At 46.3% G+C, this 49836-nt stretch carries 44 protein-coding genes and 1 other RNA gene; 23 read left to right on the forward strand and 22 right to left on the reverse strand.

The window, feature by feature from the left end:
- Positions 1-267 precede the first annotated feature (267 nt).
- Both QUA57_RS15565 and QUA57_RS15570 read right to left on the reverse strand, forming a co-directional pair.
- A complete protein-coding gene (locus tag QUA57_RS15565) occupies positions 268-1920 on the reverse strand; it encodes an alpha-amylase family glycosyl hydrolase (RefSeq protein WP_333061859.1) in 1653 nt (550 codons plus the stop codon).
- Positions 1921-2359: 439 nt separating this feature from the next.
- Positions 2360-3079, reverse strand: coding sequence for a response regulator transcription factor (locus tag QUA57_RS15570; RefSeq protein WP_333057024.1), 720 nt, complete (start codon positions 3077-3079; stop codon positions 2360-2362).
- Between the two features lie 398 nt (positions 3080-3477).
- Between QUA57_RS15570 and QUA57_RS15575 the strand changes: the two genes are divergently transcribed.
- Positions 3478-5346: a PAS domain-containing sensor histidine kinase gene (locus tag QUA57_RS15575; RefSeq protein ID WP_333061861.1), complete on the forward strand. Its 1869-nt coding sequence runs from the start codon at positions 3478-3480 to the stop codon at positions 5344-5346.
- A gap of 249 nt (positions 5347-5595) precedes the next feature.
- On the opposite strand, the gene QUA57_RS15580 is transcribed toward QUA57_RS15575, so the two are convergent.
- Positions 5596-6123 (reverse strand): orange carotenoid protein N-terminal domain-containing protein, encoded by a 528-nt coding sequence (locus tag QUA57_RS15580; protein WP_333042028.1) that lies wholly within the window; start codon positions 6121-6123, stop codon positions 5596-5598.
- Positions 6124-6450: 327 nt separating this feature from the next.
- Between QUA57_RS15580 and QUA57_RS15585 the strand changes: the two genes are divergently transcribed.
- On the forward strand, positions 6451-6819 hold the full coding sequence (locus QUA57_RS15585; RefSeq protein ID WP_333061862.1) for a hypothetical protein: 369 nt from the start codon (positions 6451-6453) through the stop codon (positions 6817-6819).
- Between the two features lie 208 nt (positions 6820-7027).
- On the opposite strand, the gene QUA57_RS15590 is transcribed toward QUA57_RS15585, so the two are convergent.
- On the reverse strand, positions 7028-8188 hold the full coding sequence (locus QUA57_RS15590) for a glycerate kinase (RefSeq protein ID WP_333061863.1): 1161 nt from the start codon (positions 8186-8188) through the stop codon (positions 7028-7030).
- A gap of 311 nt (positions 8189-8499) precedes the next feature.
- Entirely contained in the window at positions 8500-8832 is a 333-nt protein-coding gene (locus tag QUA57_RS15595) for a DUF565 domain-containing protein (protein ID WP_333042031.1), read from the reverse strand.
- Between the two features lie 47 nt (positions 8833-8879).
- Here QUA57_RS15595 and QUA57_RS15600 point away from each other — a divergent pair, with 47 nt between their 5' ends.
- The 5 genes from QUA57_RS15600 to QUA57_RS15620 all read left to right on the forward strand — a co-directional run bounded on the left by QUA57_RS15600 (position 8880) and on the right by QUA57_RS15620 (position 12987).
- A complete protein-coding gene (locus tag QUA57_RS15600) occupies positions 8880-9182 on the forward strand; it encodes a hypothetical protein (RefSeq protein ID WP_333061864.1) in 303 nt (100 codons plus the stop codon).
- 11 nt (positions 9183-9193) lie between these two features.
- Entirely contained in the window at positions 9194-9772 is a 579-nt protein-coding gene (locus QUA57_RS15605; RefSeq protein ID WP_333061866.1) for a hypothetical protein, read from the forward strand.
- A 271-nt stretch (positions 9773-10043) separates the two neighbouring features.
- Positions 10044-12038 (forward strand): glycosyltransferase family 39 protein, encoded by a 1995-nt coding sequence (locus QUA57_RS15610; protein ID WP_333061928.1) that lies wholly within the window; start codon positions 10044-10046, stop codon positions 12036-12038.
- A gap of 41 nt (positions 12039-12079) precedes the next feature.
- Positions 12080-12607 (forward strand): GNAT family N-acetyltransferase, encoded by a 528-nt coding sequence (locus QUA57_RS15615; RefSeq protein WP_333061867.1) that lies wholly within the window; start codon positions 12080-12082, stop codon positions 12605-12607.
- A gap of 137 nt (positions 12608-12744) precedes the next feature.
- On the forward strand, positions 12745-12987 hold the full coding sequence (locus tag QUA57_RS15620) for a hypothetical protein (protein WP_333061868.1): 243 nt from the start codon (positions 12745-12747) through the stop codon (positions 12985-12987).
- Positions 12988-13063: 76 nt separating this feature from the next.
- Here QUA57_RS15620 and QUA57_RS15625 read toward each other — a convergent pair whose 3' ends face one another.
- Positions 13064-14212, reverse strand: a complete 1149-nt coding sequence (locus QUA57_RS15625; RefSeq protein WP_333061869.1) for a Fic family protein — start codon at positions 14210-14212, stop codon at positions 13064-13066.
- A gap of 258 nt (positions 14213-14470) precedes the next feature.
- On the opposite strand from QUA57_RS15625, the gene QUA57_RS15630 reads away from it, so the two are divergent.
- The 6 genes from QUA57_RS15630 (at position 14471) to nuoK (ending at position 20164) form a co-directional block, all read left to right on the forward strand.
- Complete coding sequence (locus tag QUA57_RS15630; RefSeq protein WP_333061872.1) at positions 14471-16249, forward strand: protein kinase domain-containing protein; 1779 nt, start codon at positions 14471-14473, stop codon at positions 16247-16249.
- A 231-nt stretch (positions 16250-16480) separates the two neighbouring features.
- Positions 16481-16871: a transfer-messenger RNA gene (gene ssrA, locus QUA57_RS15635) on the forward strand.
- A gap of 364 nt (positions 16872-17235) precedes the next feature.
- The gene (gene nuoH / locus QUA57_RS15640; protein WP_333061874.1) at positions 17236-18354 is read left to right on the forward strand and encodes an NADH-quinone oxidoreductase subunit NuoH; all 1119 of its coding nucleotides are present in this window, start codon (positions 17236-17238) and stop codon (positions 18352-18354) included.
- Positions 18355-18457: 103 nt separating this feature from the next.
- Positions 18458-19033 (forward strand): NAD(P)H-quinone oxidoreductase subunit I, encoded by a 576-nt coding sequence (gene ndhI / locus QUA57_RS15645; RefSeq protein ID WP_333042046.1) that lies wholly within the window; start codon positions 18458-18460, stop codon positions 19031-19033.
- Between the two features lie 116 nt (positions 19034-19149).
- Positions 19150-19776: an NADH-quinone oxidoreductase subunit J gene (locus tag QUA57_RS15650; RefSeq protein WP_333061875.1), complete on the forward strand. Its 627-nt coding sequence runs from the start codon at positions 19150-19152 to the stop codon at positions 19774-19776.
- Positions 19777-19858: 82 nt separating this feature from the next.
- On the forward strand, positions 19859-20164 hold the full coding sequence (nuoK, locus tag QUA57_RS15655) for an NADH-quinone oxidoreductase subunit NuoK (RefSeq protein WP_228042566.1): 306 nt from the start codon (positions 19859-19861) through the stop codon (positions 20162-20164).
- An 80-nt stretch (positions 20165-20244) separates the two neighbouring features.
- Here nuoK and folB read toward each other — a convergent pair whose 3' ends face one another.
- From folB to QUA57_RS15670, 3 genes are all read right to left on the reverse strand, one after another.
- Positions 20245-20610, reverse strand: a complete 366-nt coding sequence (gene folB / locus QUA57_RS15660; RefSeq protein WP_333061877.1) for a dihydroneopterin aldolase — start codon at positions 20608-20610, stop codon at positions 20245-20247.
- Positions 20611-20750: 140 nt separating this feature from the next.
- Complete coding sequence (locus QUA57_RS15665) at positions 20751-22121, reverse strand: serine/threonine-protein kinase (RefSeq protein ID WP_333061879.1); 1371 nt, start codon at positions 22119-22121, stop codon at positions 20751-20753.
- Positions 22122-22304: 183 nt separating this feature from the next.
- Positions 22305-23588 carry a glutamate-5-semialdehyde dehydrogenase gene (locus tag QUA57_RS15670; RefSeq protein ID WP_333061880.1) on the reverse strand — a complete coding sequence of 428 codons (1284 nt, stop codon included), beginning with the start codon at positions 23586-23588 and terminating at the stop codon, positions 22305-22307.
- A gap of 226 nt (positions 23589-23814) precedes the next feature.
- Between QUA57_RS15670 and QUA57_RS15675 the strand changes: the two genes are divergently transcribed.
- The gene (locus QUA57_RS15675) at positions 23815-25539 is read left to right on the forward strand and encodes a zinc metalloprotease HtpX (protein ID WP_333061882.1); all 1725 of its coding nucleotides are present in this window, start codon (positions 23815-23817) and stop codon (positions 25537-25539) included.
- Between the two features lie 327 nt (positions 25540-25866).
- Here the strand turns inward: QUA57_RS15675 and QUA57_RS15680 are convergent, their stop codons facing one another.
- The 7 genes from QUA57_RS15680 to QUA57_RS15710 all read right to left on the reverse strand — a co-directional run bounded on the left by QUA57_RS15680 (position 25867) and on the right by QUA57_RS15710 (position 33663).
- Complete coding sequence (locus QUA57_RS15680; protein ID WP_333061883.1) at positions 25867-26940, reverse strand: class I SAM-dependent methyltransferase; 1074 nt, start codon at positions 26938-26940, stop codon at positions 25867-25869.
- 81 nt (positions 26941-27021) lie between these two features.
- A complete protein-coding gene (locus tag QUA57_RS15685) occupies positions 27022-27741 on the reverse strand; it encodes a peptidylprolyl isomerase (RefSeq protein ID WP_333061884.1) in 720 nt (239 codons plus the stop codon).
- A gap of 234 nt (positions 27742-27975) precedes the next feature.
- Positions 27976-28704 carry a pre-peptidase C-terminal domain-containing protein gene (locus QUA57_RS15690; protein ID WP_333061885.1) on the reverse strand — a complete coding sequence of 243 codons (729 nt, stop codon included), beginning with the start codon at positions 28702-28704 and terminating at the stop codon, positions 27976-27978.
- A gap of 149 nt (positions 28705-28853) precedes the next feature.
- Positions 28854-29375, reverse strand: a complete 522-nt coding sequence (locus QUA57_RS15695) for a DUF4242 domain-containing protein (protein ID WP_333061887.1) — start codon at positions 29373-29375, stop codon at positions 28854-28856.
- A 228-nt stretch (positions 29376-29603) separates the two neighbouring features.
- The gene (locus QUA57_RS15700; RefSeq protein ID WP_333061888.1) at positions 29604-30812 is read right to left on the reverse strand and encodes a flavin monoamine oxidase family protein; all 1209 of its coding nucleotides are present in this window, start codon (positions 30810-30812) and stop codon (positions 29604-29606) included.
- Positions 30813-30999: 187 nt separating this feature from the next.
- Entirely contained in the window at positions 31000-31851 is an 852-nt protein-coding gene (locus QUA57_RS15705) for a hypothetical protein (protein ID WP_333061889.1), read from the reverse strand.
- A gap of 48 nt (positions 31852-31899) precedes the next feature.
- On the reverse strand, positions 31900-33663 hold the full coding sequence (locus QUA57_RS15710; RefSeq protein ID WP_333061890.1) for a BTAD domain-containing putative transcriptional regulator: 1764 nt from the start codon (positions 33661-33663) through the stop codon (positions 31900-31902).
- 401 nt (positions 33664-34064) lie between these two features.
- Between QUA57_RS15710 and QUA57_RS15715 the strand changes: the two genes are divergently transcribed.
- From QUA57_RS15715 to QUA57_RS15740, 6 genes are all read left to right on the forward strand, one after another.
- The gene (locus QUA57_RS15715) at positions 34065-34913 is read left to right on the forward strand and encodes an SMP-30/gluconolactonase/LRE family protein (RefSeq protein ID WP_333061891.1); all 849 of its coding nucleotides are present in this window, start codon (positions 34065-34067) and stop codon (positions 34911-34913) included.
- A gap of 124 nt (positions 34914-35037) precedes the next feature.
- Positions 35038-36765 carry a hypothetical protein gene (locus tag QUA57_RS15720; protein ID WP_333061893.1) on the forward strand — a complete coding sequence of 576 codons (1728 nt, stop codon included), beginning with the start codon at positions 35038-35040 and terminating at the stop codon, positions 36763-36765.
- 326 nt (positions 36766-37091) lie between these two features.
- Entirely contained in the window at positions 37092-38555 is a 1464-nt protein-coding gene (locus tag QUA57_RS15725) for a DUF1565 domain-containing protein (protein WP_333061894.1), read from the forward strand.
- 209 nt (positions 38556-38764) lie between these two features.
- Positions 38765-39100 carry a photosystem II reaction center protein Psb28 gene (gene psb28, locus QUA57_RS15730; RefSeq protein ID WP_333061896.1) on the forward strand — a complete coding sequence of 112 codons (336 nt, stop codon included), beginning with the start codon at positions 38765-38767 and terminating at the stop codon, positions 39098-39100.
- An 83-nt stretch (positions 39101-39183) separates the two neighbouring features.
- Positions 39184-39690, forward strand: a complete 507-nt coding sequence (locus tag QUA57_RS15735; protein WP_006632696.1) for a MogA/MoaB family molybdenum cofactor biosynthesis protein — start codon at positions 39184-39186, stop codon at positions 39688-39690.
- Between the two features lie 260 nt (positions 39691-39950).
- Positions 39951-40883, forward strand: coding sequence for a methylated-DNA--[protein]-cysteine S-methyltransferase (locus QUA57_RS15740; RefSeq protein WP_333061898.1), 933 nt, complete (start codon positions 39951-39953; stop codon positions 40881-40883).
- 54 nt (positions 40884-40937) lie between these two features.
- Here the strand turns inward: QUA57_RS15740 and QUA57_RS15745 are convergent, their stop codons facing one another.
- Together QUA57_RS15745 and QUA57_RS15750 are read right to left on the reverse strand one after the other, a co-directional pair.
- Positions 40938-41096 (reverse strand): hypothetical protein, encoded by a 159-nt coding sequence (locus QUA57_RS15745; protein ID WP_333061900.1) that lies wholly within the window; start codon positions 41094-41096, stop codon positions 40938-40940.
- Between the two features lie 151 nt (positions 41097-41247).
- Complete coding sequence (locus QUA57_RS15750) at positions 41248-41472, reverse strand: DUF433 domain-containing protein (protein ID WP_333061929.1); 225 nt, start codon at positions 41470-41472, stop codon at positions 41248-41250.
- A 280-nt stretch (positions 41473-41752) separates the two neighbouring features.
- Between QUA57_RS15750 and QUA57_RS15755 the strand changes: the two genes are divergently transcribed.
- A complete protein-coding gene (locus QUA57_RS15755; RefSeq protein WP_333061902.1) occupies positions 41753-43105 on the forward strand; it encodes a cytochrome P450 in 1353 nt (450 codons plus the stop codon).
- 33 nt (positions 43106-43138) lie between these two features.
- Here the strand turns inward: QUA57_RS15755 and QUA57_RS15760 are convergent, their stop codons facing one another.
- Together QUA57_RS15760 and QUA57_RS15765 are read right to left on the reverse strand one after the other, a co-directional pair.
- The gene (locus QUA57_RS15760) at positions 43139-43462 is read right to left on the reverse strand and encodes a hypothetical protein (RefSeq protein ID WP_333061903.1); all 324 of its coding nucleotides are present in this window, start codon (positions 43460-43462) and stop codon (positions 43139-43141) included.
- Positions 43463-43765: 303 nt separating this feature from the next.
- A complete protein-coding gene (locus QUA57_RS15765) occupies positions 43766-44701 on the reverse strand; it encodes a class I SAM-dependent methyltransferase (RefSeq protein ID WP_333061905.1) in 936 nt (311 codons plus the stop codon).
- A gap of 325 nt (positions 44702-45026) precedes the next feature.
- Here QUA57_RS15765 and QUA57_RS15770 point away from each other — a divergent pair, with 325 nt between their 5' ends.
- Both QUA57_RS15770 and QUA57_RS15775 read left to right on the forward strand, forming a co-directional pair.
- Complete coding sequence (locus tag QUA57_RS15770) at positions 45027-45929, forward strand: hypothetical protein (protein ID WP_333061906.1); 903 nt, start codon at positions 45027-45029, stop codon at positions 45927-45929.
- A gap of 207 nt (positions 45930-46136) precedes the next feature.
- On the forward strand, positions 46137-47081 hold the full coding sequence (locus tag QUA57_RS15775; RefSeq protein ID WP_333061930.1) for a glutathione S-transferase family protein: 945 nt from the start codon (positions 46137-46139) through the stop codon (positions 47079-47081).
- 538 nt (positions 47082-47619) lie between these two features.
- On the opposite strand, the gene QUA57_RS15780 is transcribed toward QUA57_RS15775, so the two are convergent.
- On the reverse strand, positions 47620-48471 hold the full coding sequence (locus QUA57_RS15780) for a hypothetical protein (protein ID WP_333251191.1): 852 nt from the start codon (positions 48469-48471) through the stop codon (positions 47620-47622).
- Between the two features lie 589 nt (positions 48472-49060).
- On the reverse strand, positions 49061-49627 hold the full coding sequence (locus QUA57_RS15785; protein WP_333061909.1) for a transposase: 567 nt from the start codon (positions 49625-49627) through the stop codon (positions 49061-49063).
- Positions 49628-49836 lie beyond the last annotated feature (209 nt).

Consider the following 49836-nt stretch of genomic DNA (forward strand, 5'->3'; position numbering starts at 1 on the left):
GTCAAGCGGGATCCGCTAGGGGACGATCGCCCCTTCCATTATATAATCATCCGATCACAATAAATCCACCCTGCCTAGCCCCCCGCCGGAGGGGGGGACAAGATTTCGCTCAAAGTGGGTCTTCTTAAGGGGGATTTAGGGGGATCGAGATATGTGCAAATTCACATTAAATTGGTATTACTACCAACATTTTTTTTCGGGTTGGTAGCAAGAACTTCAGTCCTCATATCTTTGAATGGGGAATGAGTGCTTTCAATGCCTAACAGCTTACTGCCAAACAAACACTTTCGCTTCGTATTCCGGCAAGTCAATCATAATATTATGATCGCCAGATTCAATATCATAATTCCCCGTCCATTCGTGCCAAGTTCCGTTGGCAGGGAAGTGGGGAACGCTGTAACCTGCCAGATAATTTTCCGACATATTCGCCACTACTACAACTCTCGAACCTTCATCGTTCCAGCGAGTGTAAGCAAAAACTTTCGAGTCGGGGTCTTCGTGGAAAAATTCAATGTTTTCTGTGTAAAGTGCTTGGTTATTTTTACGCAGGTGAATCAAGCCTTTATAGTATTCCCACAAACCTTTATTCAGGTCATTTCCTAGCAGCGTCCAGTCAATTTTAGATTGCTCAATTGTTTTGCCTTTGTATTCACCAAATTCTTCGCCCATCCAAATCAGCGGCACGCCAACTGCTGTCATTAACAGCACGGTTCCCAACTTCGCCCGCTTGAATGCTGCTTCATCCAAAATGCCGCGATCGCCCAATTCGGCAAAAACGCGATCGTGATCGTGATTACTCAAATAATTGACTACATTCGTAGCACCCAAGTAACCTTGCCGCTTGCAGTCGATTACCTCTTTGAGCCGTTCTAAATCAAAATTGTCCCCGCACAGTTGTGGAATTATGGAGTGATAGAAACTGTCGTGCCAGCAGCCGTCCATCGGCCCGTCTAGATTCGTGATGCTGGGCTCGTCGGGAATGTATTCGGCAACGGTATAAAACGGTTTGGGGCCGGCGGCATTTTTGGCTTCTTGAACTACCCAGTGCATAAAATCGTAGTTAGCAATTTGTCGAGCCGCGTCGAAACGAATGCCGTCGAGATGATATTCTTGAATCCAGAAGCGGACTGTATCGCCAGCAAATCTGCGCGCCGGGAAAGTGCCTAAATTTTCGTCGTAGAATTCGTAGTTAAATTCTGGGCCCCAATTGTTGTCGGGATCGCGGGGTTCGTGGTGGTACCAATAATCGTGATCGATTTGAGTGAGGGGGCTCGATGATTCCGAGTGGTTGTAAATCCCGTCCATGATGATGCGAATACCGCGCCCGTGACACTCGTCTATCAGGTTTTTGAGTTCTTCTGTGGTTCCGTAGCTGGACTCGGCAGCGAAGAAGTAGCGGGGGTTGTAGCCCCAACTGTAGTCGCCTGGGTATTCTTTGAGGGGCATGAGTTCGATCGCGTTGATGCCGAGTTCGACTAGGTAATCGAGTTTTTCGACGACGTGCTTGTACTTGCCGCGGGCGAGGGGATCGGCTTCGCCACCGGAAAAGTCAGCAACGTGCATTTCATAAATCACTAATTCCCGATCGGCGGGTAGCGGTTTGTCGTCGTGTTTCCAAACATAGGTATCGACAATGCGATCGCCATCTTTGATCCGAACAAGGCCGTTTTGAGTAGGATCGTCGATATCAGTCGCGTAGGGATCGACTATATCTACCCACTGATCCGCTTCCAGAAACCAGCTTTTCGACTGAACGCGAAATTTGTATTGATAAACGCCATCATCCAACTCAACTCGCGTGCGGAAATAACCCTCTTCGTCCTTTTCCATCGGAATCTCTTCCCAATTAGAAAAAGAGCCAATCAAGGCAGCTCCTTTGTTATAGGGAGCAAATAACTTGAATTCAATTGGGGCGGCCATAATACCTCTTTCTAAAATATTTCAGTAGCAGTTGATACTTTTAATTTCGCAACTTTAAGCGAACTCAGCATCGCTCTGCGGATATAATTTCTTTAAGGCTTAAGTATTCCTAAAAGTATGTTATTCTTCCCTCTGCCTGCGCCTTTTCTGAATTGATCTCGCGCAATATTGGCAGTGCGAGCGAAATTTATCTAACTGGGGATCGCTCAAAAATAAGTATTAGTAATATGATAGTTTTTTATCATCTATCTCAAGATAGATTTACTGATCAAAATATAAAATAAAATATCTGTACAGGGATAGATGCGGATTTAAAGTTTTGCTTTTTTTAATAATAAACAATTAGTCAGTCGGTGTGCAGTGCACACCCTAAATCAGTGGTCGTAAGGTGCGCCTAGCGCACCCTACTTTTAACTTGATTTTGCCTGATGATAAGGCTTCATCCAACCAAGCCAGAACGCAGGGCGAGAACGGCAGCCTGAGTGCGGTCATCAGCACACAACTTGTTCAAAATATTGCGGACGTGAGTCTTGACTGTACCGACAGTAATGTAGAGCTTTTCGGCGATTGCAGCATTGCTGTAACCCTGCACGATCAGTTCCAAAACCTCTAATTCCCGTTCCGTTAAAGGGTAAGTCTCAATGATGTGACTAAACTCAGGTTCAGCAGCCTTAATTGTGACTCTTTTGCCCTCAGCCTTCGGTTCTTCCGGTGCAGGTTCCTGAGTGCGAGCTTGTTTCAGGACGATACGGGCGATCGCCGGATCGATCCAAGAGTTACCTTCGTGAGTTACTTTTACTACATCTAATAACTGATCGAAGCTAATATCTTTCATGCAGTAAGAATCAGCTCCGGCGGCAAAAGCTGCCAGAACTTCTTCTTCATTGTCCTGAAAAGTCAGAATCAAAATTTTTGTATCGGGATCGGACTCCGCTACCGATTTTTTGAACTTTTGTGTAAGTTCAATGCCATCAAAATCCGGCAACCCAATATCTACAATTGCCACGTCAGGTTTTGAAGACTGAAGCAGTTTCAATCCCTCTGTAGCGTTAGCTGCATCGCCGACAACTTCTATAGTGTCACGCTGTTGTAAAGCTGTGCGAATGCCGACTCTTGTCAGGTCATGGTCTTCTACCAAAGCAACGCGAATTTTACTCATCTTTCTTCCAATAGCCCGCTAAACTTTTAAAATATCGTCAACTGACTCAGCTAAACTGAGTAAATTTGAGAATGTGTCCTGATTTATGGTTTTACAGGCTGCACATCATTTTTAAGCATACTCATGCAGCCGCCAAGAATGCAAGTTAATTTTTAAGTTATTTTGCGGCGATGCCTGCACGAGCCTTCCTCGGGACAGGTAAGCTCTCAATGTGTCAACATTTTAACTGAATTATCTCAGTGTCCGCCCGTTGATAGAGGTAAAGATATCACTACCCAGATAAATTTAAAGTATAAAAAATTTTGATGCACTTGGCTCGTCAAAATCAATAAAGCTAGCAGCACGAGTCTTTAGCCGGTGTTAGGGCTCAAGTCCAATGCTTATTTATATAACCTGTTATGACTCAGTATGACGGCAATAAGTCTTTTGCGTTGGAGTTTTCCGACTCTGAAATCTTAGACAAAGTATCTGAAATAACATCCCCCCAACCGCAAGTTGGCGATTGCAAAACTCAGGAGAATCGCCTGTGGTCGGCAATTCCTCACATAGTTTGGAAAACAAATGCCGACGGCTGGGCGACTTATTTCTGTCAGCGCTGGGAGGAGTACACCGGCGTACCAGCAGCAGCAGCTTTGGGTTTCGGCTATCTGGCGCAGGTCCACCCAGAAGACCGTCCTCGTCTATTGGCGAGATCGCACACTTCTAAGTTCCCGCCGTCAAGTTACGAAATTATATTTCGTCTGCGGACGCGAGAGGGCATTTACCGCTGGAACCTGGCCACAGGAACGCCCGCTAATCTAGACAGTCAGGAAGTTTTGGAGTGGGCGGGAACCTACACCGAAATCGACGCCATCCAACAAACTCCAGCCGCACCCCAAGCAGAAGCAGAATTTTGGCCCGCTCAAGTGCCCTCGGAAAACAATTTTACAGCAAAAAATTGGTGTGAAGGCCGGACGGTATGGGACGCGGAACACGAGTTGCACGCGATCGATCGATTTACAAATCTGTTAAGCCAGCGCGCGGGTAGCTTGTGCCAGTTGTTGCAAGGCATTGCGGATGCGACTGTAGAGGCGATCGCAGGAGCGGAATTTTGCCTAGTTGCTCTCCTGGAGTACGATTGCAGCGGCCTGAAAGTCAGCGCTGTCGGGGGCACAGAAAACTTTGGTGAGGGCACAACCCCGCACGTGCAAAACAAGCTGCTGTGGAAAGCATTTGCGACGGGAGAGTCTGTACTGTTGCGGTCGGAGTCGAGCGACGGCTTGCTGCCGGCGGCGGCCTGTGCTGCGGCGATCGAGTCGGCGCCAAGCGGGCGTTTGGGTGTGTTGGCCATCGGCAACGGCAAAGACAGCAGGGCGATTGACAGGCATACTCAGCAACTGCTGGCGGTGATGGGAAAACAAGCTGCGATCGCGATTAACAACGCGCTGGCGATCGAAAAATTAAAAAAGCAGGAACAGCTTTTAGACTTGCAAAACGAGCTGCTAATTCGCCAGCAAGAAGAACTGGAAAAGCAGGGGCGACGCATTCAACAGCAAAAATTGCAACTGCTAGAAGCAGCGAAGTTAAAATCGCAATTTTTGGGCATTATGTCCCACGAATTGCGAACTCCCATGAATTCGATTATCGGCTTTTCCCAATTGCTGCTGCGCCAGCACAAACAACTGCTGACCCCCCAGCAAACAGAAATGGTGGGGCGCATTTTACATAACGGCAAAAATCTGCTACTGCTAATTAACGATATCCTCGACCTCTCCAAAATCGAGAGTGGCCGCACTGAATTAAAAATTGAAAAATTTCATTTAGGGCATTTAGTAATGGATGTCGCCCGGGAATTCGGAAATCAAGCCACCGATAAGAACGTGGCAATGGCAGTCAGCGTCTGTTTGCAGGAGCAGTTGATAGTTAATGACAAGTTGCGCCTGCGGCAAATTTTGGTGAATCTCGTTTCCAACGCGGTTAAATTCACGCATGAGGGGAGCATTTACATTGAGGTGCGGGAATTAAATTGCGATCGGTTAATTATCACCGTTCGGGATACAGGAATCGGCATCTGTGAAAAGTATCTTCCCCACATTTTCGACAAGTTTCACCAAGGCGACCAAACCACAACTCGCTACTATCCAGGCACCGGTTTAGGACTAGCTCTTTGTGCTTCTTTAGTCAAGATGATCGACGGTACAATTACTGCCGAAAGTCAACTCAAAAAAGGTTCGATATTTCGGATGGAATTCCCGCGAAAAGTTTACCCTAAAACACTCACTGGCTGACTGAAAACCTTTTTATATTTCTCAGAAGAGCCGATTTTAACTGCTCATACAAAAACTTTCGCCCCTCTCTAAGAGACGAAAGAATAAATATGAGTAAGAGCAAAAAAAGGTTTTACCTAGTAATTATAGCGGTAGGGTGCACCTCGGCGCACCCTACATATAGAGGTTTTGGGTAATTCCTTTATTCTTGAGTCTCTCTCTGCTAGGAGGAGAGTTTGTGTAGGATAGGTTGCAACACCAGACTCTTATCTACAGACTAGAAGTTTTCCCTACTTCCGCCTGAGTAGCAATTGGTTTAACATCGGTGTAGCCCATATTATTAGCTACGTCGCGCAGCACTGTAATTTGCTGTTCAAACTCAAGACCTTCAATTTGACCTAACACGCCATTGACAGCCTCAGTTGCCTCATATCCTTCGGGGATATCGACAATTGTTTCCCCCATACCAATAGCCCAAGCATACCAAACTACCAACTGATTGTTAGCAGTTAAAGCTCCGTAAGCGTGGGAATAGGGCGTGTCGTCGCGGTTAACAATACCGCGCATTATATTCAGTTGTTGGTCATGGGAAAGCTTGTAAAAATCATCCAGCAGCATGGGAGCTAATTCTGGCTCGGCGGCGGCGGGAGCGGCTGGTGTAATTGAATCTCCCATTTTTTCATAAACAAAGTAGAGCAGCGCCAGTTTTTCATCTGTACCCAACCCGTTGATTGTCTGAACGATGTTTTTAGTGTCGTTGGAGAGAGAGTGAGGATTGGTGGCGGCGGGTGAGTTCATAAACAAAATTCCTTAAAAATGCTTCCAGAATATACAAATATCAAGATTTGTAAGTACAAGTCACCATCCCCGAGAGGTAATACGATTTTAGATTTTAGATTTTAGTTTTTAGATTAAACAATGGGGAATGGCTTAGTATGTATGGGTTGGGAGCTTGCCTAAAGCTGCATTTTTTTCGGAAAGTGGTGTAATGTTAACAGACCACCCTAGAATAAATCATCCTTAAGATAGAAGCCAACGATACATCTGCGGGTAGATGAAAAAGCCGGGAACTAAAGTAATAATTGATACAGTGAATTGTTAAATAAAACTAGCAAGGAGTCGGCTATGTCTGAAATCAATACAGAAGTCAATAACATTGAAAACTTTGACGCTCAGCAGATCACTGAAAGCGCGGAAGCTGGAGAACAAAAGTTGCCGACCGTTAATGTATCAGCAGACTACGAAGCTTCAAAAGAATTCAGCGTTAGTGACATCGATCGCACGGGTGCCGGCGCTCAAGCTGCCGCCGCTGCAACTGCACCTAAATTTCCTATTCCCGCTGCTCAAGATAATATGGCAAAGCCGGCAGATACAAGCGGTAATCCCGCTGATTTTCGTTCGATGGCTCAGGACATTACGCCTGCAGGTACACCGGGCGAAGTTACCGACGATTTGATGCAGAAAGCGATCGATCTTGGTACTCCTGGCAGTTAATTTAGAAATTCTCGATCCTCGATGCAAAACCTCTGTATTGTAGGGTGCTGATTCCCCGCCTTACCCCTATAATTCCCGCGTCAAATCACGTTTTGCATAAGTTCTGAATTGTCAAGTGAGTGCACGATAAGCTGCCATACAGTAGGGACACAACAATGTTGTGTCCTTAAAGGCTGCAATAGGGTAGGAACACAACTTTGTTGTGTCCTTAAAGGTTTAATTTTAAGTCGATCGCCCGACAGATTTTGCCGACAGTGCGATCGCCCAAAATTTCAATTACTAAATCAACGCGATCGCCCTCCAGCATCGACTTAATAAATAACTCTGGATGCAGCGCTTTCCAGAAATATTCAACAAACCGATTAATTTCAGCTTCTGACATTCCCGGCTTCCCCGCCGCCATCATTTCCCGTTCCGCCTGATTGCGCCACACTTGAGAAAGGCGATAATCTTGGGGATACAAAACCATCAACCGATCTAATCGGTTCCACAGCGGCAAATAGTCGTGCAGCTTCGCATTCATATCGCGCGCAAACTGACAGTCGCTTTCTGTGGAAATCGGAAACGGTGCAGCCGCCAAAAACTCGTTTAATTTGGCATCAACCACCGGATTCACACCGACAAACCAACCTTCAAAAAGTACAATATCCGCACCGGAAATAATTTCGGGTTGACTTCTATCTCCTGCACCTCCATAGGCAGATTTGTCAAACCTGGGAATTTCTATATTTTTATTAATTAAATCCGGTTTGATGGCATCAGATTTGGGATTGTCAACTGCTGCTAAATTGTGAGTTAGAGAACCGCGCAACTTGTCTAAAACTGCTATTCCCAAGTCAATATCGTGAGTGCCGGGAGGGCCGCGCCAAATTAAACGCGGGTCTGCTTTTTGGAGTTGTTGGCGATCGGCATAAGTCTTGTATAGATCGTCTAAAGAAAGGCTGACAGTAGAATATCCCAATTTTCCCAGAATCAGCCTCAAAACTTGGCATAAAGTAGTTTTTCCCGTTCCTTGCACTCCTAAAATTCCTTGAATTAAAGGACGGTTTAAACTTTGTTTTGCAGCCGATAATTGCATGGCCAGCGGCAGCCACAGATTCCACAAAATTTCGAGGAAAACAGTTGACTTTACGGGGAAAGTATGCCGTTCGTCAAGAAGAGAAAAGAATAAATCGGTTTTGCAGCGGACAATATCGGCTACATTGTCGGGAGTAATGCCAAAAGCGCGCGTTAGGGAAGCCCTCGAAGAGGATCGCAAATCATCCGCAAGTTCCCAAAAAGCGAGGTGCTCGAAGTCGGGCGCGATCGGGCGATCGCCGGCTTGCCACCGATGTAAAATTTCAACAGGGGTTACAGTCGATCGATCCATATCCTAAAAACTCTCTATGCGGGGGCGGGTTTTGTACAAATATTATCTGCAATTGACAAATATTTGACCCCACCCAAAACGGAGACAAACCGCAACTCCTGTCGTGGAGAGCTCCCAAATTTAGACCCTAGTTCAAAATCCCCAATTCATCTGTGGAATACATCTCAAATCTAAACTCCTTCGACTGAGGGCTGACGCCGAAGTCTAAAATCTCAAATCGACTGACACTAAACTCGGCACTACAGATTCAATTTTTTTAAGCGTAGGTTTATATAAATACTATCTACAACCGACAAATATTTGAGCATTTTTCACGAGCCGAGTTTGAAAGCCTCCACAAATAAATTGTAAGTCAGACCAATTTTCAGAGCATTGAGCATCTCCACCCACAAAGAACGGGCGACAGACCGCGGGCCACCGTAAACCAGCCAGTTCACCAACTCGGTCAACAACACCAACAGCCCGGCTGCGATAATATCCCAATCCGCAGATTGTCCGGCGATCGTCGAAATAGCGGTTCCCAAAAAAGTGCCGAACAGCAGGCTAATTAGCAGGAGCGAAATCCGCCGCCAAGGATTGCTCAGCCAGCCTCGGAAGCGATCGCCCAGAACATCAATTAATCTGTTAATTCGGGTATTCTGCATAAAAGTTATACGATTTGAGATTTGAGATTTGAGATTTGAGATGCGGAATGACTGATGGATATTGGGGTTGGGAGTACGGGCCTATAGTGGTATTCTTTTTTTCAACTGGTATTAAAAGCTATACCGATGAGTCAACAAATGCCTCTCCCGACCAACTGCAAATTCTTACCGGAGTCAGTATGTCGCCATCTAAAATCTCAAATTTAACATCTAAGATGGTATTGAGCGATCGGCGAGTTATAGCCGAGAACGGTCAAGTAATTAAGTGTAACTGTATCTTGTGGCACAGCAGCCCCTGGTTTTACATTAAAAATAGTGAAGACTCATTGCGGGTGCAGTCTATCCTTTAAGCCTAAAATCTATGAATCTTAAAATTTACCAGATCGTAATTGGAGTGTCGATCGTCCTAATTACAGGAATGTTTCTAGGACGTTTTGAAATCACTATCTCCCACGGTTCCAATCAGTCCAGCGATTGGCCCTCACAAGCCACCGCACACCCCCCAATACCCCCCGTTTCCCCAGTCGCGACAGCTTCTGCAGACACCGCCAGCGAGCCCAAGCCCGACTCAACACCAACTCCCCCAGAGTCAGAGGAGGAATTGCTTTCCTCAATCCCTGCAAATACTAAAGCCGCCGGCAGTCTGCGCGTCAGCAACCGCAGCGAACACCCAGTGCGAGTGGCCCTGCTGTCGAAACGGCAAGCCAAGGAATCCTACGGCAAACCCGCGCACTGGGATTTTGCGCCCGGAGAAGGTGGCGACAAGGGACTGATGCTATCGCTGCCGGAGGGCAAGTTACAAGTCAAACGGGGAGACATTTTAGTGGTTTTTGCTCAGGATGGTTCTCGCCACTACTGGGGGCCTTACGTCGCCGGGGAGACAGCCTCGCCCGCTTGGAACAGCACAGCCCGAGAATGGCAATTAATTTTGCAGCCGTGAACGCTTAGCTGCAGGTGCCGAGATTTTGGTCAAGAAACCCGGTTGATACGGTTTTATTGAGAACGATGCCGCTATGTGAGTTAACCTCATATAGCGGCATCATTATAAAGAACAGGCTTTCCGGCCTGTTCCACAAAGAGTGAATTTTCTTGTGGGGTGGGTAGGAGAGCCCGCCCATGAAAGCCTTGTGGAGAAGGGTGCAACATCTCTGTTTAACCGGATTCGATCGAATTGGGAGTTTCGAGAATGCGAATCTTTCGGTAGACTCTCTATGCGAGCTAAAATTTTAAATCTAAAATCGCAGGAAGTTTGGGTGAAGGAAGTTATTAAAAATTTGTCAGAGTTTAGGAATCGCCCGTTAGCGAAGCCCTCGAAGAGGATCGCACCTTTGCTGCTGTCGCTGTTGTGGCTGTTCGCGATCGCCTGGGTAGGTTTCTTGTGGAATCTCGGCAACATCGGTTTAGTTGACGAAACCGAACCGTTGTTTGCCGAAGCCGCCCGTCAAATGACGGTGACAGGGGATTTCATCACTCCTTATTTCAACGGCGAAACCAGGTTTGACAAGCCGCCGCTGATTTACTGGCTGATGGCGGTGGCTTACCGCACTCTGGGCGTTAACGAATTGGCCGTGCGTCTTCCCTCGGCTTTGTGTGCGATCGGGCTGACTTGCCTCGGATTTTATACCCTACAAAAGTTCACTCACTCGCAGGAAGAACGAAGTTCGACAACGAGCACTGTACGGGATTTAACGGATGTCAGGAAGCAGGAAGAAGTTCGATGGAAGCCGGAAGAAGAAACAGACAATAACAACTCAACACTCAAAACTCGCCGTCTTCCGCTCTTTTTTTCTACTCCTTGGATTGGTGCGGCCCTAATAGCTTTAAATCCCCAAACTATTGCCTGGGGACGGACTGGGGTTTCAGATATGCTATTAGTCGCCTGTATGTGTTCGGCGCTGCTCGCATTTTTCCTCGGTTACACTCTAGAAGAACAGAGAGAACAAGCAGAATTTTCCACTGTTTCCGCTTCCCGATTTCCCAATAAGTGGTATCTGACTTTTTACGTACTAATTGCCTTAGCAATTCTGGCTAAGGGGCCTGTGGGAATTGTCGTTCCAGCGCTGATTGTTGGCAGCTTCGGGCTTTATTTGGGAAATTTTCGACAACTTTGGCGCGAAATGCGTCCGGTGTCGGGAATCTTGATTATTCTGGCGATCGCCCTGCCTTGGTACATTTTGGTTATTTTAGCCAACGGTCAAACTTATATTGACAGCTTTTTTGGCTATCACAATTTCCAGCGTTTTACTGGAGTAGTCAACAAGCACTCGGCGCCTTGGTATTTTTACTTTTTTGTAGTGCTAGTGGGTTTTGCACCTTGGTCGATTTATTTGCCTGTGGCGATCGCCCGCACCCGTTTTTGGCAGCGCAGTTATTGGCGTCGTCAACCGCGATCGGCTCAGTTGAGTTTATTTGCCCTATTTTGGTTCGGCTGCATTTTTGGCTTTTTCACGATCGCCGTGACCAAATTGCCCAGTTATGTATTGCCTTTAATCCCCGCCGCTGCGATTTTGGTAACGCTGCTGTGGAGCGATATTATTGCAGGCAATGAACCCGAAAACAGGCGCATAAATTTAGAAAAAAAACCTAATTCTTTACCGCGAGGGCTGTTAGTTACATACATTTTTAATGTCATATTTTTATTAATTGTAGCCGGAGCAACTTTCTACAGCTACAACTGGCTGGGAGATGACCCGGCAATGCCCAATTTTCCCCAAGCAATTCAGCAGTCGGGATTACTGATTGTCGGGGGTACGATTTGGATAATTACAGCAGTGGCGATCGCACTTTTACTGTGGAAGCGGCAACAGCGCTGGATTTTGGTTGCTAACCTCATCGGGTTAGTAGCATTTATCATCTTTGGTCTTACTCCCGCCTACAAAGTGGTTGATATCAACCGCCAGTTACCTCTGAGACAGCTAGCACAGGTTGCCGTTCAACAAAAACTGCCAGGGGAAGAGTTTATTATGGTTGGTTTCTGGAAACCAAGTCTGGTTTTTTATACCCAAGAGCCGGTGACTTACTACCGAGCTGTCACAAAGGCGATCGACTACATTAAGCAATCTAAAAACCCAACTTCTCCCTCTATTTTGTTGCTGGGATATCCAGAGAAATTTGTGCAATTAGGATTGCAGCCAAATCAATATCAATTGTTGGAAAGTCGGGGCGCTTACCAACTAGCTAGGGTTCCGAGACAAGCGTTTCGATAGTGCCTATAGTGTGACTCATACTTTTTAAACAAGGTAGAAAAATGATTACAACTAAGAATCTTCAACTACTTGCCGTCGAAAGGATTCACATAGAAGCTTTCTTACGAAGTAAAAGCGAGCTTGCAGCAATTTTAAATGTCATAGTGCCTGATAGCTGGCCTCTTTTCCCGGAAGCATTTTCCCTCCCTGCTGACGAATCTTCCGAGTCCAATCCGCCTCCAACTGACTGGCACAGCTACTTCTTTATTCATCCAAAAAATCAAGTGCTTGTCGGCAATGGAGGTTTCACAAGCTCACCTGATGAGTCGGGGACTATAGAGATAGGTTATGAAATTGCTTCCGAATATTGGAATCGCGGATTTGCAACTGAGGTGGCACAGGGAATGATCGATTATGCTTTCGCTCACGAGGAGGTGAAAGCAGTCATCGCTCACACTTTAGCTGAAAAAAATGCCTCGAATAGCGTGTTGCAAAAAGTGGGAATGAAGTTCATTGCAGAGGTGGACGATCCTGAAGAAGGCAAGATATGGCGATGGCAAATAAGCAGGGATGAATATCATCCGACTTAAACTGTAACGCCGTTTCGCTGTTTAAGCCACTGGTTTTGGCGGTAATTTGAAGGTTCTCGGTTGGAGCATTAAATCTGCCAGATTGAATAAAAGCTATAATCTAGTCACTACCTAAAACCCGAATATCGGAGCCTACAATGGTTTCAATTATCAACAAACCCTCCTCATTAATCCATGAAATTTGCATTGAAAAAGTCGATGGGTGGAAGTTGTTCAAATTTAGTGAATCGCTGCAACAGCGCAGGTCACAATTGTTAGAGAAGAAGAAGGCAGACCAACTAATGGCAGAAGAGGTAGCGGAACTCGACGCCATTGGGGAATTAGATCGCATCTTTACCCACATCAATGCCATGATGGTGGCTCAAGATGTCGATCGGTGATCCGACGAGACAGGCGGTTCGAGAAAGAGCGAGCTATTTATGTGAATACTGTCATAGAGTTGGGCTGTATTTGTTGCTAGGAATCCCGGAAAACAGCTAGATATGGAGCATAAGAAAATGCTCGATTACGTTTTTGTCCAGTGATTTCTTCCAGAAGACCTATATCACTAAGAGCCTTAATTAAGGCATTGGCGTTGGGATATGACAAACTCGTAATTGCTTCAGTATGTTCTACCGTAAAGATTGGTCTGAAATAAAGGCTCTCCAGCAATGCGATCGCATTACCCGATCTACGCCCCATTGCGTTAAGTACCAATTGGCGATGTTCTTCTTTTAAGTTGACTATTTTGCGGGCAGTAGCTGCTGCTTCCTGAGCCACTTCGTAAACACCACGCAGAAAAAATTTTAGCCAACTTTCCCAGTTGCCACTGTCTCTGACAGCCTGAAGACGATCGTAGTATTCAGAGCGATATTTCTTGAAATAGTGAGAGATGTAGAGTAGTGGGCGTTGTAGTATATTCTGTTCACACAACAGAAACGTAATTAATAATCGCCCTGTTCTTCCATTACCATCTAGAAAAGGGTGAATTGTTTCAAACTGAGCATGAGCCAATCCCACTTTAATCAACGTAGGTATAGGTTGTGGACTATATAAAAACTTCTCCAAATTATCTAGAGATTGGAGCATTTCATAGGGTGGAGGAGGAACATAAGTAGCATCCGCCAACGAACATCTTCCTGCACCAATCCAATTCTGGGTGTGACGAAACTCTCCTGGATCTCGCTCAGCACCTCTGACTCCTTGCATTAACTCTTTGTGAATTTCTCTAATTAATCGCAAAGATACAGGCAAACTTTTCAGCCGTTCAAGACCATAGTTAATAGCCGCGATATAGTTTACGACTTCAGCTACTTCTTGAGGATTTTCCGGTTCCAAAGCTTGAGATTCAAATTCTAGGACATCTATCAAAGATGCTTGTGTACCTTCAATTTGGCTCGATAGAACTGCTTCTTTCCGAACATACATAAACACAAAGAGATCGGGATTTGGTAGAGCATCGGTTGCTCCATCTAGCCGACCCAATGCACGATCTGCCTGAGACAGCAGATTCCACATTTCCTGATCCATAATAATTTCAGGTGTGGGTGGCAGCGGATTAGGTATAAAGGCTTTGTAGCCTGCAATCTGTTCCACATATTGACCTGCTCTAGTCCCAATGACCATTGTTATCGGTTCCGTTAATACTGAATACTCTTCAACCCTATATTATCAAAACTAACTTCTTTTCGTTAATAAGCACATTTTTGTCACCCCTCAAGAAAACTAGGCGCTACATCTAGGGGCTTAGAATGCAACCTAACACTACCGAGGTGCGATCGATACAATGATGCAATCCGGGCGATCGCTCTTTGGACTGGTGAGGAGAGCCGACCATACGTGCAATAATCAGCCATATTATGTGGTACGCGATCGCCTGAACCTATGGATGCGCTAATCGGCAAAACTTTACAGGGTGGAAAGTACACCCTCGAACAAGAATTGGGAAGAGGCGGCTTTGGAATAACTTTCAGGGCAAATCACCGCTATTTAGGACAGCCTGTAGTCATTAAAACCCTCAACGAATCTCTGCGGCAGCAACCCAATTTTGCTGAGTTCGATCGCAAGTTTCAAGACGAAGCGAGGCGGTTGGCTTCCTGCGTTCATCCGAATATTGTCCGCGTCAGCGATTTCTTTGTGGAAGACGGGCAGCCTTACATGGTGATGGACTACATTGCCGGTCAGAATTTGGGCGATGTAGTCGGTTCAAATCATCCGCTGCCAGAAAATCTTGCAATTCTCTACATCACTCAAATTGGCGCTGCTTTAAAAGTTGTTCATCAAAAGGGTTTGCTGCACCGAGATGTCAAGCCGCAAAACATTCTTTTGCGCCAAGGTACTCAGGAAGTCGTGCTGATTGATTTTGGCATAGCCCGCGAGTTTACTCCCGGTGCAACCCAAAGTCACACTAATATGGTGTCCGACGGCTACGCGCCGCCAGAACAGTATTTTGCCCAAGGGAAATATACGCCCGCCACAGATGTTTACGGTATGGCGGCGACGCTTTACACTTTACTGACAGCACAGGTGCCGGTGGCTGCAATTTTGCGTACCAGCCAACCGATGCCTTCGCCCCGCGACTTGCAGCCTCAGCTAAGTACGACAGTCAGCCAAGCGGTGATGCGGGGAATGACGGTAGAAGCTCAAAATCGCCCTGCTAGCGTGGATGAGTGGCTGTCGCTGCTGCAGGGGCAGCCTCCTGGTGCAGCGTCGCCGAGCACCGGGCCGACGGTGGCGGTGATTCCGGGACACGGGCCTCAGTCGCCTGCGGGTTCCAGAACAGCGCCTGCTGTGGTGTCTTCTGGAGACAGCAACCGCAAGGTTTGGTGGATTTTGGGGTTCGTGGCGATCGCACTTATTGTTGCAGGTTTTGTCGGTATTGCTAGGGTTCTCCTCAACCGGCCGTCTTCGGAACCCGCACCGGTGGCCCAGGACGATCGCACTTCGGCCCCTGCAGATCCAGACGCGCGCTCCAGCCCCGCACCAATTCCCGGGCCGACATCAACGCCAGCCCCGACTCGCAGAGAAACTCCACCACCGGCTGCTGAAACTCCAGCGCCCGCTGTTGAAACTCCAGCGCCCGCTGTTGAAACTCCAGCGCCTGCTGCTGAAACTCCAACACCAGCCCCAGCGCCAACACCAGCGCCTTCTCCGGAGGCTGTCGAACCCACACCAACGGAAAAACTTGTTGACAAAGAGTTGCCGCCAGATCGATCGCCCGCACCCAGCGAACAACCGGGAACCAGTTATCAGAAGACTCCCACAATCCCTGGGTATGCCGTTGGTACGGCGGAAAGTCAGATTTTATCCGAATTGGGAGAACCGACTGACTCTCAAGCGCGGGGCTATTGGCCGAATACTCGCACCGCACTTTACGAAATATTGCCCAATCGGATTACTCTCGGCTACATTTACGATCGCGATTCGGGCGAGCTAGTACAAACAGAGGGTTCTTTTGCCCAGTCGGTGGACGATTTGGTGGTGCGAACCGCCTTAAACGGGATGGTGGGCGGCGCCAGCCAGGAGATTTTGCAAGGCTTGGGCGACGTGCAGCAGCGCCGGAGCAATCGGTTTACGTTTAGGAAGGGTTCGCTCGAAGGGATGATCGAACGCAATGAGCGCGATCGGATTTACATCGGCGTCTGGGACGAAAATTTGCATTAAACTTGGCAGGGCTGACATTTTGCACCCTTGTCAATAAACCTGGGCGGGTTCTGGGGCCCACCCCACAGGAAAACTCAACTCTTGCGGAACAGGCCGGAAAGCCTGTTCAAGAAAATGGTGCAAGATGTAAATATTCCCGACTCAGCTTTGTGCCAAAATCCAAAATCCAAAATCTAAAATCGGTTGACTTGACGCAACACGAAATATTGTCTATCATAAAAGAACACACGAGGGGCTGTAATGGTTTCGACAGGGTGGCGAAAGCTGCTCCGTGATGCAGGTCGAGAGGGAGTCTACTCTCGTTAATATCGGCTCAAAAAAAATAGTAAATGCGAACAACATCGTTCCTTTCGCTCGCAAAGCCGTAGCTGTAGCCTAAAAACTTCTTGAGCTTGGTTTAGAGTGTATGCCACCTCACTCCGTTAACGGTAGCATAACAACCCCCAACGGATGCCCTAGCTAAACGTTTCTAGTCGGCTAGCTAGGAAAGCAATCACTAGAAAATCCCCCCATTTGGGATAAAGATGGTTCCCGCCCTGAGGATTAGAAGGGATAAACCTGTGAACGATCGGAAGGTAAATACCCGCTTTGGACGGCAGTTCGATTCTGCCCAGTTCCATAAAAAAGTGACGTAAAATCAATGGTTTAAGCCATTTGAAAGTTACTTTAAAGCATTAAAAGGGCCCAGAGTTAACTCTGGGCCCTTTTGTTTGGCATTCAATCTAAAACCTAAAACCTAAAATCTAAAATCTAAAATCGATCAGCTCGATCGGCTAAGTAAAAATACATAAATTACCCATCCATTAGCTACGCTGCAGGCTCATATAATTAGAACTTCACCCTGTCTGTGCGTTCTTGGAGCCTGTCGGGCGATATACTATTAGGCGGTAAAGCATTAAAAATCTTTACAAAGACCCCGATTTCTAAGCCTACTCCTACGAAGGACGGGTGAAAAATTATATGCTGATCGCTCAAAAGCTGGACAAATGAACCCAGGAATTGACTTACAAGGAAGTTTCGTAGAAGCCCTCATGAATTTGGGCTTACCGGCGGACATCGCCCAAGTGCTTTGGCTACCGCTGCCGATGTTGCTGATGATTGTCGCTGCCGTTTTCGGGGTACTCACTAGCGTCTGGCTGGAACGGAAAATTTCCGCCGCCGCTCAACAGCGGGTAGGCCCGGAATTTATCGGCCCTCTGGGAGTGCTAGCACCCGTTGCTGACGGTCTGAAGTTGGTATTCAAAGAAGACATTGTACCGGCAAAAGCTGACGCGCTGCTATTTACCCTAGGCCCGGTAATTGTGGTGATTCCAGTTTTTCTCTCCTACTTAATCGTGCCCTTCGGAGAGCATATGCTGATCGCCGATATGGGGACAGCGATATTTCTGTGGATTGCCCTGTCTAGCATTCAGCCGATCGGCTTGCTGATGTCCGGCTATGCTTCAAACAACAAATACGCCCTCCTCGGAGGACTCAGAGCCGCGGCTCAATCCCTCAGCTACGAAATTCCTCTAGCTTTGGCAGTATTGGCAGTCGTGATGATGTCCAATAGCCTCAGTACGATCGACATCGTACACCAGCAAGCCGGCTACGGCATTCTCGGCTGGAATATCTGGCGGCAACCCGCAGGTTTCCTGATTTTCTGGATTGCAGCACTAGCAGAATGCGAACGGTTGCCCTTTGACCTCCCGGAAGCAGAAGAAGAATTGGTAGCAGGATATCAGACTGAGTACACAGGCATGAAATTTGCTTTGTACTATATCGCTTCCTACGTTAACCTCGTCCTTTCTTGCCTGCTAGTAGCAGTTTTGTACCTCGGCGGCTGGGAATGCCCGATTCCTGTCGAAGTGCTGACAAATGCCCTGGGAGTGAGCGAGACGACTCCTTGGTTGCAGGTAATTACCGGCTTGCTGGGCATTACAATGACGATGCTGAAAGCCTACTTTTTCCTGTTTCTGGCAGTTCTGCTCCGCTGGACTCTGCCGCGAGTTCGGATCGACCAATTGCTAGATTTGGGATGGAAGTTTTTACTTCCCGTTGCTCTAGTTAATTTGCTATTGACCGCAGCTTTGAAACTTGCCTTTCCCTTTGCTTTTGGCGGTTAATTAATAATAGGTAAAGGGGAACAGCTAAACAAAAATAGCTGTTAACCAATTACCTATTATTAATTATCAATCACCAAAAACTCAAGTACAGAGAGAGAACACCATGCTAAAATTCCTCAATCAAGTAGGCGAATACGCCAAAGAGACTCTTCAAGCTGCTAAGTATATCGGTCAAGGGCTATCTGTTACATTTGACCACATGAGACGCCGGCCGATTACGGTGCAGTATCCTTACGAGAAACTAATTCCTTCCGAACGTTTCCGGGGCAGAATTCACTTTGAATTTGACAAGTGCATCTCCTGCGAAGTCTGCGTTCGGGTATGTCCGATCAATTTGCCTGTGGTGGATTGGGAATTTAACAAAGAAACTAAGAAGAAACAACTCAAGCACTACAGTATCGATTTCGGAGTGTGTATCTTCTGCGGCAACTGCGTAGAATATTGTCCGACTAATTGTTTGTCGATGACAGAAGAGTATGAGTTAGCCACCTACGAACGTCATGAATTGAATTTCGACAACGTGGCCCTCGGACGTTTACCCTACAAGGTTACAGACGATCCGATGGTGACACCGATGCGGGAATTCGCTTATTTGCCGAAAGGTGCGATCGACCCCCATGAAGTTTCCTACACCGATCGCCGCGCCGGTCTGCGTCCAGAGGAAATTATCGAAAAGTAAGTAATTAGTCATTAGTCAGCAGTCATTAGTCATTAGTGAAATAACCAATTATTAATGACTGCTAACTAATGAGTAAAAACGAACAATAGAAAACTAATAATTGAGGATAAAAAATTGTGAATCTAGCTGAAGGGGTTCAAATTGTTTCATTTGGCATACTGTCCGTAATGATGATTGCAGGAGCACTAGGAGTAGTGCTGTTCTCCAACATCGTTTACTCAGCATTTTTGCTGTGCGGCGTATTTACCAGCATTGCCGGCTTGTACCTGTTGCTGAATGCCGACTTTGTAGCAGCAGCGCAGGTATTGATTTATGTTGGCGCTGTTAACGTCTTGATTTTGTTTGCGATTATGTTGGTGAACAAGCGAGAAGATTTCCGCACTATTCCCAACGCTTGGGTGCGTCAAGTAGCAACAGCAGGAGTTTGCGTAGGCTTGTTTGCGCTTTTGGGTACGATGGTGGTGTCTACTCCTTGGACTATTGTGGCGACTACAGGAGCACCAGCCGAAAGTTCGATCGTAACGATAGCCAAACATTTCTTCACTGACTTTTTGCTACCTTTTGAGTTAGCATCAGTGTTTTTGTTGATGGCAATGGTAGGAGCAATTGTGCTAGCACGCCGCGATTTCTTGCCCGATGAATTGTCGTCGAACAAGCTATCTGAAACACCAGCTTTTAGTTTGCAAGAAAGACCTCGCGAATTAGTTTCTGCCGGAGATGTTTCTTCGCCCGAATCTAAGTAACAGTAGGGTGCGCGCGGCGCACCTATCTGTCTGTTTGGTAGTAATATTGATTGAGAGAAAATCGCCAACAAAATTTATGCAACTGCAACTCCAGTATTTTCTGTTATTAGCCGCCGCACTTTTCTGTATTGGTATTTACGGTTTGATTACTAGCCGAAATGCAGTGCGCGTGTTGATGTCGATCGAGTTGATGCTGAATGCTGTCAATCTCAATTTGATGGGTTTCTCCAATTATCTCGACCCCGTACAAATTAAGGGCCAAGTATTTACCGTGTTTGTAGTTACGGTAGCGGCGGCTGAGGCTGCCGTTGGTTTGGCAATTGTTTTGGCGATTTATCGCAACCGCAATACCGTAGACATGGAAGAATTTAATTTGCTGAAGTGGTAATCTTAAATCCGGTTAATTGCAAATTATATTTGTAAAACGCGGTACATTTTTAGGGACACGGCACTGCCGTGTCCCTACTTTTAATTACTGTCTTTCGTTCTAGTAATTTCTAGAGTAATTCTGCCACCGAAATCAGGGATGGGGGCAGCAGGTTTCGAGAGTTGTAGTTTAACTTTCTCGACTAACGGTAGTTGTAAAAGCGCTTGAGCAATAGTATCTGCTAGGCGTTCGATTAATAAAAACTTCGAGTCTTTGACTAGCTTTTGAATCAGAGTAATTGCGCTGCGGTAATCAAGAGTATGTTGAATATCATCACTTTTTCCAGCTTGCGATAAATCCAGCCAGAGAGTAACATCCACTTCAAACCACTGCCCCAAAACTTGCTCTTCCGGCAGATAGCCCGTATATCCGTAGCAGCGAATTCCTGTAAGTTGAATAGAATCCATTTTGCAATAAACTAAAAGTGCGTTGCCTATACCAATTTGTATTAAACCAGATAAAGTTATCTTTCTCTTCCCTCTCTTTCTTTTCTTTGCCCTCTTCCTCTTCCCTCTGCGGTTCAATCACTCTTATTCTCTCTTAAATTTCACAACTCTCCTCCTTTCTCCAACTTGTCCAGTAAATCCTCCGCAACTTCATACCATTTCCGCCTAATTTCAGCATCTTCTGGCTTTTCTGTCAAGGTACGACCTTGGAATTCGGGATATTTATTGTAATATAATTCATCAACTTTTTGATAGAAGAGATCTTGATTAATGTTGAGATTTTTGCGCCGTTTACCAATCTTTTCTTGACGAATTATTTCGGCTTCCTCTAAGGATGTATCGGGAGGTTGCTGGCGCGAAGAAAATTTAGGTAAATCCGGCAACTTTGGCAAGGTGAAACCCGATTTGACTACACTAAAAGCTAAAATTCCTGGCACCAAAATCACACTTAAACTCCCTAGGGTTTTCCAAGGAATTAACTTGAATGTGCTGTTGTTATTATTAACAATTGGAGGATTTTGGTGAACAGGAGTATGATTGCTGGTAGCAGCTTGAGTGTTGTTTTTGAAAGGGCGGCCGACAAAGTTCATTGTCACCATTTGGGAAATTATACTGCTAATTTGAGATAGTTTTGGATCTTTTAGTGCTTCGCGGACTGCTTTTGCAGATTGGTAGCGATCGCCCGGTTGTTCTGCTAACATCCGATCCAATACCGTGGCTAAATTTGAGCTGACACTGACGTGCGATCGCCAATCCCAAGTTTTGTTATTGATATCGTACAATTTTTGAGGCTTTTTGCCGCTTAACAGTACCAAAGCCGTGACGGCTAAAGCGTACAAATCGCTAGCAGCAGAAACTTTCCCCAGCCGCATTTGTTCGGCTGGCGAATAACCCTGTTTGCCGATCGCCGTATCCGATTGTCCGTTAAACTGAAGTACGGCATTTGCTGCGATTTGTTTAACAGAACCGAAATCAATTAAAAATGGTAGTTTGTCAGCATCATGCTGAATAATATTATCCGGGGAAATATCGCGGTGAATTAAATTTTTTGAGTGGATGTATTCTAAAACTGGTAAAAGCTGAAATAGCAGTTGAGTAACTTCGGCTTCGGTAAAGTTTTTACCTTGTTGCTGGCGCGATATCAATATTTCTTCGTAGGTTTGACCCTTGATATAATCTTGCACTAAAAATAAAGATGGATTCCCGCCCAAATCCGTTCGCAGGAGTTCTCGAAACCTTGGAATTTGCGGGTGTTGGAGGTGGTAAAGCATACTCGCTTCGCGATCGAACAATTCGGCCGCTTTCGGGCTGTGAACTACCGGAGAAAACTCTTTGAGCACGCAATGTTCGTTGTAGCGGTTGATATCTTCGGCGAGATAAGTGCGACCGAAGCCACCCCGGCCCAATTCGCGGAGGATGCGGTAGCGTTTTTCGAGAGTCGAACCAGGGGTAAGGAGGGAGGAGTTAGACATAAACCACGGCCAATTGTTCGATTGGGGGAGTCGCCGAGCACAGTATAGCTCATTGTAGCTAAGTTTGTTTGAATGTCAGGGCGATCGCTTTTTTTTGGGATGGATGAAGGAGAAGAGACACTTTGGTTAAGATTCAGTATTTACAGGCTTTTTTATTGTCGGGTTTGATCGGCTATCGAGGATTTACAAATCCCGATGAGTAAACCCCTTCGCATCCTTCCCTACATAACTCGCGGCAATATGGCCATCTCCAACAACTCGATACTTATAGGTAATCAAGCCCTCTAAACCAACAGGCCCGCGAGGTGGCATTTGCTGCGTGCTAATCCCCACTTCTGCACCGAAACCGTAGCGAAAACCGTCGGCAAATCTAGTCGAACAATTGTGATAAACTCCGGCCGCATCGACTCCATTTAAAAAAGTCTCGGCAGTTTCGCTATCTTCGGTGACAATGACATCTGTATGTCGGGAACCGTAAGTATTAATGTGATTAATTGCCTCTTCCACAGAATCTACTATTTTGATTGACAAAATTAAATCGCTGTATTCTGTAGACCAATCCGCTTCATTTGCTTCTGCAATATTTTCTAGGATTGCGCGAGTTTTTTCGTCTCCCCGTAGTTCGACTTTTTTCTGCTGCAAAGCTTCGGCAACTGCGGGCAGGAATTTGGGGGCGATCGCACTGTGAACTAACAAAGTTTCAATGGCATTGCAGGCGGCTGGATACTGGGTTTTTGCATCTACAGAAATCTCTACTGCTTTCTGAATATCCGCCGCTTTGTCTGCGTACAAGTGACAAATGCCGTCGGCGTGTCCCAACACGGGAATTCGGGTATTTTCCTGCACAAACCGCACGAAGGAATTAGAACCTCTGGGAATAATCAAATCTACATATTCATCCATTTTCAGCAGTTCGATTGTTTCTTCCCGCGTGGTGAGCAACTGCACGACTTCAGGATTAACCGCAGTTTCTGCTAATGCTTGATGTATCACTTTTGTCAATATTTCGCAGGAACGGACTGCTTCTTTGCCACCTTTGAGAATGACACCGTTTCCTGATTTGATTGCCAAGGATACTATCTGAATTAAAGCTTCTGGGCGCGCTTCAAAAATAATGCCTAAAACGCCCAAAGGACAGGTGATGCGCTTCAGAATTAATCCTGTATCCAATTCACGGTGAATTTGCACGGAACCTACGGGATCTGGGAGTTTCGCAACGTCGCGGACGCCCGCGATCGCACTTTTCAACTTGCTATCATCCAACTTGAGGCGATCGTACAGCGGTTTCGCAATTCCATCCGCCTGGGCCGCCTTGCAGTCAGCGGCATTCGCCGCCACAATATCCGGCGCAGCAGCTTCTAAAGCTTTAGCTATAGCCTCAATAGCGTGATTTTTGGCCTCAGCGGACAAAACTGCCAATTTTCTAGCAGATACGCGCGTTTTTTGGGCAATTTCAATAATAGACATGGCAGTAACTTTTAAATAGTTTTGATTGTTGGGTTTTGAATTTTGAGTTGTGAATTGAATCCGCACAAATAAATTTCTGGGTGGTTTTCAGTCTTAACAATTCTAGAGGAAATTCTATATTTTTGTTGAGACCCCTTACAGCAATCCGCATTAACAGGTTAAAACAGTGAAGTATAGATAAAATCTCACGGTCATTTCCATTTGTCAATAACCTTTGGAGAGTATTATGTCATCTCACGCCCCTTTACGCAAGGCAGGGCGAGCCGCCAAAGCCGGCGTTAAACTGATACAGAAAACTGGCGGAAATCTCGTTTTAGCTTCCGGCGTCACCATCAGCCTGCTGTTTGGTATGGTGTTAGCGCTATCTTTAGCCTCTGTTTTAATTCTCAACAGTCCCGATCCAGTCGCCGGATTGGCGATCGCGCTTCCGATAACTCTAATTTTTAACCTTGCTGCTTTTTTCCTATCGCCTTACTTGATGGACTTAACCCAAAATTGGCTCTACCATACTGGCTGGGTTTCCCTAGCAGAAATTGAAAGCCTAAGTCCCGAAACAGCGAAAGTTATTAAGAAGGTTTGCAAGCAGAAAAAACTCCAGCAGCCGCGTTTAGGAATTATCGACGACCAAAACCCTACAGCTTTTACTTACGGTTCCTTTCCAAACAGCGCTCGCTTAGTCGTCAGTCAAGGTCTTTTTACCTATTTAGACGACGAGGAAATTGCCACTGTTTACGCCCACGAACTGGGTCACATCGTCCACTGGGACTTTGCAGTAATGACTTTAGCTTCGACTTTGGTGCAGATTACTTATTTAATTTACACTACAGCTCAAAGGATGGGTCGGAGTGGTGGCGATAAAGCTAAAGATGCTGCCGGTACTGTAGCTGCTGTGGCTTATTTGTTTTACATCGCAGGCACTTATTTATTGCTGTATTTGTCGCGGACGCGAGAATATTTTGCCGACCATTTTGCGGCCGAAACAACCGGAAACCCCAATGCTTTGTCTCGCGCTTTGGTAAAAATTGCTTACGGTATTTTGGAAGAAGGACAAAGAGCCACCGAACCCAGCCGCTTATTAGAAGGAACTCGCGCTTTAGGCATTTACGATGCCAAAGCTGCCACATCTACCGGTACTGCTTACAGGATTACTTCCGAACCAGAAAAGATTGGGCGAGTGTTTCTGTGGGATATGTTTAATCCCTGGGGTTGGTGGATGGAGTTGAACTCTACTCACCCGCTGACTGGTAAACGAGTTCGCGCTTTGAGCACTTATGCCGAACAATTAGGCTTGGATATTGAGTTTGACATGGGCCGGATTGTCGGCGAAGGCAACGATTTGAGCAAGCGGAGATTGTACGGCAATTTTGTGTTCGATTTGCTGCTGTACAGTGCAGAAACTCTGGGCTTAGCTGTGGGTTTTGCGATCGGCATTTCCCTGTATGCTGTAAACCCGATGATGATGGTTGCTTGTCCTTTAATCGCTTTGGGTGCAGGAATTTTGCTCAAGACTTTGGTGATGTTCCCCAATTACGAAGAAGCAGAACACTTGGATGTTTTAACCTTAATGTCTGACCCTTACGCAAGTCCCTTGCGGGGTCAACCGACGCAACTGCAAGGCGAATTAATTGGTCGCGGCGATGCCGGTTATACCTTCGGCTCTGATTTGAAACTGCAAGACAGAACGGGAATGATTTATCTGCGCTATGCTTCTCGTTTTGGGCCAATTGGTAATTTTTTGTTTGGCATGAAACGGGTTGAAAGTTTGATTGGAATGGATGTTAGCGCTTTGGGTTGGTTCCGTCGGGGTGTGGCACCTTGGATGGATTTGATTCAGCTTGAAAGCGATAGCGGTACTACGGTTAAGAGTTATCACCGCTTCTGGTCTGTTGTGATGGGTATAGCGGCGATCGTTCTTGGTATTGCGGTGCTATTTGTTTCATTTCCCGCTTAAAAGTTGAAACGAATAAAGTCCTTACTACCAACAGGTTCATAGTAAAGACTTTATTCGCCTTAAGTCAGGGTTAAGGAGGAAAGCATTCGTGTCAACTTAAGCAATTGAGAGATTAACATCTTCCTGATTAGAATCCCTGAGTGTTAAACCAAGGGCTTAACTGATGACTGAGGATTGTTAGGTGGTTTAGCTGATTTGAATTCCGGTGTGGAGGACAATTGTTTCAAATCGATGAAGACAGAAAATTGGCTGGTATCCAACAACCCGGATTTAAGTTGTTTTTTCTTCTGCAATTGTTGACCGAGCGCACAAAGTTTGCACATTATTTTAGCTCTTTTTGAGGATATAATAGTCGTTCTGGAAATCATGGGCTAGTTGCTTGATTTCAACGCTGCTAAACCCAGCTTCACTCAACAGTTGCAGCGCTTTTTCTTGACCCCACATCGCTCCCAATCCCATGCCGCCGTAGGCTAAAGAAACTGTCATACAGTGCATACAAGAAATGGTGTAGAGCAACGGTGCAATGGGATGCTCTAGATTACCGCCGACATCCGTTGTGGCGCGGATATCTTGCATCAAGTAAACACCATCGGGACGCAACGCTTTGTAGATGTTTTGCAGTACAATATCGGGTCTGGCTTGATCGTGAATTGCATCAAATGTGGCGATCCAATGGTAGCGATCGCACTCATCCAATGTGGCGACATCCTTCACCTCAAACTGGATATTATTCAACTTCCGCAATTGCGCTTCCGTGTTGGCATTGGCGATGGCTTCTCCCGAAAAATCATAGCCTGTGAATCTGCTATTCGGAAAGGCTTCAGCCAGCTTGTTGAGTGCTCGCCCGCAGCCGCAGCCGACATCTAGCACCTCAATACCCTGTTGCAACGCTTCGGTGAGTCCGGGAATCAGTGGCAGAATGTGGTCAAATAGAGCAGATACCGTGGTTTGACCGCTATCTTCTGCCATCACGGCATGAAAACGTTTGAACTCTGAGTAGGGTACACCGCCGCCTTTGTAGAAACAATCAATAATCCGGTCTTCCACCGATGCCAACACCGGAATGAATTGAGCAAAAGGGGCAATGTTGTTAGAAGCCGCAGCCCGTGTCAGGAATGCTGCATATTCTGTCGGCAAAGTGTAGGTTTTGTCGATCGAATTATAATCCACTAAGCGACCCGTTACCATTGCACCGAGCCATTCCCTCACGTAGCGTTCGTTCAATCCGGCAGCATCGGCAATTTGTTGACTGGTAGAGGGCGGCAATTCTGCCATTGTGTCAAACAATTCGGTGCGATGCCCGATCGAAATCATGACGGAGAGTGCGCCACTGTTGAGAATGTCCAGCATCCGTCCGGCGAATGCTTCTGCTTTGGTTTGATCGAATGTTTGTGTCATCATAATTTAAGCGTGATGGTATTCAAAAGTTTCTATTTGGAAGATTGGATGTTGCCAGGGGTACGAGCGTCAGATTCCTGCCCGTCAATTCAACATTTCACCTATCTGTTCTTGCACCCAAGTTTCAAACAATTCGCGCAGCAAACGTTGACGCATCGCTAAATCGAACTGAGCCGGAATCAATGTTTCTAATCTGACGATCGCCAGCCATCCTTCTACAGCGATAGGATGCCAAAGCTGACCGGGCCGGCTTATCGCCAACAGATGTGCCAAATTCGGGTGGATTGTGCCGAGTTCCGCCGGGCCAACGATTCCATTGACTTGAGCTTCTGGGCCTTGGGAATACTCGCGCGCCAGTTCGGCAAAGGATTGCTCTTTTTCTTGAATCCGAAAATACAGTTCGCGCGCCATTTCTGCGTCTTTAAACCGAATCAAAGAATAGATGACTCGATCTAGCGATCGCTTGCGCTGCAGAAAATAGGACTCTAGTTTGTGATGCCAATTTTGGTGTTTGAATTTCTCAATTTTGAGCAGCCGCGGAATGAAAACAGTCTCTAAAAATTCCCGACTCATTCCGTGCTGTTTTAGCCAAAGCTGCTGTGTGGTTTCGTCGATCAGTTGATTTTGTTCGTAGAACTGCTGGCGGACATTTGTGATTTCTTCAGGGGTGCAATCAATGGGGGCGATCGCTTCATCAATGATGCTCTCGCGACATAATTGGGGCAGCATTTGGTAGCTGGCAAGTCGAGGGATAATTCCCTCCCCATTAATTGTGCGATTTCCTATTTGTAAAACTGCGTTCATATAGCAGAAGGAAGTTCGGCAAAGGATTTGGTAACGGATGTAACGGAGAGAAGGAAGAACACGGATTTTGACTTCGATCTCTGAGATTCCGATCCCCCTAAATCCCCCTTAAAAAGGGGAACTTTGAGTGAATCTTTCCCCTTCTTAAGGGCAGTAGGGGTTGACTTTGAATGCTCTTCCCCCTTCTTAAGGGGGGTTAGGGGGATCTCTTGGTTGAAAAACACACTTTAGCTGTTAGACAGGAGTCATGTTTAGGTTGTAGCTGCTAACGCCACTGTGTTGATAAACTTGGAGATAGTAGGTGCTACCTGGAGTCAAGAACTGAGTAATTGACTCAGATTGATTGCCAGTCGCAATTGACTTGGTAATGATTTCACTTGAATCTACCACTGAATCGTTATTGCGATCGTTAATCAGCCGTATATCCATATCGCCACTTAAACCGCTGAGATTAAAGCGGAAATTGCGGCTTGAGTTGACAGCAAAATGGTAAGTATCAGAGGTATCAGAGTTAACTATCGCTTCGTTGAAGGTGCGGGAAGCAGTCAGGGTTCCCACCTCTGTCTCCGCTGTGACTAGATTGCTGGGTTTGCTAATGGCATTGGTTGATACTCTCAAATCGTATTCGGTATTAACAGTACCAACTCGATCGACTTCAATTAGGTAGCTACCTGCATCAACGTTGGTAAGCCCAGATGACACGTTAATTGAGTCAGGTTGGTTGCCAAAACGAGTTGATGCTGAAACCTGTGAATCGTTGGTATCGCGTACACCATTGCCGTTGAAGTCTCGGAACAATCGAACATCGGCATTAGCGCTCATATTCGTCAGGGCGATGTTGATATTATTATCGTTCTCCAGACGAAAACTGTAGGTATCTTTAATATCGCCGTTGCCCACGAATTCACGCTTGCCTACGGGATTAGCATCGCGGATCAAGGTACCAAAGTTAAATTCAGCCATTTTGTTTCTCCTTAAAGTGTAAAGGGATTAGTTAATTTGCTGGTTGTTTGCTTAACTTGATATCAATCTAACGAGGCGATCGTTCCGAAAGCGTTCCGAAAGCGTTCTCGAAGCGTTCCCAAAGCATCCAAGCGATCCGAGGCACGAATTCAAGGTCTCAGAACTTCCGCAGACCAAACGCGATCGAAGGGAATTCCAGCTTTACCGTGGGCTTCTCGAATCACTTCCGCATCGGGCGCGTTCAGTTCCCACAGGACACGAGTTTTATCCTGCGACGCATAGGAACGCACCCATTCAATACCTCGTTCCTGATAGCACGGTAAAATTAATCGCAGGGCTTCGTTCCACTCTTCATCGGTAAAGCCATTCGGATAGCTTCCCTCCAACAGCTTGAGGATTGGTTCGTTCCATACAGGTGGCACACCTTCAGGTTCAATAACTTGGGCTGTCCAAACCTTGGTAAACCCAACATCAGCTTGGCGATAAGCTTGTCGCACAGACTCTGCATCGGGTGCCTCAAAGGTGCAAATCATGCGATGGCGATCGGCTGATAGTAAAGAGTAGCGCCACGTGCCATTTCTTGCCCCAAGACAATCCAAAACTCGCGTATCAGCTAACATTTCTGCGGTTATGGGTCGATCGGCAACGGTTTCAACTTTGATGAGAGACATAATTACTTCCTCTTAATTAGTAATGACTGTTGACTGTTAACTAATGATTCATGACTAATTGTAGCGATTGATGATTTTCCCCACTCTCACCTCAATTTTTTAGCGCCTCGCAGTGGACGAAGTGAGCGAGTTGTCACCCCCAACATAAACGTGGGTACAGTCTGCTCTACGATCGCATTCTCAGCCCATCTGTAAATAATAGTGCGATCGCACAAAAATATCAGAAAATTAAGTTCTTGCCTGATGGATCTCTTGAGCAGTCCTCAATCCAGATGCTAATGCGCCCTGCATCCATCCCCTCGTAGTAGAAGTGTGTTCTCCAGCAAAATAGACTTTACCTTCCGACTTTCCAAGTTCATCAAAAAACCTTTTTTCTTGCTCTTCAGTCGGGTATGCCCAACCAGACCTCGACCAAGGATCTTTAGCCCAAGAATAACTGGTCATCTTGCCCTGATAAGCACTGACACCAGGGAGAATCTTTTCCCATCGCTGTAGTAATTGAGGCAATTGTTGTTCTGGGGCGAGGGCATCCATAGCAAGGGCATTTTCCCCTTTCAGATAAGCTTCCAAAATACCTGTTTTTCCAGGAAAATCCCAACTTGGTTGCCACAGTTCTTCAGGACGATCGTCAAACAACCCCCAACCATTCAATCCTTCTTTTTCCCAGAATCTTTCGGAGAATTCAACAAACATTCGTGTCGCTGCGCGATAATTATAACCCCCAGCGATAGCAAGCTGTTTTTGAGGTGATAGTGGAGGCTGAAAGTTGATCTGTCCCAAGACTGGCAAGGGAACAGTACATACTACACAGTCTCCAGTGTATTGCTGTCCTGATTGGCACAAGACTTGAACCCCTGAAGAAGTTTGTTCAATGCGAGTAACCGCAGATCCTAGATGAATTTTATCAACTAGAGCGGTAGCAAATGCTTGTGGTAATCTATCTGAACCTTGAGCAATTTTAGCAACTTTGGATAGGTCTCCTCCCGGTAAAACTTTAGCTAAATCATCAGCAGGAATCAGAAGACGTTGCCCATTCTTCACAGCAATGTAAAGCCCATCTGGTGGTAAAAAACGCTTGAGAGTCAAACCAAAATGTTGAGCATAGCCAAGTGTTAAATTGTGATTAGACGGAATTCTTGCTGCTCCTGCTTCTACAAAATGATTCTCACTAAAATTGCCTCGCAAGGTCAAAACTCTCCCTCCTACTCGCTCACGGGCTTCTAAAACCGTTACTGTATGACCTACTGCTGCTAACTCGTAAGCGGCAACCAAACCAGACAACCCCGCTCCGACGACGATCACTTTCTGAGAGGATAGTCCTTTCTCTAATGCTCCTGGAGTTCCAGAGTTTTGGGCTTTAACTTGAGCATGGGCTATTGCCGCACCAAACGTTACAGCGCTACTTAATAGAAATTGACGGCGATTCATTTTAAACATAGCGGTCTAGCCAATAATTACAGTAATACTAAAGATTTTGCCTAACTTAGCAAAAAAGCGGAATATGAAACAATTAGCAAACAAGCAGAAGAGTTTAAAAAATTAGATGAGCGATATGAAGTAAAGTAAAGTTCCTTGTGATGAACACCATCCCTAATTGCAGTTCGCTACAACTAATAACTAATGACTAAATCTGTTCGATCGCCCGATCGACCTCGGTGCAAGCGCGGAAACTCAGCGCAGGACGATCGATGCGATCGCGCAGCGATTCAAACCGCGTGATCGCCCCTTCTCGATCGCCCAAAGCTAAAGCACCCTGAATCAAAATTGCCCAAGCCAGAGCAATCTCGCTGGGATGATCGACCGTCTGAGCAGCTTCTAAAGCAGCTTCAGCGCGGGCTGTTGCCAAAACGAGCCGATCGCACTCTAAATCGACTTGAGCCGCCCCAATCAGCACGTAAGACAGCATCCGTTTCGCATCCACCTGCTGCAAAGTCGCGATCGCCCGCTCCAAACCAGCATCGGCACCAGTTTGCTGAAGCTGATAGTTTGCTAAAGCTAAAAGCGCATTAGCCACCGCCCCTTCACTGCCTTCGCCTTGGATTTTGGCAGAGACGATCGCCATTTCCTGACAATAAGGCAAGGCCGCAGCCGGATCGCCCGCTTCCATTTCCGTCATCGCCAAATAGGTGAGGTTATAAAACTCGCACCAGCGATCCTGCTGGGCCGCAGCCAATTGCCACGCCTGCTGCAACAGAGTTCGCGCTTCCGCATAGTTCCCGTGATGGCGCTGTACAGCCCCCAACCCTTGGGCAATTCCGATGTTTTTAGCGCCAACTCTCCCCGCCAGGGACTGCGCCTCCAGCAACAATGCTTCTGCCCGCGTCATTTCCCGTCCAATTTCCGCCAAGCAAGACCCGCTATATACCAGCAATCGCACGGCAGTAGCTGGACTCGATGCCCGACTTACCTCTGCTGCCCGCAGCGAGTGTTGGTGGACGTTGGCGAAGTTGCTGCGATCGAAATGCAGGATCACCAATGCCTCAAGTCCCGTGGCTTCTGCTTCTTCTAAACCTAGAGCATTGGCTTAATCGATTAAGCGGTGCAGCTCGCTGTCGAGTTGAGAAACTCGATCGCCCGTAACGCCTGCGATCGCGCTAACCCGCAGCAATTTTAAATGCAATTGAATGCGAGTGCGATCGTCAAGTCCTTGACACTGCTCAATCCCAAGCTGAGCCAATTCTGATGCTTCCGCGTAGGCAAACACTTTCAAGCAACGTTCTGCTGCCGACAAGGCGCTAGACGCTGCCAATTGTCGATCGCCCCCCATGGCCGCGTGACGCGCAATATCGCCAGCCCAGGCACCGTCTGGTGTGGAGAGTTGATTCAATTTATGGGCAATTTGCAAATGTATCAAATGGCGGCGCGGTTGTGACAACTGCCGGTAGACAGCCTGACGCACAATATCGTGAGCAAAGTCATAGCCCATTTCGGCACCGATAGAGGCGCTGGGACGGATAATGGTTTGTTGGGCGTAGTGCAGCAATGCCGATGAAGCTTCATCGATCCACTGAATGTCATCTAAAATTACCAGCACCGGAGTTCGATCGGCACATTCAGCCAGCAGTTGCACCACTGCATCAAATAGATGACTGCGTTCGCGCAAGGGTGCCAAAGGCATATCGGGCGAGGCTGGCGCTGGTTGACCGAGTTCTGGGAGCAAGAAACCTAGCTCCGGCGGAATGTTGCCTGTGGAGGGCATCGCGAGCGATCGCAGCGCATCGATCCAGATGCCGTAGGGTCGCACCATCTCTGCCGCAAATCCGCGTCCCCACAGCACTTGTACCGCCTGTGCCGTCGATCGCAGCTCCTCCAGCAAGCGAGTTTTGCCGATTCCGGGTTCGCCCGCGAGCAAGAGCACTGGCGATGCCTCAGCGTGAGCGATCGCGCCGCATTTCCCAAGCAGTATGGGGTTTGCCCACTGTTGAATCGATGCCCATTCGCGATCGCGCCCCACTAGAGGCGACAAAGCCAAAGGCGAGGGAAACAAAGCCGTTTGGGGCGGCCCGGCGGACTGAGAGGATGGTTGAATGTCGGGCGCTGCGTCTTCCAGCAACAGTTGCTCGTAGAGCTTGCGAGTGCTCGCACTGGGGTCTACTCCTAGTTCCTCGCGCAGCAAAGTCATGCAGCGGTGGTAGACTTGCAGTGCATTGGCGCGATCGCCGTTCAAATGGTGCGATCGCATCAAAGCTGCGTAGCTGGTTTCGTGCAACGGATCGATCTCCAGTAAGCGCTGTGCAGAGCGGATTGCAGCCCGATAATCACCCTGAGCTTCCGACAGGCGAGTCAGAGATTCGAGCGCATGAAGCAATTTCTGTCGCAGGTGTTCGCGCTCTGGAAAAATCCACTCATCCTCACAACTCGGCAGCAAATCACCGCCGTAAAGTGCGATCGCTTGCTCCCAGGCTGTTCTGGCACCGTTAACATCTGCGGCTCGTTCCGCTGCTTCTGCTGCGGCGAATGCCCGTTCAAACTCAGCCACATCCAGCACGAAAGGCGCATGGGGATTCCATTGCAGGGTTTTGGCATCCGCCAGCAGGTAGCGATCGGCCTCGGGGAGTCCCTGACGCAGGTGATGCAGTTCCCGGCGCAAGTTGGTGCGAGCTTGGGCCTCCGTTGAATCTGCCCAGAATTGAAAGGCAAGCCGCTGACGGGTTTGCGGGATATCGCGGTGCAGTACCAGGTAAGCCAACAAAGCTTGCGGGCGCTCTGCGGTGACACCGACAATGGGCTTGTCTGCACAGGAAAGGCAGAATCCGCCTAGTAGTTTGATATCTAAGGTAGAAAGCATATAGCTAGATATTATTTGTGATTTTAATCCATGCTCCGGCGTGTTAAGTTCAGGAATGTCAGCAGGTGGCGATCGCTAATTGAAATGACATTGCTATACTATGTTATCCGCGCGGCAGTATGTTGGAAGCCACAATTTGGTATTCTTAATATAAATGTAATATAGGTACGGTATGATCGCTTTTACTACGACTCTCACTCAATGCAATTAACAAGGCAAACATGATCGCCAAAATTGCTACCTTCAGCCTCTTGTTTATAGTTTTGACTCTAGCATTCAGCAACACGCTTTTCAAAAATCATCTGTTAAAACCTTTCAAGGACAGCAATTTGTCCAACCAGTTAACATCTGATTTGACCAACTTGACCGCCCAAACGGAAAGCCAGGACAAAAAAAATACCATGCAACGTATTCTCGATGACAGCGCGAAATTAGAAAAACTAGCTGGGGATTTCCAATTTATAGAAGGCCCGATTTGGCATCCAGACGGCTTTTTGCTGTTCAGCGATCTTCCCGCCAATATTATCTATAAATTTACCTCAAACCAGCAAGTTGAGGTATTTCGCCGCCCTTCGGGAAAAGCCAACGGGAATACTTTAGACAAAGAAAACCGCTTAATTACTGCCGAACACGAAAATCGCCGCGTATCGCGCACTGAAAAAGACGGCAAAGTTATCACATTGGCGGATAGATACGAGGGAAAAAGGCTCAACAGTCCGAACGATTTGGTTGTTAAATCCGACGGTAGCATTTATTTTACAGATCCGTCCTACGGTGTTAGTAAAGACCAGGAAGAATTGGGTTTTTACGGTGTTTACAGGCTGGCACCAGACGGGAAATTAACTCTGCTGGTTAAGGATTTGGTGCTGCCAAATGGCATTGCCTTTTCACCAGACGAGCAAAAGCTTTATGTTAACAATTCGGAAGCGGGATACATTGCTGTTTTTGATGTAAAACCGGACGGAACTGTTACCAACCAGCGGCTTTTTGCGGAGTTAAAAGATGCCGCCACTAAAGGCGGAGTTCCCGACGGTTTAAAAGTTGATTTAGAGGGGAATGTTTACAGCACCGGGCCGGGGGGAGTGTGGATTTTATCGCCCGATGGCAAGCTTTTGGGGAGGATTTCTGTACCTGAGACGGCGACTAATTTGGCTTGGGGAGAAAGCGATCGCAAAACGCTTTATATTACGGCAAATACAAGTCTGTATCGGATTCGCCTTAAAATTGCGGGTGTGCGGGCTGGAAAATGATCTAAAATCGGGCGAACTTGAAAGTAAAGCGGTTTTTATTAGGGGTAATTGACCGGACATGATATAATCGTAGGTTTGAGAATCAGTCATTCCCGATTCTTTAATCTCGAATCTCAAATCTCTAATGGTATTAATAGCTCGGTTGCACAAATTTCTAACTGCTACAGTCGATCGCAAATCCCGATCGCACACAATATTTTGGTTGACTTTGAGCTTGACATTTGCTGCACTTTATGGTTTTTTAGGACTCAAGCAAGCCTTCAGGGCCGAGTATATAGTGCAAGACGATGCGAGGCAGCACGTTTTCTGGATGATGCGGTTTGTCGATCCTGAATTATTCCCCAACGATTTCATTGCTAATTACTTTCAATCAGTCGCCCCCGCAGGATACAGCACGCTCTACAAATTAGCCGCAACAGTTGGCATTCATCCGCTATTTTTTCACAAAATATTGCCGCTATTTCTCGCGTTAATCTCGACTTATTACTGTTTTGGCCTGTGTCTAGAAATGCTGCAAGTGCCGATGACTGGATTTATTGCATCTTTGCTGTTAAATCAGCATATGTGGATGACTGATGATTTGGCTTCCACAACGCCAAGAGCTTTTATATATCCGATATTTCTCGGTTTTTTATATTATTTGTCGCGCAGTTCGTTGCTGCCTTGTTTGGGAGCGATCGCACTTATCGGACTATTCTATCCTCCTTACGCCTTGGTTGCTGCCGGAATTTTAGTTTTGCGCCTGCTAGCCTGGAAAAACGGCGGTTTGCGCTTGTCGGGCGATCGAACTAATTACCTATTTTGCACTACAGGTTTGGGAGTTATTTTTCTAGTAATGCTGCCCTATGCCTTAGATAACTCTGAATTTGGCCCAACTTATACCGCAGCAGAAGCGAAGCCAATGGTCGAATTTGCAGCAGACGGCAGAAATCCTTTTTTTCATCCAAACCCCAAAGATTACTGGTTGACAGGGCGGGGCAGCGGGATGTTTCCCAAGTCGCTGTTTACGCCTGTAACTCACTGTGTCGGGCTGTTATTTCCGCTGCTGCTATTTTTGCGATCGGCTTTTCCCTTAGCCAATCAGATTCAAAGCAAAATCTGGCTTTTGCTTCAGCTCTTTTTAGCATCCTCGGCGATGTTTTTTGCGGCTCATGCTACCATTTTTAAGCTGTATCAACCAGGTCGCTATACTGCCTACAGCTTGCGATTTATTGTTGTGTTGATAACGGCGATCGCCCTCACTTTAATTATCGATGGAGTCGGTCATTGGGCAGCAACAAGCGCAACAAGATTTGATGTAAAAAACCTAGTTGCACTAATTACGACAGCGACCATCGCTGTCGCAGTCGTGCTTTATCCCTGCTTTGCCAAAAAATTTCCTACAGTCGGATATGTAGAAGGTAAAATGCCGAGTTTGTACAAATTTTTTAAGCAACAACCTAAAGATATCCTGATTGCTTCGATCGCGACCGATACGGATCATTTGCCAACATTTAGTCAGCGTTCGGTTCTGGTGGCCAAGGAATATGCAGTGCCTTATCAGAAAGGCTACTACAGCAAATATCAACAGCGACTTAACGATTTAATTCGCGCTCAATACACTCCCGATAGAGCTGTATTGCAAAGTTTCATTACTAGCTATGGAGTTAATTTTTGGATGCTCGATCGCAATGCTTTGACTCTTCAGTATATAAAGGATGATGGCTGGCTAAATCAATTTGATTCTACACCGGAGGCGAGGCTTTCTCTAGAACAAGGGAAAATTCCCGCCTTAGCTTCAGCAATCACAAGCTGTGCTGTTTTTCAAAATGAAATTGTCGTGGTTTTGGATGCGTCTTGTATTGTGAAATAAACTGGAATTAGGACGGCTCACACCCAGAAAAAAATGCCATAACATCCCCGAACTGAGAACGAGAAAAAAATCGACTTTATTGACTAAAAATCTTGATTTTTAGGTTAAACCGGAGGCAAGAAACCCGGTTTCTGACCAAAGAATTAATAGTTTAGCGATTTGTAGTGCCAATCCCCTTGCGGTTGCCACTCCTGATGAGTGATGTTGCGGATATCGGGCAATTAAATAATCTCCGCAATCAAAGGTGAATATAGATCCGGGGTCAAGTTCGCAGACAATGAAAATTGCACAAAAGCTCGATCGCCAATTATCTCTTGGGCAAAAACATGACAACACTTTACGTCAACCCGCAAACAGGCAGCGATTCCGCAGCCGGCAGCCAATCAGCCCCATTCAAAACTATAGCCCGCGCGATCATCGCCCGCGCTGCATCGGGAAGCACTATTGAGTTAGCACCGGGAATTTACAGCGCTGCTAGTGGCGAAAAATTCCCCTTGGAAATTCCCTCTGGAGTAAAAGTTATTGGCAATGAAGCTAACAAAGGTAGAGGCATTCTGATTCAAGGCAGCGGCAAATTTGTCAGTCCCACCGCTGCGGGCCAAAATATCACGATACTGCTAGCAACTAATTCGGAATTGCGCGGAGTAACTGTTACTAATCTCGATAGTCGCGGCACGGGAGTCTGGATTGAGTCAACTTCTCCGACTGTGGCTAACTGCACTTTCACACTTTGTAAGGGCGAAGGCGTTTTTGCCACGGGCACTGCTAATCCTGCGATTCTCGACAACATATTTGTGGAAAACTCAGCCGCTGGCGTAATTACGGCGGGAACTGCTAAAGGAGCAATACGGCGCAATATTTTTCAAAAGACGGGTTTCGGCATTTCTCTGCAAGCTCAGTCGGCTCCTTTGATTGCTAATAACCAAATTTTGGAAAATCGATCCGGTATCGTTTTAGCGGGGGAATCTCAGCCGATTTTGCGTAAGAATCGCATTGAAAAAAATACCGAAGACGGTTTGACTGCGGTGGGGAAGTCGCTGCCAGATATTGGTACTGCTCAAGATTGGGGCGGCAATATTTTTCAAAATAACGGTGAATTAGACTTGCAAAACGCGACTGGGGTTAAGATTTCTGCGGTGGGAAATCAGCTCAATTCTTCGCGGGTGAAAGGTTTATTTGATTTGGGCAATGTGACGCCAACTCCGACTCCTGGCAAGCTACAGTTTAGTGACATCACCACGCATTGGGCCAAGGATTTTATCGATCGCTTGGCAAAGATGAATATTGTTAGCGGGTTTCCCAACGGCACTTTTCAGCCTTACGAGATTGTAACTAGAGCTCAGTATGCGGCTATGCTGGCGAAGGCGTTTGAATTGGTGCCGCGCCGTGAGGCGACGGTTTTTAAGGATGTGGCGGCGGATTTTTGGGCCAAGGGAGCGATCGACCAAGCTAATCGAGCTGGCTTTTTGGCTGGATATCCAGACAGCACGTTTCGCCCGGAGCAGAATTTGACTAGAGTTCAGGCGATCGTTTCTTTGGTAAACGGCTTGCAGTTGGCGGGGGGCAACCCCAATTCTTTGAGCGTTTATGTCGATCGAGCTCAGATTCCCAGTTTTGCCACCGACGAGATAGCAACCGCCACAGAGCGCAAAATCGTGGTCAACTACCCCGCGCGCGAAAAGATTTCCCCCGCCCACGACATCACCCGCGGCGAGATATCCGCCCTCATCTACCAAACCCTGGTAGCCACAAAGCGGGCCGATCCTATTAACTCTCCTTACATCGTCTAAGGGAATTGGAAGACAAGGGAGAGAAGAACTTGGGGTACAAAGAACCAACCCATATCCCCTCGCCCTTGTCTCCAATTGCCTCACTCTCACTCACTTTCACCCACTCTCACCCACTGCCACTCTCCCAAGTCTTGATTTGCGAGTACCCGAATCGTTTTATGATTAAACATTAAGAAATTAAGCAATCCTTAAGGTTCGACTGTCAAATTATGGCTAAAATTCAATTCTCTCGGGGTATAGACGAAGATGCTGTGCCCGAAGTGCGCCTAACCCGTTCTAAAACGGGAGCTCAAGGCACTGCCACGTTTATCTTTGAAAATCCCAAAGCTCTCAGCAGCACCAGTACCGAAGACATTACTGGAATGTACATGATCGACGAAGAAGGCGAACTCCTCACTCGCGAGGTTAAGGCTAAGTTCATCAACGGTCAGCCGGCAGGTTTGGAAGCTCTTTATCTAATGAGAAGTCCCGCAGAATGGGATCGATTTATGCGTTTTATGGAACGCTACTCGGAATCAAACGGCTTAGGATTTAGCAAGGCATAATGGGTAGTTGGTAATTGGTAATTGGTAATTGGTAGTTAGCCGATCGCCGGTTGCCGGTTGCCGATTGCTTAGAAGAAGAAACTATGACGCAAATTCCTCACCCCGACTTATCTAAAATAACCGTAAACTGCGCTATCATTACTGTTAGCGACACCCGCTCGGCGGAAACAGACAATAGTGGCTTGTTAACTAAGAAGCTGCTAAAAGATGCGGGTCACTCTGTGGTAGCTTACACTGTTGTTAAAGATGATGCGGCCAAAATTGTATTGCAAATGCAGGCTTTTTCCCAGCGTGAAGATGTGGATGCAATCATTTTTAACGGCGGCACGGGCATCGCTCCCCGAGATACGACTTATGATGTGATGGAGAGTTTGCTAGACAGGATTTTACCAGGATTTGGTGAAATATTTCGGTTTTTGAGCTATCAAGAAATTGGTTCGAGGGCGATCGCCTCTCGCGCAGTTGCAGGGGTGTATCAAGGCAAGTTAGTCTTTTCTCTTCCGGGCTCTAGCAATGGTGTAAAACTAGCTGTGGAAAAGCTAATTTTACCTGAATTAGTTCACTTGGTGACGCAGTTGCGGGGAGGGTGAGAGCGAAAGTTCGGTTAATGGACTGACAATCAAGAAATTTGGTTACAAGTCGCCCGAGGCATCCGTGGAGCGAGAAAAAAGCTCGCTCATCCTCATCGCCAGCCCCCGGGTTTAGCAGTGAACTCGCTTTCTTCAATCTAAAATCTAAAATCTAAAATTGACTGACTGCATTCACCGCAAGAAACGGGTGGCTTTGAGCCTGCTCTATGCCTAAAGTAAGGAAACATCAAAATTCCCTCGATTTAGACTAGATGATTGCGATGCAGAATGCGAGTGTCTATGCTAGCGAAGATTATCACCGGATTGCTCGGGCGATCGCCTTTATGCGACAACACCACCTAAACCAGCCCAATCTGGCAACTGTGGCCCAACACATAGGACTGAGTGAATATCATTTTCAACGGCTATTTACTCAATGGGCCGGCATTAGCCCCAAGCGGTTTTTGCAATATCTGACAGTTGAATATGCCAAGTCAAAAATCACTCATACTAAAAGCCTTCTCGACCTAACATTGGACGTGAGACTATCGAGTCCCGGACGATTGCACGATTTATTTGTGAACTTAGAAGCAATGTCACCAGGGGAGTTCAAAGCAGGCGGAGCAGGTTTGCAAATTCGCTATGGCATTCATGATACCCCCTTTGGCAAATCTCTAATCGCGACAACTGCCCGTGGTATTTGTAATCTTTATTTCTTGGATACAACAGACGAACAAACCGCCGGACAAAGACTGCGATTGGAATGGAAAAACGCTGAAATCATTCGTGATGAGCAAGCGACTCAATCATTGCGTGACCTGATTTTCAATTCAGAAACTCTCAGCGAGCAAAAACCACTAACGCTCTTGGTAAAAGGCACTAACTTTCAGATTCAAGTTTGGCGAGCACTTTTGAAATTGCCATTTGGTGCGATCGCCACCTATCAGACGATAGCTCAAATGGTAGCACGCCCAACTGCTGCTAGAGCTGTAGGAAATGCGATCGGTAACAATCCGATCGGCTATCTAATTCCATGTCACCGAGTCATTCGAGAATCTGGAGAAGTTGGTGGCTATTGCTGGGGAGTAGAGCGTAAAACAGCCATGTTAGGTTGGGAAGCTAGCCGTAGAATCTGCGGAACCACCCTCGCAGAAATAGAGGACTCTAACGGTGTAAATCACCTGCTGCAGACTACCTCCGCTACCAACACATAACCTCTGTGCGATCGGGTGCATGGGCGTTGTTTTGCTGCGTCACCTAGAGAACTTTTAAGAACCTCCGACTTCAATCACTTCCCCCGGAGTAATAGTATTCAAAACGTTACGAGCATCTGGTAGCAAAGGAAGTAAATCAGGAAGTCTGTTGCTGGATGCTACAAGAACAACGACTGCTACTCCAGCTTGCTGCAAGTTTTGCTGATAACGCAAATTTTGATCTGTGGTAAGCAGAATCGTGAAGCCCTATTGACTCATAAGCAGCAGTAATTCACCGTTCTTTTTTCCTGACCATCCCATCTCAACAACTGTGCGTATCTCGTAATCAGCAAGTTCACGCTTTAAAGGTCGTGGGGCACATTCATCAAGCAGGATTCGCATAGGCTGTCAGCATTTCCTTTGCTAATTCAAGAGCTGCAATTGCCTGTTCCCGACTGACACTAGGAAAATGGTCTAGAAATACCTCTAATGAATCACCAGCCTCAAGATAATCAAGTAAGGTTCTCATTGGTACACGAGTCCCAAAAAAAACAGGGGTTCCCCCCAGAATATCGGGGTCGCTATGAACAACACGGGATGTTAATGTCATAACAAATTCAGCCAACGGGCTACCAGCTTTTACAACAATTGTATCCCAAAGTCATTTGATTTTCGTGAGCATAATGCCCAAACGATCGCTAGCATCCATTTCATCTAAAACTACAACTTTTAGCAGTTTAGGCTGGGAAGCTAGCCATACAATCTGCGATCGCTCCCGATAGCATTACTATTTTTGCTACTTGCCTTCGCAATTGATCGCAGATAAATTTCAGGGTGCAAGGTCGATCGATATACACTAGAAAGATTGTGTATCTATCGCCAGTTTTGCAATGACGCTGCCTACCGGATCTCGTTCTCCTGCTTTGTTCCAAACGCTTTCGCTGGTAGCTGACCCGATCGCATTTTTCGATCGCTATTCTGCCAAATACGGCGATACATTTACCGCCCGCGTGTTGGGGCCCGCTTCGCCCCCCGTGGTGTTTCTGGGCCGTCCAGAAGCGATTCAGGCGGTGTTTACGACGTTAGCCGATGCCTTTGAGTTTGGCAAAGTGACCAACGTATTTCGCCCGCTGGTGGGAAATGAATCCCTAATTATGAATGAAGGACCGCGACATCTGCGACAGCGACAGCTATTAATGCCCGCGCTGCATCGGGAACAGTTGCACAGTCAAGGGCATTTGATTGTTGATTTGACGAAAAAGCAGACGATCGACTGGAAAGCCCCAGATGCGATCGCAGTCCGCGAAGAAATGTCAGAAATTTCGCTGCAAGTAATCTTGCAAGTCGTGTTTGGATTAGTGCCGGGAGAGCGCTACGAACGCCTGAAACAATTGCTCAGCAAGCTTTTAGAGGCGATTACCTCTGAACTGTACTCGATGCAATTTTTCTTTGAGCCCTTGCAGCAAAATTTGGGGCCTTGGAGCCCGTGGGGGCAGTTTTTGCAGCAGATGGCGCAGATTGACTCGCTGATTTATGCGGAAATTGCCGAGAGGCGATCGCATTCTCTCGATTCGTCTCGCACGGATATTCTGTCGGTGTTGATGATGGCCCGCGACGACACGGGCGAATCCATCGGCGATCGAGAATTGCGCGATCAGTTGATGACGCTGTTGTTATTGGGACATGAAACGACTGGATCGGCCTTGACTTGGGCGTTTTACTGGCTGCATCAGTTTCCCGAATGTCTCGCTAGATTGCGACAGGAATTGGATGAATTAGGCGAGAATCCCGATCCGATCGCGCTTTCGCAGTCGCCCTACTTAACAGCAGTCTGCAAGGAAGCGCTGCGGGTTTATCCAATTGCCTTAATTTCGCAGCCGCGCAAGGTGAAACGGACGATCGAACTCGAAGGCTATACATATCCACCGGGAACGATTTTAATCCCCTGTGTCTATTTGGCGCACCGTCGCCCTGAAACCTACGAAAATCCCGCTCAATTCAATCCCGATCGCTTTTTAGATCGCAAGTTTTCCGCCTCTGAATTTTTACCGTTTGGAGGCGGGAGTCGAAGCTGCATCGGGATGGCGTTATCGATGTTTGAAATGAAGCTGGTTTTAGCAACGGTGCTGTCTTCGCGTGAGTTTGTATCGAATCTCGATCGGCCAATTCGTCCGGCGCGCCGGGGAATCACCTTTGTACCGCCCGATCGGTTTCGATTAACGGTTGTGGGCGATCGGCGTTAGATGAGAGTGAAATGCCGTGTCAAGCAAAATATGTTATTCGATGAAAATCCCAGCAACTTTGTCTCCATTCATAGTCATGTGTGCCACAAATTCATCTCCACCATCTTCAAAACTCAGCTTCCACAAATAAATCTGACTATTAGCTTGTTTTATGTCACCAAAATAAGTAATTGAATATCCCTTTTGCAGGCGTGAAGCGAGCTGCTCGCTAACATCGTCAAACATTTTTTGTGTAATGCTCGCTTTGTAGCCGGCATCGCCCACTGTCGTAAAAAGCTCGTAATTTTTCGATGCAGTCGCATTCAAAATAACCTGCAAACAATCGAGAACGTTTTGAGAGGGGGCTGTCGGGGTCATGATGATGTCCGTGTTTTAGGGTTCTATCAAAATGTGTAACAAATGGCGCTGTGAATACCTCCTACGCCTGTCTCATATCAAATCCGGTAGCATCGGAATTATTTATCGGTAGGGGGCGCGATCGCATAAATTTTAAAATCCACAGATTAGACTATTTACACTCACGCACCGCCCCAAGGATTGAATAATACCGATGCAACTTTACTATTTATAGCAGTTTTCAACCGGATGAAATAAATACAGCGTTAGACACGGCACTCTCGTGTCCTACCCGATATCTGTACTTTACTCTACTGAAAACCCCTATATTGCCTCAGCAACAATAGTTCGGTGCCGGACTGTATTGCAAGTGATTGTCGGCCGTGCAAAACCGGAATCCACCAAAGCTTGCTCGATATCCAACCCAAAATACTGATCTAAATAAGGCTCCGTACTCTTGAGCAAAGTCAAAATATAAGGAGGCATTTTAGCATAAACTTCCGACTGAGGATTCATATCCATAATTGTCAAATGTCCGCCAACACGCAGCAAACGCCTCGCTTCCCGGAACACTTCTCTAGTAGCTTTCTGCGGCAATTCGTGACAAACTAAACACATAGAAACTAAATCAAAAGCAGCCGCAGGCAAACCAGTAGATTCAGCAGCAGCGTGAACCCAAGTCGGAGATTTTTGATTTAAAAATTCCGATTCTCGCTGTTGGGAACGGTATTGAGCAACTGCTAAAAAATAAGGCGACAACTCCACGCCAGTCATCTTCGCTTCCGGGTAAACCTCCCCAAGAGCAAAGGTACTCATTCCCACACTGCATCCCAAATCTACAATATCTTGCGGTGAAGAAGCAATTTGAGATTTGATGACTTCGTGATAGCTGGCGCGGAGTTTAGCATCACCTTCTGCACCTGCTTCCGGCCAAATTGTGGCGTGAACTGTACGGGCGGCAACTTCAACTTCTGTAGCAGCTTCCCAACTCATATTACCTTGTTCGTAAGCGTGAAATGAAGTTAGATAATATTTCGGGTAAACAAGATCGGGATTTTGGACGCTGAACAATTCTGCATCCCAATTCCGGGCTAAAAGTGCTTGGGCTTCTTGTCGCCAATGCACTCCGATTTTTTCGGCTCTTTTTATCATCATTTGCCGCGCTTGGTGCTTGGCTAGATTAGCCAAAGGCTTGATGGAAAGGACGCCATTTACTAAACGCGAGGCTACTCCGGGAGTTTTATTAACTGCAACAGTCATCTTTTAGGTTTTTCTATTTTGCGCCATCTACTTTAACACGTTTGGGCGATTTTGAGTCGGTCAATATAATGAAACTTAACTTTGTGCTGGTGAGTGAAATGCAAATGTTTTGTGGAAAAGACTTTTTTTTAATGAACCGCAGAGGGCGCAGAGAACGCAGAGTTAGAGAAGAGAGAAAAGCTCAGAGTCTTGCAAAACAGGAGCTGGTCGTCTAATATTTATTTGTGCTTACCTACTTAGTTCTGGGGAATTCATCTGGAATTGGATTTGCCGAAGTTGGAGTATTTGGAAGAACCCTTTAAATCTGGCTATTCAGGAGTTTGTGATGAGCAAATCTATTGTGGAATTGGTTGACAATCTGCCGTCGGGTGGCGTCACTGTGAAGATGTTAAAATCTCTCGATTTTGTGGTTCCGGGGGAGTGGAACAATCTCACGGGTTTTGATAATACTATTGAAGCGGTTACAGGGGAAACAAAGCGCAAATTAGTTGGGAAAGTTCGCGATCGCGCGATCGAGCTTTACGCTAACCCCAACGAGCCATATCAAGGCGTAGTCAGGCTTTACCAGTTAGCAGACAGCGCCGACAGTGCGTTAGGTGCAACGGCTATGGCGAATAAAATCGGCGAAAACATCGGCTTTCTTTCCTTTCTCAACCGCCTCACTCCCAAAGCTGACACCACTCAAACGATCGACTTGTGCGTCAAAGTGGCGATCGAGCTAATTGCCTTCTGCAAACTTAACAATATTTCCCTTGACAATGTGGGAAGCTTTGGTAATTATTTATCCCATTACAAAGGCGAATCTGTGATGCGGATGGCTGCTTTAGTGTGTGCTGACGGTTTAATTCCCCTTGGCCCGGACTTCATTAGAGTAGCACAAAATACCATAGGCGGATTGAATCCTTCAACCTTGCAGCAAAACTCAACCTTCCAAAATATCAGCAACCTAATTCCCGGCGCCAATAATTCACAAAAGTTCGGATTTGTGACAACTACTTTCGCTTCAGCGCAAGGTTGGATGAACAATTTAGTACAGTCTCGCGGCTTAACTCCGGCCATAGTTTTGGGCCATCTCAAGCAATACGTTGATGTTACCGATGACAAATTGGATTATGTCGCCGCGTTTTTAGACATGACTACCAATTATTACGAACATACGGGAATTCAGACAGTTGCTCGCCGATTGATCGATCGAGCTTATGCTGAAATAGCCTCTGGCAGATCCTAGAAAAGTCGTTCTCAGGTGAGGGAACAGAGCGACGCAGAGCCTCTGGATCTGCGTTCCCAGGCAGAGCCTGGGAACGAGGGAATAAACCTCGCAATGTGAGTTAAAATAAGCAGATTATGTTAGCAAACCTCTTTTAATCGCATTGTGAAAAACAAATCGCTTCCTTCATCCGTAACAGTCAAGCTCGGCAAATTTGTCTGGACATCAATGTGGCAATTAATGATGTCAAAACTAGCGCCGCCCGATCGCACGGGAGCATACATTCGCCCCAGCAGCAGTTTCCGCAACTTTGTCAGCACTGCACCAGACAACCCTCACGGGCCCGCTGCGGGACGGTATCGCCTCTTCGTGGGTACGGGATGCCCTTGGGCGCACCGCACTCTGGTGACGAGGGCGCTCAAAGGGCTGGAAGATGCGATATCCGTGTCGATTGTCTATCCGTCTGAAGGGGGAATGTGGGTGATGGAGTCGGAGACTTTTGGCTGCAACACGGTGCCGGAACTTTACCAGTTGGCTTTACCGGGCTATCAGGGGCGGTGTACGGTGCCGGTGCTGTGGGATGAGTCGAAAAAGACGATCGTCAATAACGAGAGTTCGGAAATTATTGTGATGCTAAACTCGGAGTTTAACGAGTTTGCTGGCAATCCTCAAATGGATCTTTATCCTCTGGATTTGCGATCGCAAATTGACGAGTGGAATGAGAAGATTTACCAATCGGTGAATAACGGCGTTTATCGCTGCGGTTTCGCGCAATCTCAAGCTGCTTATGACTCGGCTTGCAGTGAATTGTTTGCTGTTTTAGACGAGATCGATCGATCGCTCTTGAGGAGTCGTTATCTTTGTGGCGATCGGGTGACTTTAGCAGATGTGCGCCTTTTTACTACTCTATTCCGTTTTGATGCAGTTTACTACAGCTTGTTCAAATGCAATGTGCGCCGCATTCAAGATTACGAGCATTTGGGAGCTTATCTGCGCGATTTGTACCAGTTACCGGGAGTTGCTGGCACTTGCGATTTGGAGGCTGTGAAGCGCGATTATTACGGCAATTTGTTCCCGCTGAATCCCGGCTGCATTATCCCCGCTGGACCCGATCCGGCGAGTTTGCTCAAAGCTCACGATCGCGCAGGACTAAGAAACCGGGTTTCTCCATAAATCTCTGTGATTATCGAAATTGAAGCGAATAAAATGACCTCGTTCGGGGATATATTTTAGCAAAATTCTTCTCCTTCTGGTTTTCCCCAAGAGATTTCTTCGCCCGGTTCTATTTCGCCTGCTAATAATTCATCTAGGGTATATTTGGAAACTTTCTGATTTACAGGCTCTATGACTATTTTTCCATTTTCTATACTGCAAATTACTGCATCATCTGCTTTCAGGTTGAAATATTTGGTTCTTCAGTACGTAGTATGCTAAACAACCCAAAATCAAGCTGTAAACCTTGTTATATCAAATCCGGTAGCATCGGAATTATTCATCTCTCTTATCTCCCTCTGTGTTCTCTGCGTTCTCTGTGGTTAAATCATTCCGATGCAACCGGAAACAATATTAAATAAGGATTAAACGAAATATCGCTCATTCTAGCCCAATTCATCTAAATAAATAGTCAAAACCTTTGCGGAGCAAAGGTTTTGACTACATTTCTATATAAGTTGGCATACCAAGTAATGAAGAGCCATTATTTTTTGTATACTCATCCAAAGATTTTATAATAATTAGGATCTTTTTTAATAAAAACTCTCAGTCTAAATAATCGATAATAAAACACAACCTGTTTACTTAGTTTGTTGTTGATTTTCTCCCAAAGGGAACGTTTGGGATATTCAATCTGTTTATGGATGTCGAAGTAAATTTGTTTCTCCTGAATAATTGCTTGTCCATTTTGGATTCTTATTCGTTCAATATTATCCTTAAAGAATGGGAATTTGTCTTCGCGGAAAAAATCAAAGGTCATCCCAATTCGAGCCGCAGCTAGCCCCATAGCATAACCCTCACCATGATAGATTTCTTGCATTTCAAAAAAGTAAGAAATTGTCTGCCAAAGTTCAAAAAATTCCCCTTCTAATCCATTCTGTCTCTTCATGACAAACATAAACTCGTGAAGCCACTTCACTTGTTGAAGATCAATATTTAGTTTTTGCCCTGCTGCTTTTATAACTTCAAATTTTTTCGGATTTTTAATGTTTTGTATGTGTTTGACCAAATCAGTACCTGCTCTTGCTGTAATTCCAGGAGACCAATTCATTTCTTCTACTAGAGGGCCTAGCAATCTAACATCAGAGTCTAAAAACATACAACTCTCAAATAGTGAGAGAGCTTTTTCAAGAACGAAACGTTTGTCATGATACCCTTTCACACTCTGGAGGTGGTGCTTGAACACCAGAACATGAGGGAAATTTTTAAACTGCTCTGGTTGATCGCTTAGGATACATAAAGTTGTGGAAGGCATATGGGTCTGGATATCTTGAGCTAGCATCTTTACATGAGCACGATACCTATCACCTACAGCTAGAGTACAAAAACAAAACTTTTCAGATGTGTCCATATGATTTGAGCGCCAGAGATGTGAGTTAAACTTGCAGAAATTTTTCGTGAATCCAACTTATGAAAATATTATAACTGACTTATGGTTACTAGATTACTCTGAAACAGTTTCAATAGCAAGGAATAAACAGAATATTAAGAATGCGTTTATATTGCGATCGCAATATTGAAGATTAAACCCTATATCCCTCTTCTGTCACTCTCCGGGGGGGCGATCGCGCTTAATCTTCATCTGGCAATTAATACAAGCTATTCTATTAGAAGAAAAAATGCTCAGGTTTATTTATTATAACAACTAGATATAGTCGCGCGTGGGGCTCAGAAACCGGGTTTCTTACCCAAATCTTGGGTAGGATGCCTAAATTATCACAGAAACCCGGTTTCTTGGCTCAGGGTTAGGCGCGATCGCGTGGGGGGTTGAGAAACCGGGTTTGAAACCCAAATCTCTGTTGGGATGCCAAAATTCTCCCAGAAACCCGGTTTCTTGGAGTTTCTGGGAACACGCGTGGGGATTCAGAAACCGGGTTTCTTACCCAAATCGGGCGTGAGGATGTCAAAATTCTCCCAGAAACCCGGTTTCTTAAAGCCTTCTATGCTTCAAATGTTAAATACTGGATTAATTTATCGCTAGTTGAACCTTCTAAAAAGTCACGATAAGCATCGGCTGAAAAAAATTGCGATCGCACTCCATCTATTTTAGGTAAACTTCCCTGACGCAAATCAATATATTCCTGATAGCTGGAAAACTCCCAATCCTCTGTTTTTTCAACTATATTAGCACAGACTGGGTTTAAGTGAATATATCGAGTTAAGTGTAATAAATAGTCTTCTCCATCCACATGAATCGCCTGAAACCGTCCCTGAAATAGTGAACCCACCCTTTGATAGCGTTTATTGATAGCCTTAGCATAAGACAGAGTAAATGACTGCATCAGCTTGGAAAAATCATCCGTTTGCAGGTAAACTAATAAATGATAGTGGTTCGGCATCAAACAATAAGCAATAATATCGACACCATGAATAATCAGATGGTTTCTTAATTGACGTAAAAAATAAATATAGTTTTCTCGCTCAAAAAAGATAAGCTGACGGTTATTACCTCGGTTATAAACATGGTAGTAATTACCCGCTTGGAAGATAATTTGGCCACGTGGCATATCAGAGGATAGGTGAGTGGCTAGCGGAAGGGGAGGGTTCAGAAACCGGGTTTCTTACCCAAATCTTCGGTAGGATGCCAAAATTATCGCAGAAACCCGGTTTCTTGGCTGAGGCTGAGGTGCGATCGCGTGGGGTTCAGAAACCGGGTTTCTTACCCAAATCTTCGGTAGGATGCCAAAATTATCGCAGAAACCCGGTTTCTTGGCTG

Source organism: Microcoleus sp. Pol7_B2 (assembly GCF_036701035.1).
Lineage (GTDB): Bacteria > Cyanobacteriota > Cyanobacteriia > Cyanobacteriales > Microcoleaceae > Microcoleus.

Excerpts from the sequence above, each read along its gene's own strand:
- QUA57_RS15715 (WP_333061891.1), top strand. The coding sequence starts at position 34,065 with ATGCAACGTATTCTCGATGACAGCGCGAAATTAGAAAAACTAGCTGGG.
- QUA57_RS15600 (WP_333061864.1), top strand. The coding sequence starts at position 8,880 with ATGACTGATGGATATTGGGGTTGGGAGTACGGGCCTATAGTGGTATTC.
- QUA57_RS15755 (WP_333061902.1), top strand. The coding sequence starts at position 41,753 with ATGACGCTGCCTACCGGATCTCGTTCTCCTGCTTTGTTCCAAACGCTT.
- QUA57_RS15690 (WP_333061885.1), bottom strand. The coding sequence starts at position 28,704 with ATGGCTGAATTTAACTTTGGTACCTTGATCCGCGATGCTAATCCCGTA.
- QUA57_RS15725 (WP_333061894.1), top strand. The coding sequence starts at position 37,092 with ATGACAACACTTTACGTCAACCCGCAAACAGGCAGCGATTCCGCAGCC.
- QUA57_RS15770 (WP_333061906.1), top strand. The coding sequence starts at position 45,027 with ATGAGCAAATCTATTGTGGAATTGGTTGACAATCTGCCGTCGGGTGGC.
- QUA57_RS15720 (WP_333061893.1), top strand. The coding sequence starts at position 35,038 with ATGGTATTAATAGCTCGGTTGCACAAATTTCTAACTGCTACAGTCGAT.
- ndhI (WP_333042046.1), top strand. The coding sequence starts at position 18,458 with ATGCTAAAATTCCTCAATCAAGTAGGCGAATACGCCAAAGAGACTCTT.
- QUA57_RS15580 (WP_333042028.1), bottom strand. The coding sequence starts at position 6,123 with ATGAACTCACCCGCCGCCACCAATCCTCACTCTCTCTCCAACGACACT.
- QUA57_RS15630 (WP_333061872.1), top strand. The coding sequence starts at position 14,471 with ATGGATGCGCTAATCGGCAAAACTTTACAGGGTGGAAAGTACACCCTC.
- QUA57_RS15665 (WP_333061879.1), bottom strand. The coding sequence starts at position 22,121 with ATGTCTAACTCCTCCCTCCTTACCCCTGGTTCGACTCTCGAAAAACGC.
- QUA57_RS15785 (WP_333061909.1), bottom strand. The coding sequence starts at position 49,627 with ATGCCACGTGGCCAAATTATCTTCCAAGCGGGTAATTACTACCATGTT.
- QUA57_RS15735 (WP_006632696.1), top strand. The coding sequence starts at position 39,184 with ATGACGCAAATTCCTCACCCCGACTTATCTAAAATAACCGTAAACTGC.
- nuoH (WP_333061874.1), top strand. The coding sequence starts at position 17,236 with ATGAACCCAGGAATTGACTTACAAGGAAGTTTCGTAGAAGCCCTCATG.
- QUA57_RS15565 (WP_333061859.1), bottom strand. The coding sequence starts at position 1,920 with ATGGCCGCCCCAATTGAATTCAAGTTATTTGCTCCCTATAACAAAGGA.
- QUA57_RS15710 (WP_333061890.1), bottom strand. The coding sequence starts at position 33,663 with ATGCTTTCTACCTTAGATATCAAACTACTAGGCGGATTCTGCCTTTCC.
- QUA57_RS15775 (WP_333061930.1), top strand. The coding sequence starts at position 46,137 with ATGTGGCAATTAATGATGTCAAAACTAGCGCCGCCCGATCGCACGGGA.
- folB (WP_333061877.1), bottom strand. The coding sequence starts at position 20,610 with ATGGATTCTATTCAACTTACAGGAATTCGCTGCTACGGATATACGGGC.
- QUA57_RS15685 (WP_333061884.1), bottom strand. The coding sequence starts at position 27,741 with ATGAACGCAGTTTTACAAATAGGAAATCGCACAATTAATGGGGAGGGA.
- QUA57_RS15740 (WP_333061898.1), top strand. The coding sequence starts at position 39,951 with ATGCAGAATGCGAGTGTCTATGCTAGCGAAGATTATCACCGGATTGCT.
- QUA57_RS15765 (WP_333061905.1), bottom strand. The coding sequence starts at position 44,701 with ATGACTGTTGCAGTTAATAAAACTCCCGGAGTAGCCTCGCGTTTAGTA.
- QUA57_RS15590 (WP_333061863.1), bottom strand. The coding sequence starts at position 8,188 with ATGGATCGATCGACTGTAACCCCTGTTGAAATTTTACATCGGTGGCAA.
- QUA57_RS15595 (WP_333042031.1), bottom strand. The coding sequence starts at position 8,832 with ATGCAGAATACCCGAATTAACAGATTAATTGATGTTCTGGGCGATCGC.
- QUA57_RS15615 (WP_333061867.1), top strand. The coding sequence starts at position 12,080 with ATGATTACAACTAAGAATCTTCAACTACTTGCCGTCGAAAGGATTCAC.
- QUA57_RS15570 (WP_333057024.1), bottom strand. The coding sequence starts at position 3,079 with ATGAGTAAAATTCGCGTTGCTTTGGTAGAAGACCATGACCTGACAAGA.
- psb28 (WP_333061896.1), top strand. The coding sequence starts at position 38,765 with ATGGCTAAAATTCAATTCTCTCGGGGTATAGACGAAGATGCTGTGCCC.
- QUA57_RS15575 (WP_333061861.1), top strand. The coding sequence starts at position 3,478 with ATGACTCAGTATGACGGCAATAAGTCTTTTGCGTTGGAGTTTTCCGAC.
- QUA57_RS15760 (WP_333061903.1), bottom strand. The coding sequence starts at position 43,462 with ATGACCCCGACAGCCCCCTCTCAAAACGTTCTCGATTGTTTGCAGGTT.
- QUA57_RS15620 (WP_333061868.1), top strand. The coding sequence starts at position 12,745 with ATGGTTTCAATTATCAACAAACCCTCCTCATTAATCCATGAAATTTGC.
- QUA57_RS15625 (WP_333061869.1), bottom strand. The coding sequence starts at position 14,212 with ATGGTCATTGGGACTAGAGCAGGTCAATATGTGGAACAGATTGCAGGC.
- QUA57_RS15675 (WP_333061882.1), top strand. The coding sequence starts at position 23,815 with ATGTCATCTCACGCCCCTTTACGCAAGGCAGGGCGAGCCGCCAAAGCC.
- QUA57_RS15695 (WP_333061887.1), bottom strand. The coding sequence starts at position 29,375 with ATGTCTCTCATCAAAGTTGAAACCGTTGCCGATCGACCCATAACCGCA.
- QUA57_RS15610 (WP_333061928.1), top strand. The coding sequence starts at position 10,044 with ATGCGAGCTAAAATTTTAAATCTAAAATCGCAGGAAGTTTGGGTGAAG.
- QUA57_RS15605 (WP_333061866.1), top strand. The coding sequence starts at position 9,194 with ATGAATCTTAAAATTTACCAGATCGTAATTGGAGTGTCGATCGTCCTA.
- QUA57_RS15680 (WP_333061883.1), bottom strand. The coding sequence starts at position 26,940 with ATGATGACACAAACATTCGATCAAACCAAAGCAGAAGCATTCGCCGGA.
- QUA57_RS15780 (WP_333251191.1), bottom strand. The coding sequence starts at position 48,471 with ATGGACACATCTGAAAAGTTTTGTTTTTGTACTCTAGCTGTAGGTGAT.
- QUA57_RS15700 (WP_333061888.1), bottom strand. The coding sequence starts at position 30,812 with ATGTTTAAAATGAATCGCCGTCAATTTCTATTAAGTAGCGCTGTAACG.
- QUA57_RS15670 (WP_333061880.1), bottom strand. The coding sequence starts at position 23,588 with ATGTCTATTATTGAAATTGCCCAAAAAACGCGCGTATCTGCTAGAAAA.
- QUA57_RS15750 (WP_333061929.1), bottom strand. The coding sequence starts at position 41,472 with ATGACATTAACATCCCGTGTTGTTCATAGCGACCCCGATATTCTGGGG.
- QUA57_RS15585 (WP_333061862.1), top strand. The coding sequence starts at position 6,451 with ATGTCTGAAATCAATACAGAAGTCAATAACATTGAAAACTTTGACGCT.